At 72.7% G+C, this 57,671-nt stretch carries 15 protein-coding genes and 1 pseudogene (2 of these 16 only partly in view); 7 read left to right on the forward strand and 9 right to left on the reverse strand.

Annotated features, from left to right (window positions below; genetic code table 11):
* Both ACJX2R_RS20390 and ACJX2R_RS20395 read left to right on the forward strand, forming a co-directional pair.
* Window positions 1-2,718, forward strand: partial view of an AAA family ATPase gene (locus ACJX2R_RS20390; protein WP_413101294.1) — the 3' portion only. It extends 93 nt beyond the left edge of the window; 2,718 of the gene's 2,811 nt are visible here — the last part of the coding sequence; its start codon lies off the left edge, out of view; the stop codon is at window positions 2,716-2,718.
* Window positions 2,719-2,758: 40 nt separating this feature from the next.
* Window positions 2,759-4,417: a flavin monoamine oxidase family protein gene (locus ACJX2R_RS20395; protein ID WP_413101295.1), complete on the forward strand. Its 1,659-nt coding sequence runs from the start codon at window positions 2,759-2,761 to the stop codon at window positions 4,415-4,417.
* Between the two features lie 87 nt (window positions 4,418-4,504).
* Here ACJX2R_RS20395 and ACJX2R_RS20400 read toward each other — a convergent pair whose 3' ends face one another.
* Both ACJX2R_RS20400 and ACJX2R_RS20405 read right to left on the reverse strand, forming a co-directional pair.
* Window positions 4,505-5,914 carry a class I adenylate-forming enzyme family protein gene (locus ACJX2R_RS20400; protein WP_413101296.1) on the reverse strand — a complete coding sequence of 470 codons (1,410 nt, stop codon included), beginning with the start codon at window positions 5,912-5,914 and terminating at the stop codon, window positions 4,505-4,507.
* Window positions 5,915-5,970: 56 nt separating this feature from the next.
* Window positions 5,971-6,627 carry a thioesterase II family protein gene (locus ACJX2R_RS20405; RefSeq protein ID WP_413101297.1) on the reverse strand — a complete coding sequence of 219 codons (657 nt, stop codon included), beginning with the start codon at window positions 6,625-6,627 and terminating at the stop codon, window positions 5,971-5,973.
* Between the two features lie 325 nt (window positions 6,628-6,952).
* Between ACJX2R_RS20405 and ACJX2R_RS20410 the strand changes: the two genes are divergently transcribed.
* Genes ACJX2R_RS20410 through ACJX2R_RS20420 form a run of 3 tightly spaced genes read left to right on the forward strand, consistent with a single transcriptional unit; the run spans window position 6,953 to window position 10,489 of the window.
* Window positions 6,953-7,984 (forward strand): ABC transporter ATP-binding protein, encoded by a 1,032-nt coding sequence (locus ACJX2R_RS20410; protein ID WP_262699919.1) that lies wholly within the window; start codon window positions 6,953-6,955, stop codon window positions 7,982-7,984.
* Window positions 7,981-9,516, forward strand: coding sequence for an ABC transporter permease (locus ACJX2R_RS20415; protein ID WP_413101298.1), 1,536 nt, complete (start codon window positions 7,981-7,983; stop codon window positions 9,514-9,516). The genes ACJX2R_RS20410 and ACJX2R_RS20415 overlap by 4 nt, the downstream gene beginning before the upstream one ends.
* 34 nt (window positions 9,517-9,550) lie before the next feature.
* Window positions 9,551-10,489, forward strand: coding sequence for an ACP S-malonyltransferase (locus ACJX2R_RS20420; RefSeq protein ID WP_413101299.1), 939 nt, complete (start codon window positions 9,551-9,553; stop codon window positions 10,487-10,489).
* A gap of 116 nt (window positions 10,490-10,605) precedes the next feature.
* Here the strand turns inward: ACJX2R_RS20420 and ACJX2R_RS20425 are convergent, their stop codons facing one another.
* From ACJX2R_RS20425 to ACJX2R_RS20435, 3 genes and pseudogenes are all read right to left on the reverse strand, one after another.
* Complete coding sequence (locus tag ACJX2R_RS20425) at window positions 10,606-13,224, reverse strand: tetratricopeptide repeat protein (RefSeq protein ID WP_413101300.1); 2,619 nt, start codon at window positions 13,222-13,224, stop codon at window positions 10,606-10,608.
* Between the two features lie 191 nt (window positions 13,225-13,415).
* The gene (locus ACJX2R_RS20430; RefSeq protein ID WP_413101301.1) at window positions 13,416-13,625 is read right to left on the reverse strand and encodes a DUF397 domain-containing protein; all 210 of its coding nucleotides are present in this window, start codon (window positions 13,623-13,625) and stop codon (window positions 13,416-13,418) included.
* Window positions 13,622-14,131 (reverse strand): annotated as a pseudogene (locus tag ACJX2R_RS20435) (DUF5753 domain-containing protein); the annotation flags it as partial. The gene ACJX2R_RS20430 and the pseudogene ACJX2R_RS20435, both read right to left, overlap by 4 nt.
* Between ACJX2R_RS20435 and ACJX2R_RS20440 the strand changes: the two are divergent.
* Window positions 14,121-14,438: a hypothetical protein gene (locus ACJX2R_RS20440; protein WP_413101302.1), complete on the forward strand. Its 318-nt coding sequence runs from the start codon at window positions 14,121-14,123 to the stop codon at window positions 14,436-14,438. The pseudogene ACJX2R_RS20435 and the gene ACJX2R_RS20440 overlap by 11 nt on opposite strands.
* A complete protein-coding gene (locus tag ACJX2R_RS20445) occupies window positions 14,438-14,653 on the forward strand; it encodes a hypothetical protein (RefSeq protein ID WP_413101303.1) in 216 nt (71 codons plus the stop codon). The genes ACJX2R_RS20440 and ACJX2R_RS20445 overlap by 1 nt, the downstream gene beginning before the upstream one ends.
* 53 nt (window positions 14,654-14,706) lie before the next feature.
* Here the strand turns inward: ACJX2R_RS20445 and ACJX2R_RS20450 are convergent, their stop codons facing one another.
* The 4 genes from ACJX2R_RS20450 to ACJX2R_RS20465 form a co-directional block, all read right to left on the reverse strand.
* The gene (locus tag ACJX2R_RS20450; protein ID WP_413101304.1) at window positions 14,707-26,406 is read right to left on the reverse strand and encodes a type I polyketide synthase; all 11,700 of its coding nucleotides are present in this window, start codon (window positions 26,404-26,406) and stop codon (window positions 14,707-14,709) included.
* A gap of 74 nt (window positions 26,407-26,480) precedes the next feature.
* Window positions 26,481-43,832, reverse strand: a complete 17,352-nt coding sequence (locus tag ACJX2R_RS20455) for an SDR family NAD(P)-dependent oxidoreductase (protein ID WP_413105911.1) — start codon at window positions 43,830-43,832, stop codon at window positions 26,481-26,483.
* Between the two features lie 56 nt (window positions 43,833-43,888).
* Window positions 43,889-53,515, reverse strand: a complete 9,627-nt coding sequence (locus tag ACJX2R_RS20460; RefSeq protein WP_413101305.1) for a type I polyketide synthase — start codon at window positions 53,513-53,515, stop codon at window positions 43,889-43,891.
* A 65-nt stretch (window positions 53,516-53,580) separates the two neighbouring features.
* Window positions 53,581-57,671: the 3' portion of a type I polyketide synthase gene (locus tag ACJX2R_RS20465; protein WP_413101306.1), read on the reverse strand. Its footprint extends 18,163 nt past the window's final position; only the last 4,091 of its 22,254 coding nucleotides appear in the window; its start codon lies off the right edge, out of view; its stop codon occupies window positions 53,581-53,583.

The following is a 57,671-nucleotide window of genomic DNA, read 5'->3' on the forward strand; positions in this document are numbered from 1 at the left end:
GCCGTGACATCAGGAAAGACCGCACTTCTGCACACCGTGACGGATACGGCGGGCGGACGCGGCGTCCGGGTACTGCCCGCGGTCGCATCCGCCTCGGAGCAGAAGTTCCCCTACGCCGTGCTCGAGCAGCTCTACCAGGGCATGCCGACCCATCTTCAGCGTTCCCGGCCGCGCCCCGGCCTGGATGCGCCGCGCGACCCGAACGGCCCGGACCAGGCCGAGCTCCCGCTGCTCCAGGACTTCCACCGCACCCTCGACGAACTGACCGGCGACACCCCCCTGTTGATCGCCATCGACGATGTCCAGTTCGCCGACCTGCCCTCGCTGCGCTGCCTGGCGTACGGCATCCGGCGCTGCCGCTCGGGGGCGCTGTCCGTCGTGGTCAGCCGCGGGTCGCTGACCGGCCCCGCCGCCACCGCCCTGGACGAGCTGCTGCACGAGCCGAAGGTGTGCCACGTCCGGCTCGCCCCGCTCACCGTCGCGGGCGTCTCCGCCCTGCTGACCGGGGAGTTGGGCACCGAGGAGGCCGGGCGGCACGCCGCCGCGTACCACGAGATGACCGGCGGCAATCTGCTGCTGCTGCGCGGTCTGCTGGACGACCGGTTCTCCCGCCTCACCCGCGGCCCGCTCGACCCCGCGCCCGGTACGGACGCCCCGGTGGCCGGGGAGCTGTTCCGGCAGGCGGCGCTGTCCTGCGTCTACCGCGGCGGCCCGGCCCACCGCCGGGTGGCCCATGGGATCGCGCTGCTGGGTGACGCCACGTCCGTTCCCCTGCTGAGCAGGCTGATCGAGGTCGAGGAGCGGCTGGTCCGGCAGTCCGTCGCGCTGCTCACCGAGGTCGGGCTCCTGCACGGCGGACGGTTCCGCAGCGACGCGGTGCGCACCGTGCTCCTGGACGACCTGGAGCTGCACGAGCTCGGCCCGCTGCACCACCGGGCCGCCCGGCTGCTGTACGAGGAGGGCGCCGACCCCATCGACGTGGCCCGCCATCTGCTCAGCCACGAGTCGCCCGAGCCGGTCGAGGAGTGGATCACGCAGGCGCTGTGCGACGCGGCCGTGCACGCCATCGCCGCGGACCACAGGGAACTGGCCATGAACTGCCTCCAGATGGCCGACCGTTACACCACCGACGAGCGCGAGGCGCTTCAGCTCCAGGCCACGATGGTGCAGGCCATGTGGCCGTTCAACCCGCTGTCCCAGATGCGGCGGCTCCAGTCGCTGGCCGGTCCGGCGGGCAGCGGGCTGCTGCCCGCCCCCGAGACCATCCCGGTCGTCATCGGGCTGCTGGGTCTTGGCCGGATGGACGAGGCGGCCGCCGCGCTGGAGCAGCTCAGCCGGGCCGCCGCCGAGCACCCGGGCACCGAGCTGGACACCGGTCTTCGCGCCATCCGGCTCGCCCTGTCCTCCACCTACCCGGACCACCCCGAACTGTGGCCCTTCCTGGACCAGGGGGAGGCCGACGACGCCCCGTGGGACGCCCCGCTGGCGCCGGACCAGACCCCGGAGTCGCCCCATCTGACCGCGTTCCGCGCGCTGCGGACCGTACTGAGCCGCGGGGTCGACGAGCGCGCCGTACGGGCCGCGGAGCGGGTGCTGGAGACCGTACGGCTCTCGGACCGGACCATGCTGACGGTGCACGCCGCGCTCCAGACGCTGGTGTACGCCGACCGCCACGCCACCGCCACCACCTGGTGCGACCGGCTGATCGAGGAGACCTCCGAGCGCGGCGCCAAGGCGCTGCTGGCCTACTTCTGCGTGCTGCGGGCCCAGATCGCGCTGCGCGTGGGACGGCTGCGGGACACGGTCCGGTACGCCGAGCGGGCGCTGGAGGAGCTTCCGGCGCGCGGCTGGGGCGTCACCGTCGGCATGCCGCTGGGGATGCTGATCAACGCCCACACCGCGATGGGCAACCATGACGCGGCGGCCGAACTGCTCGCCCGCCCGGTGCCGGACGAGATGTACCGCAACCGCTTCGGACTGCACTACCTCTACGCACGGGCCAGGCACCAGCTGGCCACCGGCCGCCAGCACGCCGCCCTCACCGACTTCCGCGCCTGCGGCGAGAAGATGGCCGACTGGGGCCTTGACTCCCCCGCCACCCTGACCTGGCGGCTCGGCGCCGCCGAGACCTGGCTGACGCTGGGCGGCCAGGAGCGGGCGGCGCGGCTGGCGGAGGAGCAGCTGGAGCTGGCCGGGGAGTCTTCCTCGCGCACCCGGGGCGCGGCATTGCGGGTGCTGGCCGCCACCCGGCCGCGACAAGAGCGCATCGCCCTGCTCCAGCAGGCGGTGGGGGTGCTCCAGGCGAGCGGCGGCTGGTACGAGATGGCGCGGGCACTGGCGGACCTGGCGGAGGCGCACAAACAGCTCGGCGATCTGGACACCAGCCGGCTGATGACCCGTCGGGCGCTGCGGCTCGCGGACAGCTGCGGTGCCGACGAGCTGTCCCGCTCATTGCAGCGCACTCCGGCCCGTTCGGCCCTGTCGGAGGCGGCCCGTACCGGAGAGGATACTGCCGCCTTTTCCGAACTCTCCGATGCAGAAAGTCGAGTGGCAGCACTAGCAGCTTCCGGCTACACCAACCGCGAGATCGCCGCTAAGCTTTTCATCACGATCTCCACGGTGGAACAACACCTGACCCGTGTCTACCGGAAGATCAACATCAGCCAGCGCCGAGAACTGCCCGCGAGCCTGGATTTCGATGTCGCTTATACCGCCTGATCTCCCCGCGAAGCCACTCGGCTACAACGAGGTTGATGCCATGACGTGCGCCACCGCGTCCGCCACGACGATGCTCGTGCCGGATTTCCCCTTTTCCTACGACAGATGGCTGTCCCATCCAGCGGGTTTGGGCGTCCTGCCTGCCGCGATGCACGGAACCGAAGTCGCCGTCATCGGCGGCGGGATGTCCGGGCTGACCGCGGCCTATGAGCTTCTACGACTAGGACTTTCCCCAGTTCTTTATGAAGCGGAGCAACTGGGCGGCCGGATGCGCTCCACGCCCTTCCCCGGTAATCCGGAATACAAGGCGGAGATGGGCGCCATGCGCTTTCCCGTCGCCGCCCGGTCGCTGTTCCATTACATCGATCTGCTGGGCCTGTCCACTCGTCCTTTCCCTAATCCTTTGGCACCGGCCACCGCGAGCACGCTGATCGACCTGAACGGCGGTCAGGACCGGGCGCGCACCGCGGACGAGCTCCCGGAGGTCTACCAGGAGGTCGCCGCCGCCTGGGACAAGGCGCTCCAGGAGCGCGCCGACCTGGCCACGCTGCGGGACGCCATCCAGCGGCGGGACGTCGGCACGCTGAAGACCGTATGGAACTCGCTGGTCAAGGAGTTCGACGACCAGTCCTTCTACGGCTTCCTCGCCACCTCCTCCACCTTCCAGTCGTTCCGCCACCGGGAGATCTTCGGCCAGGTGGGCTTCGGCACCGGCGGCTGGGACACCGACTTCCCCAACTCGGTGCTGGAGATCCTGCGTGTCGTGGTCACCGAGGCCGACGACAACCAGGTGGGCATAGTCGGCGGCTCCTCCCAGGTGCCGAACGGGCTGTGGGAGCACCGGCCCGAGACGCTTCGGCACTGGCCGCGGGGCACCTCGCTGGCCTCGCTGCACGGCGGCCGGCCCCGGCCCGCGGTCACCCGGCTGCGGCGGACCGCCGACGGCATCCGGGTGACGGACGAGAGCGGAGAGGAGCGAGAGTTCCCCGCGGTGGTCTTCAGCCCGCATGTGTGGACGCTGCTGAACCGGGTCGACTGCGATCCGACGCTGCTGTCCACTCCGCAGTGGACGGCCGTGGAGCGCACCCACTACATGGGCGCGTCCAAGCTTTTCGTCCTGGTCGACCGGCCGTTCTGGCGGGACACCGACCCGGCCACCGGCCAGGACGCGATGAGCATGACGCTCACCGACCGGATGCCGCGCGGGGTCTATCTGTTCGACGACGGGCCCGACCGGCCCGGTGTGATGTGCCTGTCGTACACCTGGAACGACGACTCGCTGAAGGTCGCCACGCTCTCCGCCGAGGAGCGGCTGGAGACGCTGCTGACCAAGCTGGCCGCGATCTATCCGGACGTGGACATCCGGTCGCACATCATCGCGGGGCCGCTGACCGTCACCTGGGAGACCGAGCCCCGCTTCATGGGGGCGTTCAAGAACAATCTGCCCGGCCACTACCGCTATCAGCGACGGCTGTTCACCCAGTTCATGCAGGACGGGACGGATCCGGCGAGGCAGGGCTTCTTCCTGTGCGGGGACGACGTCTCCTGGACGGCCGGTTTCGCCGAGGGAGCGGTGACCACGGCGCTGAACGCGGTGTGGGGCGTGCTCCGCCACCTCGGCGGCACCACCCATCCGGACAACCCCGGCCCCGGCGATCTCTTCGACACCTTCGCGCCGCTGGAGCTTCCGTACGACTGACGGCCACGGCGTCACACACAGGGCGCACAGGTTACACAGGGCTCACAGGGGGAGCCGTCGCGCGCCGTCGGCTCCCCCCGTCATGTCTCAGCCCCGGGCCAGCTGTTCGAGGCGGCGCTTGTCCGGCTTGCCGTTCCGGTTGAGCGGGAAGTTCTCCAGCACCTCGACCCGGTTGGGCTGTTCGTAGACCGGGAGCACCTGGCACAGCCGCTCCCGCCAGTGCTTGGCGTCCCGCAGTTCCTCGTCCTCCACGAAGAAGACCAGCTGCTCATCACCGGCGCGGCGCTCGTCGGGGAGCGGCACGATCCGGGTGGAGATCTCGGCGAGGGCCGCCTTCCGCTCGATCAGCTCGGGGTAGAGCGTGTAGCCGGAGCGGTGCACCGCGAACTTCCGCCCCAGGACGAAGAGGTTGTCCTGCTCGTCGAGATAGCCGAGGTCGCCGGTGGACTGCCAGCCGGTGGGCACGGCGTCGATGGTGCCGTCCGCCGCGAGGTGGCCCTCGAGCGCGTCCGGGGTGTCGACCTCGATCTCGCCGGCCTCACCGGGGGCGGCCGGGTGGCCGTCCTCGTCGATGACGCGCAGCTTGATGCCGTCCATGGCCCGGCCGCAGGAGACCGGGTTCTCCAGGGTGGCGAAGGCGATGTTGCCGAGCTCGGTGCTGCCGTAGCTGTCCAGCAGCGGCAGCCCGAATTCGGCCACGTAGCGCTCGGAGAGCGCGCCGTCCAGCGGTGCGGCGCCCGAGCAGAACATCCGGACGCCCTCCAACTGGGCCCGCAGCGACGGCTTCCGGCCGACCAGGTTGAGCATGGTGCGGTAGCTGGACGGGGTGGCGTCGATCACCGTGGCGCCGGTCCGTCCGGCCATCTGGACGGCCCGGTCCAGGCGCTTGTACGGGGCGATGACCAGCGAGCAGCGGGTGAGCCAGGCGATGAGCACCATGGACAGCCCGTACTGGTGGGCGAAGGGCAGCAGCGGCAGCAGTACGTCGTCCGGCCGGTGCCCGACCTGGGCGGCGTTGCGCTCCAGGTTGGTGAGGAACTTGGCGCCGGACTTGACGGCGCCCTTGGGCTCGCCGGTGGAGCCGGAGGTCCACATGATCAGGCCGTCGCGCCGGTCGGCCCAGGCGTCGAAGGACAGCTCCCGGGCGGTGAGGGGGCGCCCGGCGGCCGGGGCGATCAGCTCGTAGAGGTTCACCGTACGGATGTCGTCGTGGATCGGGGCGTCGTCGTCCACGAAGGCGATCGCGGCGCCGGTGCGCTCCGCTATCCGCCGGGTCTCGTCCGGGTGCTCCTGCTGGTCGATCAGGACGATGGAGGCTCCCACGTGCATGAGCGCGAACAGCACGCTCACGTAGGCGGCGGAGTTGCCCGCCTTGAAGATGACGCGGTCGCCGTGGGTCACCCCGTGCTCGCGGATCACATCGGCGACGCGCAGCGCGTCCAGCTCGAAGTCGGCCAGGGTCTGCACCGAGTCGAGCGCGTAGATCTTCGCGGTCATCGAACGTACTCTTTTCCTTTTCGCTCAGGAGTACGGGCAGCCCTGGGCGGGTCCCCCTAGGCTCCCTGGTCTTCGGCGCCGGCTTCCCACTCGGCGTCGACGGGGTCTTGGGAGAGCAGCTGGTCGTGCACCAGGTTGACGACCTCTCTCCGGCTCGAGTCGAGGTAGTAGCGGGAACCGGGAAACACCTCGAGGTCGAATCGTCCGCTCGTCCGCCGCCGCCAGGCCCGTACGCCGCGCAGCGGGGTCTTGGGGTCGCCCTCACCGGCGAGGGCGACGATCCGGCAGCCGAGCGCCGGGGGCCCCAGGGTCATGCCCCAGTGCGCGGTCCGGCCGGAGACGAACAGGGTCAGCAGCGGCGTCCCGGTCTCCCGTTCCACGCGCTCGGCGACGCGGTAGGCGAGATCGGCGCCGGCCCGGTGGCCGAAGAAGGCCAGCGGGCGGTCCATCCACTCCCCCAGCGCACCGAAAATCCGGTCCGCGAGGCCGGCGGAGTCGGTCAGCCGCTCATCGTCCTCGAGCCCGGTATACAGCGGGTACTGGATCGCCAACACCTCCACCGTGGGCAGCAGAAGCTCGGACAGTGAGAGGTAGTACGCGGTGGAGTGGGCGGATTCCGGGAAACAGATCAGCCGGAAACTGCTCGGAGTTTCCGTTTGCAATATCCGAATAAGGCCCACATCATCGGGCTTGATCTGGCTCAAGGAGTACATCCCCGCGATTGCACTGAGGGGCCGGGCACGAGTGCACGGTGGGGCGCGTCGACCACGCTCGTCCGAGATGCTGACTCCGTGAGGCTATGAGCCCTTCTCCGGGGCCACAACCCCTAGTAACCGCTATTCGAGGTACGCGCTATATGCGGGTACCGCGCCCGTCCCGACGTGGCGCGGGACACAGGCGGGCGCCCCCTAAGGCCCCCTCACCGGTGCCACTACCCCCTAATCTGGGGGCAGTTAGGGGCCAGGAGTCAAGCTGTCGTGTTAAACATGTGCAAAGTAATGGTCTCCTCAAGCCAATTAAATCGGTGCGACGACAGCGATGAACACAACACGTCCTATTGATTTCGCCGTCGTTGTCGACGGCTTGGTCAAGAAGTACCCCGGCCGGCCCGTTCCGGCTGTCGACAATCTCAGCTTCACCGTCAGGCACGGTGAGGTCTTCGGCTTCCTCGGGCCCAACGGAGCGGGTAAGACCACCACCATCGGCATCCTGACCACCCGTGTCGCGCCCAGCGGCGGACGTGCCTTCGTACAGGGCGTCGACGTGGTACGCAGGCCGGCGGTGGCCCGGCAGTCCTTCGCCATCGTGCCGCAGCGCAACAACCTGGACCGGTCACTGACGATCCGTCAGAACCTGACCTTCCACGCCGGCTACCACGGTCTCTCGCGCTCGGAGCGCAACCGCCTGGCGGACGAGAGCCTGGAGTGGGTCGGCCTCGGCGACCATGCCAAGGCCCGGGCGGACCAGGTCTCCGGCGGTCAGGCACAGCGCGTGATGATCGCGCGAGCTCTGATGCACCGCCCCCGGGTGCTGTTCCTGGACGAGCCGGCCACCGGCCTCGACCCACAGTCCCAGATCTTCGTGCGCGACCGGGTCGCCGAACTCAAGACCCGTGGCGTCACGGTGGTGATCACCACCCACGACATGGAGGAAGCGTCCAAGCTCTGTGACCGGATCGGCATCGTCGACCACGGCAAGCTGCTCGCCCTGGACACCCCCGAGGCGCTGACCAGCCGGATGAGCAACACCGCGCTGACCGTCACGGTGCGCCCGCCGCACAGCGGGATGAACGGCGTGGTCCACCTGGTGCAGGGCCTCGGGGTCGCCGAGCGGGTCGAGGTGCTCCAGGCCGACGACGACATGGCCGCCCTCATGCAGGGCGCCGGGGCCGCGGGCGTCAACGACGGCACCTTCCGGATGAAGGTCTACAGCAACGCGCCGTCCTCCGTGCTTCTGCCCACGGTCATCAAGGCCCTGACCGACACCGAGTGCGAAATCAAGGACCTGAATGTGAGCAAGGCGAGCCTGGAAGACGTCTTTGTCGACCTGACGGGGAAGGAGATGCGATGAGCTCCTCCTCACGACCCACGTCATCGGCCGACGGACCCCACGGCGGCAAGGCCGCCGGGGAGCAGCCCGCGAGCGGCGCGGCGACGCCCCCGCACCAGGGCGGCCAGGGTTCCGGTGGCCAGGGTTCCGGCGGCCGGGGCGGTGAGCGGTCCTCCGCGACACACAGGCCCGTCGACCCCAGGACCCCCGGCGCCGGGCCGGACGGGACCCGGCCCACCGATCCGCGGAACGCCGACACCAAGTCGTCCGCCGAGGACGACGGCTTCGAGGACACCCGGACCGTGCTCGTACGGTCCAAGCCGTCCGCCCCGCGTCCCGGGCCCGAGGCCCAGGCCCCGCGTCCGGGCGCCGAGGTCCAGAGGGCCGCACCACACGCCCCGAACGCCCCGCACGCGTCGAACGCCCCTCACGCCCAGAACGCCCCGCACGCACCGGTCAAGCACGAGAACCGGCCGCACGACCCCCGGCACCACGAGAGCCGGCCGCAGGAGCACCGGCACCACGACGCCAGGGGCATGGGCGCCCCGCACGGCGGCGGGGACATCGGCGACACCCTGACGCTGGTCATCAAGCCGATACCGGCCCCGTCGGCGACCCAGGCCGCACAGGACGCCAAGGCCGCGCTGAACGCCATCATCGCGGCGGCGGACGCCCGTTCGGGGCTCGTGGAGCCCGAGCCCGAACCGGAGCCCGAACTCGAGCTCGACCTGCCCGACTCCAAGCGCCGCGGCGGGCGTCACCGGCGCCGCGCCAACCGGTGGCGGACGTTCTTCTTCATCCTGTGGCGCGACATCTTCGTCACCGGCCGCGAGATGGGCCCCTTCCTGGGCCAGGTCATCGTGGAACCGTTCTTCATGCTGTTCGTCTTCGGCAAGGTGCTCGGCGAGATCGGCTTCACCCAGCCCGGCTTCCAGCAGGTGCTGCTGCCCGGTGTGGTGGCGCTCAACAGCTTCCTGGTCGCCCTACAGAACACCGCGCTGCCACTGGCCATCGACTTCTCCTGGACCAAGGAGATCGAGGACCGATTGCTCGCGCCCATCCCGGTCGCGCTGGTGGCGGTGGAGAAGGCGGTCTTCGGCGCGATGCGCGGTCTGATCGGCTCGCTGGTCATGATCCCGATCGGTCTTGCGCTGCTGGACGACGTCTCCTGGCCGCTGGACAAGATGCCGGTGACGCTGGGCATCCTCAGCCTCGGCGGACTCGTCGGCGGCTGCGTCGGCCTCACCTTGGGCACCCTGGCGCCCGCGCGTCATATCTCCATCGTCTTCGCCATGACGCTGACCCCGATCATGTTCACCGGGGCCACGCAGTTCCCGTGGCGGAGCCTGGAGACCGTCCGCTGGTTCCAGGTGCTGTGCACCTTCAACCCGCTGACCTACGTCACCGAGGCGATGCGCGGACTGCTGCTGGACCCCGGGCCCAAGACGCCGGAGTCGATCCCGCTGTGGATCTGCTTCTCCGCCATCGGGGCGGCCATCCTGGTCTTCGGGATGATCGGCATCCGGGGCTTCAACCGCCGGGCGCAGGACTGAGCCACGGCAGGACTTGAGAGTAAGGCACCACACCATGACGGCATCCGAGCAGACGAAGACAGCCATCGTTTTCCCGGGCATGGGACCCTCCGGCTTCTCCGAAGTGGGCAGGTTCCTCACGCTCGACCCGTTCGCCCGGAAGCGGCTCGCCGAGGCCGACGAGGCGCTGGGCTACTCGGTCTTCGACCGGCTCCGCGACTCCGAGGACGACTACTCCGAGGCCACCCAGATCGCCTTCCTGGTGAACTCGATGGCCTCGGCGGACCGGGCGGAGCAGGAACACGGACTGGCCCCCGACCTGTGCGTGGGCCCCAGCTTCGGGCAGAAGGCGGCCGCCGCCTACGTCAGTTCGCTGCCGTTCCCCGAGGTGGTGCGGCTCACCGCGGAGCTGGCCCGCTGTGAGCACGCGTACTTCGCCGAGGAGTACCAGGACGCGGTCACCCACACCTTCGTCCGCACTCCGCGGGAGAAGCTGACGGAGATCCTCACCGAGCTCGGCGAGCGCGATGAGTGGTACGACTACTCCGGCTATCTCGACGACGGCTTCTTCATGGTGTCGCTGCGCGAGACCGAGCTGGAGTGGTTCAAGAAGGCGATCAGCCAGGCCGGCGGCTACTCCATGTACACCATGGTCCCGGCGGTGCACGCGCCCGCGTTCGCGGAGCTGCGGCGCCGGGCCGCCGAGGAGATCCTGCCCAAGTACGACATCCTCGACCCGAAGCTGCCCGTGGTCACCGACCAGGACGGCACCATCGTGACCACGGCCGACGGGCTGCGCACGATGCTGCTGGACACCTTCGATCTGCCGATCCACTGGCCGAAGGTGGTGGACACGCTGAAGGGCGCCGGGGTGTCGAAGATGTTCATCACCGGACCGGACAACCTCTTCCACCGGCTGGACCGCACCAAGTCCAACTTCGAGGTGGTGACGGTGGGCCCGGGCAAGCGCTCACGGCCCCCTCGTAAGCGCTGATAACGGCGTAACACGCAGCGCGGCGGGTAATACCCCGCTCAACGCCCCGTCTTCCCCGAGTTGACGGGGCGTTGGCGCGAGGGGGATGTCCGAGGTGCGCCGTTCGCCCCCGCACCTCAGGGGTGGTTGCCGGTTTCCCGGAAGATGGTGAGCGCCTTCGTCCGGGCGTCGATCGCCTTCTTAAATTGCCCCGTCGACAACAGAGCGTTGCTGAGATTGTGCAAGGCTAGGCCCTCAAGGTGGCGGTCGCCGGTTTCCCGGAAGATGGTGAGCGCCTTCGTTTGGACGTCGATGGCTTCCTTGAATCGCTCCGCCTTCATCAAAGTGGCGCCGAGGTTGTGCAATGCCAATCCTTCACGGTGGCGATCGCCGAGGTCGTGGTAGATGGCCGCAGCCCGGGTGTGAGCGTCGACAGCCTCGCTCAACCGTCCCATCTCGCCCAGAGGCCGACCGAGATTGTTCAGCGCTTGGCTTTCACCATGGCGGTCACTGCTCTCACGGAAAATAGCGGCGGCCTGGGTATAGGCATCGATGGCCTCGCCGAACCGTCCTACCTCGACCAGAGCCAGGCCATGGTTGTTCAGCGCAATGCCTTCACGGTGGCGATCGCCGACCTCACCGTAGATCGCGGCGGCCTTGGCATGAGCATTGATGGCCTGGTCGAACTGCCGCAGCCCGACCAGAGCACGGCCAAGGTTGTTCAACGCGAGTGCTTCACTGTGGCGGTCACAGTGGGTGCGAAAGATGGTGGCAGCCGCCGCATGGTATTCAATGGCCCTTTCGAACTGCCGCAGCTCGGTCAAGACGCCGCCAGCGTTGTTTAGCGCATGGGCAGCATCCTGGCGGTTGCCAGTCTTATTGAAAATGGCGGCCGCCTGGGTGTAGGCGATGAGAGCATCGTCGAACCGCCGCAGCTCATTTAGGGTGATGCCGAGGTTGCTGAGCGCATGCCCTTCCCTCTGGCCGTCGCCGGTTTCACGGAAAATGGTGACCGCCTGGGTATGCGCGGTGATGGCATCGTCGAACCGCCGCAGCCCAGTCAGCGCGCTGCCGAGATTCGTCAGCGCCCCCGCTTCACCGTCGCGGTCCCCCAGGCCGCGATAGACGATTGCGGCCTTGTCGTGGGCGTCGATGGCCTCGCCGAACCGCCGCAGCCCGGCAAAGGCAAGACCGAGCTGGTTCAGCGCCACTGCTTCACCGCAGCGGTCATCAAACTCACGACAAATGGCCAGGGCCGTCGTCGTGACGGTCACCCAGTCATCAAAGGCATAGCAGTCGTGAAGGTACCGGGTAAGAGCATCCGCAAGGTCGAAGCTGGTTTTCTGGAGGCCGAATTGCGGAGCGGCAGTGACGGTGGCAATGAGGTTAGGGCGTTCGGCATCCAGCCAGGCCAGCGCGCCATCGCGGTCCGGAAAACAGGCCGAGGGGGTGCCGCGTCTCGTGTCCAGATGGGTGCTGGCGGCCTCCGCGGTGGTCTGGTAGTAGGCAAAGAGACGGGAGCGGGCCACGTTACGTTCATCGCTGTCGGCGTGGAGGCGGCCCTTCTCGTCGGCATACAGGCGCACAAGGTCGTGAAACCGCCAGCGGCCCCAGACGTGGGCAGGTTCGAGCAGGTGGGCGCGGGCCAGGTCTTGAAGGAGTCCCTCCACCTCGTACAGGTCGTCGTCGGCAAGGTTGGCAGCGCTCTCGGTAGAAAGGTCGTCGCCAGGGTTGAGCGACAGCAACCGGAACAGGCGGGCCTGTTGGTGGCCGAGGTGCTGGTGGGAGAGATCGAAGGCAGCGCGTACCGCGCGCTCCTCGCGGCGGAGCCGGTCCAGCCGGCGGTGCTCTGCTTCAAGGGCCAGAGCCAGGGAGACCAGCGGCCGCTTAGGAGCATCAGCCAGTAGGGCGGCTGCGATACGCAGGGCCAGCGGCAGGCCGGCACAAAGCCGGGCGATGGCTTTCGCGTGCTCTGGCTCGTCCTGCACACGGGTGTCGCCAGGGCCAAGGGCATTGTGCAGGGCTTGATTCAGCAACTCGATGGAGGATCGCACGTCGAGGACGTCGAGGTCGTGCAGTCGAGCGTCGACATCCAGAGTGTGACGGGAGGTGAGCAGAGCAGCGGTGGTGCCATCGGTGGGCAGCAGAGGGCGAGCTTGCTCCTCGTCGGAGGCGTTGTCGATGACGACCAGTATCCGCCGTCCCTGTTCCGCGAAGGCGGCCAGCACACTGCGATACAGCCGCGTACGGTCCTGTAGACCGTCGGGGATGTGTTCGCCGGGCATTCCCAGAGCCCGTAACAGACCGTCCAGGGCGTGATCTGGAGGCAGTCGGCGCTCCCTGTCGTAGCCGAACATGTCGACGAACAGCACGCCGCCGGGAAACCAGCCCGGCTCCTTCAACGCCCGGGTGGCTGTCTGTACGACCAGTTCGGTCTTGCCAACTCCGGCCATCCCCGCCACCGCCGCTAGCAGCGGTGCTTTCCGCTGCCCCCTGCCTGGAGCGAGGCCCTCGAGTAACCGCTCCACCTGCTCCTCACGACCGGTGAAAGTGCCGGACGCTGGAGGGAGTGCGGACAGCGCCGGGGTGACCTGCGGCGGCAACTGTACGGTGATGTCCCGCCCCTGGATCACGGCGTGGAAGAACACACCACCATTGATTGTGTTCGACGCCGCCCCGCTCGCGCCGTCCCGCCCGATGGCATTTGCCTCGGCCATGCCGCTCAGCCCTGTGGCGACGGGCTCAGCCCCGTCCACGTCATCGGATCCATCTCGCACCCCCGTTGGCACATCGGTTGCTCACCGACGGTAAACACAATAGGGGGAGCGGCACCCGGGTTGGAACAGGTTGACAGACCGTGTAACGCCTGCGTCGACCAGCTGGGCACACCATGACGACGGCCCCCGGTCCGGGGGCCGATCGCTTCGGTGGCTGGTTGCCGACTGGGTCAGGTGGTGGGGAACTCCCCGCGCCTGACGGCAGAGAGGAACGACGACCAGGCGGTCAGCTCGAACGTGAGCGCCGGGCCGTGCGGGTCCTTGCTGTCACGGACGGGGACCACGCCGCGCGAGGCGACGAGGTTGGCGGCGACCTCTATGCAGGCGCCGCCGTTGTTGCTGTACGAGGACTTGAACCAACGCGGGGATTCGGTCGTCATGGGGTGCCCTTCCGCAACTGGCTGATCATGGCTACAGACTGAGCCTGAGAAGGCGCTTCGGCCTGTAGCTGATGGTAGGCCGTCAGTATGGGCAGGACGAACTTGCTGTCCCGTTCGAAGTGGCCCCGCTGGGCGGACTCCGCGTAGGACATGAGCGAACGGTCCGGCATCGTCAGGACGTAGAGCGGCAGGTCGAACGGGCGGCGCGTCCCCATGTCGAACGGGGCGACCTGAAGCACGGTGTTCGGCAGCTCGGCGAACTCGGCCAGCCGTGCCAACTGGGCGTCCATGACGGCCGGTTCGCCGATGGGGCGGCGGATGCAGCTTTCGTCCAGCACCACGAAGACATGCGGCGGGGATGTCCGGACGAGCGTGGCTTGCCGCTCCGCGACGAGCGCCACCCGCTCCTGCGCCTGCTCGGCGGTGATCGCTCCCCTCTTGACGGCGCTCTCCGCCAGGACCGTCGCGTACTCCGGTGTCTGGAGCAGACCGGGGATGACGCCCACCAGCAAGACCACGGCGTGCCAGAAAGGGTGCGCACTGTGCACCACCCCCGGCGACTTCGGGCCTCACAACCCCACCGAGCCACGCTCGGGCCTGTGCCCCGCGTGCGTCGTGGCCGGAAAGCCCACCCGCGACGGCCTTGAGCAGGCCGTGGTGATCGTCGCCGGACAGACCCTCACGGGAGCCGAAACCCTCGACCTGGCCGATGCCACGCCCGAAGAACTGGCCTACCACCTCGGCGCGGTGAAACGGAGCCTGCGCAGTCTGCTCCAACTCCTCGCCCCCGTAGCGGGAGAGGAGAGCCGCTGATGGCCGACAGCCACCCTGACCGGAACGAACGGCCGAAGATGACGATGCGCGTCTACACCATGGCGCGCAACGGGATCGTCACCACCCGACGCGCGATGGTGACCGTCCTCGACGGGAAGCAGAGCGACACCTACTCGTTGGGGCAGGTGTGGCCACCGTGCCAGTGCCCCCGCCATCGCGACCACAACAACCCCGGCCGATTCAGGCTCCTCTGAACACGACGACGGCCTGTTGGCACCCCTGGAGGTGGCAACAGGCCGTCCGTCCGTCAGGACAGCCAGTCCTCCACGGCACGGGCCGTCGTCGCGGCGTGCTCCTCCATCATCGTGAAGTGGTTCCCCGGCACATCGAGCGCGGTGTGCGGGAGCTGCCAGTACGAGCGCCAGTCGCCGTCGCGGGACCAGTCGAAGAGCCGGTCGCCGGCGCGGACCAGGAGGGTTGGCGTCTTGACCTCCTTGGGCCGCCACTCCCCGAACAGCCGGAAGTACGCGCCCATGGCCAGCAGTCGGGTGTCGTCCACCGGCACCTGGCCCGCGCTCCGCTCCTCCATCCCGGCGCTCAGACCGGGCTGGAGGGCGACGGCCGCGTCACGGTCGTGGGAGTAGATGTCGAGCAGGACGACCGCGTCCGGGAAGACCCCGGTGCTCTCCAGCCGCGCGGCCACCTCATGGGCGAGGAGCCCGCCCGAGGAGTGGCCCAGCAGTACGAACGGCGCGCCGTCGGTCTCCCGCAGCACCGCCTCGGCCTGCGCCTCGACCACCGCCTCCGGGTTGGCCGGAAGCCGCTCGCCGGCGACGAAGCCGGGGTTGCCCAGGGCGAGGACGTCGCGGTGGCCGCGGAATCCGGCGGCGAAGCGGGCGTACTGGTGCGGGCCGCCGATCGACAGGATCGAGGAGAAGCACACCAGCGCGGGCCCGGTCTCACCGCGCGCGAGCCGCACCAGCGCGGGCGACTTGTCCAGCTCGGCGGCGGATCCGAACGAGGGCCGGAAGCGGGAGAGGTCCATCAGCAGGCGGGTGAACTCCTCCTGCTGACCGGACTGTCCGGCCTCCCGCATCATCGCGCCGAAGACGGCCGACGGCTCCGCGCCCGCCGCCTCGTCCCGCGCCGCGTCCGACACCGCGCCACCTTCTGCGGCCACCGCCCCGGCCAGCTGGGCGAGCAGCTGCCGGGCGACCAGCTCGGGCGTCGGGTGGTCGAACAGCAGCGTCGGGGGCAGCCGCAGCCCGCTCGCGGCGCCCAGCCGGTTGCGCAGCTCAACGGCGGTCAGCGAGTCGAAGCCCTGCTCCAGGAAGCCCCGCGCCGCCCCCACCGCCTCCGCGTCCGCGAAGCCGAGGACCGCGGCGGCCTGGCCGCGGACCAGGTCCAGCACGGCCTGTTCGCGCTCCGCCTCGGCCAGCCCGGCCAGCCGCCGCGCCAGCGAGGGGCCGCCGGTGTCGGCCGTCCCGGCGGAGACGGTACGGCGCCGGGCCGGGGTCCGGACCAGCCCGCGGAAGACGGCGGGCAGCGCGCCCTCGGCGGCCTGCTCGCGCAGCGGCGCGATGTCCAGGTGCAGCGGTACGAGCACCGCCTCACCGCCCACCGAACACGCCGTGTCGAACAGCTCCAGACCGTCCCGCGAGGTCAGCGGGGCCATCCCGGAGCGCTCCATACGGGCCACGTCCGCGTCCGCCATACCGCCGGTCATCGCGCTGCGCTGCTCCCACAGGCCCCAGGCCAGCGAGAGCGCGGGCAGCCCGGCGGAGCGGCGGTGCGCGGCGAAGGCGTCCAGGAAGGTGTTGGCGGCCGCGTAGTTGGCCTGGCCCGGCGCGCCGAAGGTACCGGCGGCGGACGAGAACACCACGAACGCCTTCAGGCCCAGGTCCAGGGTCAGCTCGTGCAGATTGAGCGCCGCGTCCACCTTCGGGCGGAAGACCGCGTCGATCCGCTCCGGGGTGAGCGCGGGCAGCAGCCCGTCGTCCAGCACTCCGGCGGTGTGAACGACGGCGGCGAGCGGATGCGCCGGGTCCACCTCGGCCAGCAGCAGCGACAGCGCCTCGCGGTCGGCCACGTCGCAGGCCGCGACGCTCACCTGGGCGCCCAGCGCGGTCAGTTCGTCGACCAGCTCGGGCATCCCCTGGGCGCGCTGGCCGCGGCGGCTGTTGAGCAGCAGATGCCGCACACCGCGCTCGGCCACCAGATGGCGGGCGAGCTGTCCGCCGAGGACACCGGTGGCGCCGGTGATCAGGACGGTGCCGTCCGGGTCGAACTCCGGCAGCTCCTCAGCCTTCTGGTCCTCCTCCTGAGTCGCGACCCGGGCCAGCCGGGGCGCGTGGAGGGCGCCCGCGCGGACCGCGAGCTGCGGCTCGATACCGGCCGCGGCCGCCATGAGCGCGTCCGCCGAGGCCCCCTCGTCGTCCAGGTCGAGCAGCAGGAACCGGTCCGGGTTCTCGGTCTGCGCGGTGCGGATCAGCCCCCATACGGGCGCGTGCGGCAGGTCGGACACCTCGGCGTCCGGGGACGTGGCGACCGCGCTCCGGGTGACGAACGCCAGCCGCGCCCCGGCCAGGCCCTCCTCCGCGAGCCACGACTGCGCGGTGTCCAGCGCCGCGTGGGTGGCCAGCCGCGCGCCCTCCGCCAGCTGGCCGCCACCGGCGGGGCCGGTGAGCGGGAGCAGGACGACATCCGGCCGGGGGCTGCCCGAGGCCACCACGGCCGCGAGCTCGGTCAGATCGGGGAAGACGGCGCACTCGGCGCCGATGGACTCCAGCGCGTCGACGAGGCCGAAGGCGTCCTGGCCGTTCGCGGCGGCCTGCTCACCGACCAGGGCCCAGCGGACGGGCCCGGGGGCCGCCGAGGGCGATGGCACCGGCGCCCACTCCAGCCGGAACAGCGAGTCGTGGTAGGTCACCTGGGCCGCGCGCAGCTGCTCCGGCGCGATGCGCCGCAACACCAGGGAGTCCACCGACGCGACCGCGCCACCGTTCTCGTCCGCGACAGTCAGCGCCACCGCCTCAGGACCGGCCGGGGCGATCCGTACGCGCAGCGCCGTGGCGCCCGCCGCGTGGAGGGTGACCCCGCTCCAGGAGAACGGCAGCCGGATGCCGTCGGCCCCGGCGCCCAGGAACTCACCGAGCGCGACCCCGTGCAGCGCGGCGTCCAGCAGCGCCGGATGCAGCCCGAACAGCGCGGCGTCGCGGTGCTGCCGCTGGTCCAGGCGCAGCTCGGCGAAGACCTCCTCGCCGCGCCGCCAGGCGGCCGTCAGGCCCTGGAACGCCGGGCCGTAGCCGAAACCGCCCGCCGCGAACCGCTCGTAGAGGCCGTCCACGTCGAGCGCGACGGCCTCCGCGGGCGGCCATACGGACAGGTCCGCTCCGACGGACAGGTCCGCCCCGCTGTCGGCCGCGTCGCCGGAGGCCAGGACGCCGCCGGCGTGGCGGATCCAGGGCCCGTCCGGGGCGTCACCCCGGTCCGCGTCCGGCTCCGGGCGGGAGTAGACATCCAGCGCCCGGCGGCCACTCGCGTCGGGCGCGCCGACGGTCAGCCGCAGCTGGACCCCGCCCCGGGCGGGCAGGATCAGCGGCGCCTCCAGGGTCAGCTCCTCCAGCAGATCGCAGCCGACCTGGTCACCGGCGCGGATCGCCAGCTCCACGAAGGCCGTCCCCGGCAGCAGCACGGTGCCGGACACGGCGTGGTCGGCGAGCCAGGGGTGGGTCTGGAGGGAGAGCCGCCCGGTGAGCAGGAAGCCGTCGGAGTCCGGCAGTTCGACGGCGGCGCCCAGCAGCGGATGCCCGGCGGCGCCGAGACCGGCGGAGGCGACGTCGCCCACCGAGAGCGGCACCTCGATCCAGTAGCGCTCGTGCTGGAAGGCGTACGTGGGCAGCTCGACGCGGACCGCGCCCGTCCCCTCGTACACCGCCTCCCAGTCCACGGCCACACCACGCGTCCACGCCTCACCCAGCGAGATGTGGAAGCGGTCAAGACCACCCTCGTCACGGCGCAGCGAGCCGATCGCGGCGGCCTCACGGCCCGCGTCCTCGGCGGTCTCCTGCACACCCATGGTGAGGACGGGGTGCGCGCTGGACTCGATGAAGGCACCGAAGCCCTCGTCCAGCAGACGGCGGACGGCACTCTCCAGCTCAACCGTGCGACGGAGATTGGTGAACCAGTACTCGGCGTCCAGCTCCGGACCGTCGACCCACTCCCCCGTCACCGTCGACAGGAACGGCACCTGGGCGTTCTTCGGCTGTACGGGCGCCAGCAACTCCAGGAGTTCCTCGCGGAGCAGATCGACCTGCGCGGAGTGCGAGGCGTAGTCCACCGGCACCCGCCGCGCCCGCACCTCATCCGCCTCACACGCGGCCACCAGCTCATCCAGCGCCTCGGGCTCGCCCGAGACCACCGCCGAGGAGGGGCCGTTGACGGCCGCGACGGAGATCCGCTCCTCGCCCCAGGGGGCAATGCGCTCCCGTACGTCCGCCACCGGGAGGGCCACCGACACCATGCCGCCCTTGCCCGCGAGCACCCGGCCGATCGCCTGGCTGCGCAGCGCCACCACACGGGCCGCGTCCTTCAGCGACAGGATTCCGGCCACACACGCCGCCGCGATCTCGCCCTGGGAGTGGCCGACCACGGCGGACGGCCGGACCCCGAACGAGCGCCACAGCTCGGCGAGGGACACCATCACCGCGAACAGCACCGGCTGGACGACATCCACGCGCTCCAGCGACGGCGCACCCTTGGCACCGCGCAACACATCGACCAGCGACCAGTCGGTGAACTCCGCGAGGGCGGCGGCACATTCGTGGATACGGGACGCGAAGGCGGGCGAGGCGTCCATCAGCCCCACCGCCATACCGGCCCACTGCGACCCCTGCCCCGGGAACACGAACGTCGTCTTGCCGGCCGTCCCGGTGCCCTGCACCAGCTGGGCCGCCGCCTCGCCCCGGGCGAGCGCGGTCAGGGCGCGGGTGAAGTCCTCGCGGTCCGTGCCGACCAGCACCGCGCGCTGGTCGTGGACGGCGCGGGTGGTGGCCAGCGAGTAGCCGACGTCGGCCGGGCGCAGGGACGGGTGGGCGTCGAGGTTGGCGTCGGAGTTGGCGTCGAGGTGGGCCAGCAGCCGCTCGGCCTGGGCGCTCAGCGCCGTCTCGCTCCTGCCGGACAGGATCCACGGGAGCGCGCGGGGCTCGGACGCGGTGGCGGCCTCGGGCTTCTCCGCCGGGGCCTGCTCGATGATGGTGTGCGCGTTGGTGCCGCTGATGCCGAACGAGGACACCGCGGCCCGGCGCGGACGGCCGGTCTCCGGCCACTCGGTCTGCTCGGTGAGCAGCGACACCGCGCCCGCCGTCCAGTCCACGTGCGGGGACGGCTCGTCCACGTGCAGGGTCCTCGGCAGCACGCCGTGCTCGATGGCCTTGACCATCTTGATGATCCCGGCGACACCGGCCGCGGCCTGCGTGTGGCCGAAGTTGGACTTCACCGAGCCCAGCCAGAGCGGCTGGTCCTCGGTGTGCTCCTGGCCGTAGGTGGCGAGCAGCGCCTGCGCCTCGATCGGGTCGCCCAGCGTCGTACCGGTGCCGTGTGCTTCCACGACGTCCACCTCGGCAGGAGACAGCCGGGCGTTGGCGAGGGCCTGCCGGATGACGCGCTGCTGGGACGGGCCGTTGGGCGCCGTCAGACCGTTGGACGCGCCGTCCTGGTTGATCGCCGAGCCACGCACGATGGCAAGGACGGGGTGGCCGTTCTTCTTCGCGTCCGACAGCCGCTCCACCAGCAGCATGCCCACGCCCTCGCCCCAGGCCGTACCGTCGGCGGCCGCGGCGAAGGGCTTGCAGCGGCCGTCGGTCGCGAGGCCGCGCTGCTTGCTGAAGGCCACGAAGGTGCCGGGGGTGGCCATCACGGTGACACCGCCCGCGAGGGCGAGTGAGCATTCGCCGCTGCGCAGCGCCTGCACCGCCATGTGCAGGGTGACCAGCGACGACGAGCACGCCGTGTCGACGGTGACCGCCGGGCCCTCCAGACCGAAGGTGTACGACACCCGGCCCGAGGCGACGCTGCCGGAGCTGGCGGTGCCCATGTAGCCCTCGAGGCCGTCGGGGGCGCGGTGCAGGAGGGTGCCGTAGTCGTTGTACATGACGCCCGTGTACACACCGGTCCGGCTGCCGCGCACGGTCGCCGGGTCGATGCCCGCGCGCTCGAACGCCTCCCAGGTGGTCTCCAGCAGCAGCCGCTGCTGCGGGTCCATGGCGAGGGCTTCGCGCGGGCTGATCCCGAAGAAGACGGGGTCGAAGTGGTGGGCGTCGTGCAGGAACCCGCCGTTGCGGGCGTAGCTGGTGCCCTGCTGGTCGGGGTCGTCGTCGTAGAGCGACTCGATGTCCCAGCCGCGGTCGGTGGGCATGTCGGTGATGGCGTCCGCGCCATCGGTGACCAACTTCCACAGGTCCTCGGGCGAGGTCACCCCGCCGGGGAACCGGCAGCTCATCGCCACGATCGCGATCGGGTCGTCGTCGTGTGCGGTGGCGGCGGCCACGGGCGCGGCCGCGTCCTCCTGGCTGCCCTGGGCCTCGGCCCGCAGATACGCGGCGAGGGCGGCGGGGGTCGGGTAGTCGAAGATCAGCGTGGCGGGGAGCCGGACACCGCTGACGGCGGTCAGGCGGTTGCGCAGCTCCACGGCGGTGAGCGAGTCGAAGCCGACCTCGCTGAACGCGCGCTGGGGATCGACCGCTTCGGGCCCGGCGTAGCCGAGCACGGCCGCCACCTGCGTACGGACCAAGCCGAGGACGATGGCCTCGGCCTCGGCGTCGGACGCCGCCCCGGCCAGCTGCTGGGCGAGCGCGCCGTCCTTCGCGGCGGCGGCGGATTGGGCCGCGCGGCGGGGCGGGACGCGGACGAGTCCGCGGAAGAGCGGCGGCAGCATTCCGGCGCTCGCCTGTGCCCGGAGGGCGGCCAGGTCGAGGGGCATGGGGACCAGCAGCGCGCTGTCCGTGGCGTTCGCCAGCTCGAACAGCTCTCGGCCCTGGTCGGCGGTGATGGCGGCGATGCCACCGCGCTGGAGGCGGGCGAGTTCCGCCTCGTCCAGGTCTCCGGCCATGCCGCCGGGCTCGGCCCACAGGCCCCACGCGAGGGAGGTGGCGGGCAGGCCGCCCGCGCGGCGGTGCTCGGCCAGGGCGTCCAGGAAGGCGTTGGCCGCGGCGTAGTTGCCCTGTCCGGCGCCGCCGAAGACGCCTGCGGCCGAGCTGAACAGGATGAACGCGGAGAGGTCCGCGTCCTGGGTCAGCTCGTGCAGGTTCCAGGCCGCGTCCGCCTTGGGGCGGAGGACGGTGGTGAGCCGGTCGGGGGTGAGGGACGCGATGACGCCGTCGTCCAGGACGCCCGCGGTGTGGAGCACGGCGGTGAGGGGGCGGTCGGTGGGGATGGTGGCCAGGGTTTCTGCCAGGGCTGTGCGGTCCGCCACGTCGCAGGCCGACCAGCGCACGTTGGCGCCCAGCCGGGTCAGTTCCGTGGTCAGTTCTTGCGCACCGGGGGCCTGGTCGCCACGGCGACTCACCAGGAGCAGGTGGCGTACGCCGCGCTCGGCCACCAAATGGCGGGCGAACAGGGCGCCCAGGGTGCCGGACGCGCCCGTGAGCAGGACCGTGCCGTCCGGGTTCCAATCGGGTGCTTGGTTCTCCGTTGGCGTGGTGGTGCGGGCCAGGCGCGGGGTCTTGACCGTGCCTTCGCGTACCGCGAGTTCCTGCTCGCCGGATGCGAGGGCGGTGGGCAGGGCTTCGCGGGCGTCCGGGTGGGTGTCGGTGTCCACCAGGATGATGCGGTCCGGGTTCTCCGACTGGGCGGAGCGGACCAGGCCGCGGACGGCGGCGTGGGCCAGGTCGGCGGCGGAGGTGAGGATGACCAGTCGGGAGTCCGTGAAGCGGTCGTCGGCCAGCCACTGCTGGAGCAGGGTGAGGGCTTGGGTTGTTGCTTGGTGTGCGGCTTCGGGGGGGTTTTCCCCAATCCCGCCCCTTCCCGCAGCATCGATATGCGGCTCCGCCGCGTGGCAGGGCTCTGCCCCTGGACCCCGGTCCTCAAGCGCCGGACGGGCTTGATTTGCCGGACCGGCTTGGTTCAGGGGCACCACTACGTACTCCGGCGGCGGGGTGCCGGAATCGATGGCCCTGGCCAGGGCCGACAGGTCCGGGTAGGGGGTGTTGGGGCCTATCGTCGTCCAGTTGTCCTCGGGCACCGACTCGGACGTTGCCGGGACGGAGGTCCAGTCCACCCTGAACAGGGCGTCGGGCGCGGTGCCCGGGGCCGTCAGCTGGTCCTGGGAGACCGTGCGGAGGGCGAGGCGGTCCACCGTGGCTACGGGGGCGCCCGTCACGTCCGCGAGTTGGAGGGACACCGTGCCGTTTCCGGCCGGTGACAGGCGGACGCGTACCGCGTCGGCGCCCACCGAGTGGATGCGGACGCCGGTCCAGGAGAAGGGCAGTCCGCCCTGGCCCGGGTTCTCGGTCAGGTCGCTGAGGCCGATGGTGTGCAGGACGGCGTCCAGCAGGGCCGGGTGGAGTCCGAAGAGGGCGGCGCCGGGTTCGGTGTCCTCGGGGAGGGCGACCTCGGCGTAGACCTCGCCGTCGGCGCGCCAGGCGGCGCGCAGGCCCTGGAAGACCGGGCCGTAGCCGAAGCCCGCCTCGGCCAGGCCCTCGTACAGGCCGTCGGTCTCGATGCGCTCCGCCCCGGCGGGTGGCCAGGCGCTCAGGTCGAACGAACTCTCCACCGTGCCCGCCGCCAAGGCGCCGGTGGCGTGGCGCAGCCACGGCTCGTCGTCTCCGGCGTCGTCGGGGCGGGAGTGGAGGGCGAGGGTGCGGCGGCCGGTGTCGTCCTCGGCGCCCACGGCGATCTGGAGCTGGACCCCGCCCCGCTCGGACAGGATCAGCGGGGCCTCCAGGGTGAGCTCCTCGACCAGATCGCATCCGGCCTGCTCACCGGCGCGTACGGCCAGTTCCACGAACGCGGTGCCGGGCAGCAGCACCGTGCCCATGACGGCGTGGTCGGCCAGCCACGGATGGGTGTCCAGCGCGAGCCGCCCGGTGAACAGGAAGCCCTCCGCGTCGGCCAGGGAAACGGCCGTGCCGAGCAGCGGATGGTCGGCGGTGCCGAGGCCGACGGAGGAGACGTCGCCGTAGGCGGTGCCCGCGTCCAGCCAGTAGTGCTCGCGCTGGAAGGCGTACGTGGGCAGCTCGACGCGCTCGGCGCCGGTGCCCGCGTAGTACGCCGCCCAGTCGGGGGCCGTGCCCCGGGTGTGCAGGGTGGCCAGGGCGGTGGTCAGGGTCTCGGCCTCTGGGCGGCCGGACCGCAGGGCGGTGGCGAACGCCACGTGCTCGGACTCGCCCGCCAGACACTCCTGGCCGAGCGCGGACAGCACACCGTCCGGGCCGAGTTCGAGGTAGGTGGTGACGCCGTGGGCCTCCATCGCGCGCATGCCGTCGAGGAAGCGCACGGCCTCGCGGACATGGCGGACCCAGAAGTCGGCGGTGGCGATCTCCTTGGCGGGCGCGATGCCGCCGGTGAGGTTGGAGACCACCGGGATCTTCGGGGCCTCGTACGTCAGGCTCTCCGCGACCTTGCGGAACGGCTCCAGCATCGGGTCCATCAGCGGCGAGTGGAACGCGTGGCTGACGGTGAGCCGCTTGGTCTTACGGCCCTGCGCCTCGAACGACGCGGCGATATCCAGAGCCGCGTCCTCGTCGCCCGCGATGACCACCGACGTCGGGCCGTTGAGCGCGGCCATCGACACGCGCTCGGTCAGCAGCGGCGCCACCTCGTCCTCGGACGCCTGGACGGCGATCATCGCGCCGCCGCCCGGGAGCCGCTGCATGAGGCGGCCCCGGGCCGCCACCAGCAGGGCGGCGGCGTCGAGCGAGAGCACCCCCGCGACATGCGCGGCGGCGATCTCGCCGATGGAGTGGCCGGAGACCACGTCCGGCTTCAGGCCCCAGGACTCGACGAGGCGGAAGAGGGCCACCTCGATGGCGAACAGCGCGGGCTGGGTGAAGCCGGTCCGGTCCAGCGCGGTGGCGTCGTCCCCGAACAGCACGTCCTTCAGCGGCCGTTCGAGGCGCGGATCGAGCGCGGCGCACACCGCGTCCAGCGCCTCGGCGAACGCCGGGTAGGTCTCGTAGAGCTCGCGGCCCATGCCGAGGCGCTGGCTGCCCTGGCCGGTGAAGAGGAACGCCAGCTTGCCCCGGGTCTCCACGCCCTGGACCACCCCGGCGGCGGGCTCGCCGGAGGCGAGCGCGGCGAGGCGGTCGAGGAAGGTGGCGCGGTCACCGGCGATGACGGCGGCGCGGTTCTCCAGGGCGGCGCGGGTGGTGGCCAGGGAGTGGCCGAGGGACACCGGGTCGAGCTCGGGGCGCTCGGCCACGTAGGCGTGGAGCCGGGCGGCCTGAGCGCGCAGCGCGGCCTCGCCCCTGCCGGAGACCAGCCACGGCAGGAGGGGGAGGGTGCGGGGCGCGGCCGGCGTCCCCTCCGCCTGTACCGCCGTCTCCTCGGCGGGGGCCACCGTCTGCTCTGAAGGCGCCGCCGTCCCTTGGGCGGGGGTCTCCGCGGCTTCCTCGCCCTCGGGGTCCTCCGCCGGGGGCTGCTCGATGATCAGGTGGGCGTTGGTGCCGCTGATGCCGAACGACGACACGGCGGCGCGGCGCGGACGGCCGGTCTCCGGCCACGGCCGGCCCTCGGTCAGCAGCGAGACGGCCCCGGCCGACCAGTCGATATGCGGCGACGGCTCGTCGATGTGCAGGGACTTGGGCACATAGCCGTGCTCGATCGCCTTGACCATCTTGATGATCCCGGCGACACCGGCGGCGGCCTGGGTGTGGCCGACGTTGGACTTGATGGAGCCGAGCAGCAGCGGCCGTTCGGCGGGCTTCTCCTTGCCGTACGTGGCGAGCAGCGCCTGCGCCTCGATCGGGTCGCCCAGCGTGGTGCCCGTGCCGTGCGCCTCGACCACGTCGATCTGGTCGGCCGTCAGCCGGGCGCTGGCGAGCGCCTGGCGGATGACGCGCTGCTGGGACGGGCCGTTGGGCGCGGTCAGACCGTTGGACGCGCCGTCCTGGTTGATCGCCGAGCCGCGGACGACGGCCAGCACCTTGTGGCCGTTGCGGCGGGCGTCCGACAGCCGCTCGACCAGCAGCATGCCCGCGCCCTCGGACCAGCCGGTGCCGTCGGCGGACGCCGCGAAGGACTTGCAGCGGCCGTCGAAGGACAGCCCGCGCTGGCGGCTGAACTCGGTGAACGTGCCGGGTGTCGACATCACGGTGACACCACCCGCGAGCGCCAGTGAGCACTCGCCGTTGCGCAGCGCCTGCATGGCCAGGTGCAGGGTCACCAGCGACGAGGAACACGCCGTGTCGACGGTCAGCGCCGGGCCCTCCAGGCCGAAGGTGTACGCCACCCGGCCGGAGGCGATGCTGCTGGAGCCGCCGGTGCCGAGGTAGCCCTCGACACCGGGCGGCACGGCGCGCAGCCGCGAGGCGTAGTCGTGGTACATGACGCCCGCGAAGACACCGGTACGGGTGCCGCGCACGGAGGTGGCGTCGATGCCCGCCCGCTCGAACACCTCCCAGGTGGTCTCCAGCAGCAGCCGCTGCTGGGGGTCCATCGCCAGGGCCTCGCGCGGATTGATGCCGAAGAACGCCGGGTCGAAGTAGTTGGCGTCGTGGAGGAAACCGCCCTCCCGGACATAGCTCGTGCCCGCGCCGTCCGGGTTGTCGTCGAAGAGCCGCCCGATGTCCCAGCCGCGGTCGGTGGGGAACTCGGAAATGCCGTCCCCGCCCTCGGACACCAGCCGCCACAGATCCTCGGGCGAGGCGACCCCGCCCGGGTAGCGGCAGCTCATGCCGACGATCGCGATGGGCTCCTGGTCCTCCGACTCCACCTCCTGGAGGCGGCGCCGGGTCTCATGCAGGTCGGCGGTCACCCGCTTGAGAAAGTAGCGGAGCTTTTCCTCATTCATACGTGCGTTTCCCTCTCGAGGAATCCGGAAGGCCTTGTCACTTCACGCCGGCTACGGTCACGGCTGCGGTCACTTCAGGAGATCCCGAATTCCTTGCCGATGAAGTCGAAGAGGTCGTCGTCCGTGGCGGACTCCAGCTCCTCGGCGACTCCGGCGCCGTCTTCCGGTCCTCGGTTGTCATTCCATTGCGCGAGCAGGGCCTGGAGCCGCGCGGTGACCCTGCTCCGGCCCTCGTCGTCGGGGGTGGCTCCGGGCAGGGCCAGGGCCAGGGCCAGGGACTTCTCCAGTCCGTCGAGCTCCGCGAGCAGCGAGGTGACCGCGGACGCGTCGTCCGGAAGGATCTCGCCCCTGAGGTACTCGACCAGTGCGTTTGGGGTCGGGTAGTCGAAGACCAGCGTCGCCGGGAGGCGGACTCCGGTCGTCGCGTTGAGACGGTTGCGGAGCTCGACCGCGGTGAGCGAGTCGAAGCCGACCTCGCTGAACGAGCGGGCCGGGTCGACCGTCTCCGGGCCGGGGTAGCCGAGGACGGCCGCCACCTGGGTGCACACCAGCTCCAGCAGCACCTCCTCGCGCTCGGGCTCGGAGAGCCCGGCGAGCCGTTCGCGCAGCGCCTCGGCACCGGCCGCGGCGGCCGCGGCGGACTCCGCGGCGCGGCGGGCGGGGGCCCGGACGAGGCCGCGGAAGAGGGCGGGCAGCATGCCGCTCCCCGCCTGTGCCCTGAGGGCGGCCATGTCGAGCGGCAGCGGTACGAGTAGGGCTTCGTTCGGGTTCTGTGTGGTGCTCTGTGTGGTGCCCTGTGTGCCCTGTGTGGTGTCCTGCGTGACGCGCAGTGCGGCGTCGAACAGTTCCATGCCGCTCTCGGCCGTGAGCACTCCGACTCCGCCGCGCCGGATGCGGGCGATCTCGGCCTCGTCCAGCTCACCGCCCATGCCTCCGGCCACCGACCACAGGCCCCAGGCGAGGGAGGTGGCGGGCAGGCCGCCCGCGCGGCGGTGCTGGGCCAGGGCATCCAGGAAGGCGTTGGCCGCCGCGTAGTTGCCCTGTCCGGGGCCGCCGAATACGCCTGCGGCCGAGCTGAACAGGATGAACGCGGACAGGTCCGCGTCCTGGGTCAGCTCGTGGAGGTTCCACGCCGCGTGTGCCTTCGGGCGGGCCACGGTGGCCATGCGCTCGGGGGTGAGCGAGCCGATCACTCCGTCGTCCAGGACGCCTGCCGTGTGGATCACGGCGGTGAGGGGGTGGGCGGCGGGGATGTTCGCGATGGCCTCGGCGAGGGCGTTTCGGTCGGCGGCGTCGCAGGCCGCCCAGTGGGGTTCGGCGCCCAGCTCGCGTAGCTCGGTGGTGAGTTCCGTGGCGCCCGGGGCGTTTTCGCCGCGGCGGCTGAGCAGGAGGAGGTGGCGTACGCCGTGCTTGGACACGAGGTGCTTGGCCATCAGGGCGCCGAGGGTGCCGGTGGCGCCGGTGAGGAGGACGGTGCCGTCTGCGTTCCACTCGGGCGCTTGGTTTTCCGTCTCAGTCTCCGTGGCCGTCTCCGTGGCCGTCGCCGTCGCCGTCGGCACGGTGGCGCGTGCCAGCCTTGGCGCCCGGGGGGCGCCGTCGCGGAGGGCGATTTGGGGTTCGCCCGTTGCCAGGGCGGTGGCGAGGGTGTCTTGGGGCTCGCCCTTGGCGTCGGTGTCCACGAGGACGATGCGGTCCGGGTTTTCCGCCTGGGCGGAGCGGGCCAGGCCCCAGATGGCGGCTTGGGCCGGGTCGGTCGCCGGCTCGGCCGTGCCGGTGCTTACGGCTCCCGTGGTCAGAAGGACCAGACGCGAGTTCGCGAAGCGGTCTTCGGTCAGCCATTGCTGGAGGAGGGACAGGGTGTGGGTGGTGGCCTGGTGCGCCGTCTCGGCGGGCGAGGAATTTTCCCCAGTCCCGCCCCTTCCCGAAACAAGGGGCTCCGCCCCTTGGCCCCGGTCCTCAAGCGCCGGACGGGCTGAAGATGCCGCGCTCGGGCGCCCTTCGGGCGTGTCCTCAAGCGCCGGACGGGCTTGGTTGGCCAGGTCGGCCACGACGTATTCCGGGAGCGGCGTGCCGGAGGCGATCGCTTCTGCCAGTGCGTTCAGATCGGCGTAGGTCGGGACGCCCAGGGTGTCGGGGCCCACCGCTGCCCAGCTGTTGGGGGTTACCTCGGTGGACTGGGCCGGGGTCGGGGTCCAGTCCACGCGGAACAGGGCGTCGGACGCGGCGGCCGGGCGGGTGGCGCTCAGTTGGTCCGGGGAGATCGTGCGGAGGGCCAGGCCCTCGATCGATGCCACCGGGGCGCCCGTCACATCGGCGAGCTCCAACGACACCGTGCCTGTGGTCGTGCCGCCCAGCCGCACCCGCAGGGCCGACGCGCCCACCGCGTGCAGGGACACTCCGGTCCACGAGAACGGCAGGCGGCCCTGGCCGTTGCCCTCTCCGGCCGCGCTCAGGCCCAGTGCGTGCAGCGCGGCGTCCAGCAGCGCCGGGTGCAGGCCGAACGCGGTGGCGTCGGACGTGCGGTCCTCCGGCAGGCTTACCTCGGCGAACACCTCGTCGCCGCGCCGCCAGGCGGCCGTCAGGCCCTGGAAGACCGGGCCGTAGGCGAAGCCCGCCTCGGCCAGGCCCTCGTAGAGGCCCGCTACCTCGATCTTCTCGGCCTCGGCGGGCGGCCAGGCGGTCAGGTTGAACGACGGTGTCGTACCGTCCGACGCCACCAGTGCGCCCGTGGCGTGGCGCAGCCACGGTTCGTCCGTCGGGGCGCCTTCGGCACGGGAGTGCAGGGTGAGCGCGCGGCGGCCGGTGTCGTCGGGGGCGGCCAGGGAGAGGCGGAGTTGGATGGCGCCCTGGTCGGGGACGATCAGGGGGGCTTCCAGGGTGAGTTCGTCCAGGCGGTCGCAGCCCGCGTGGTCCCCGGCGCGCAGGGCGAGTTCCACGAAGGCGGTGCCGGGCAGCAGCACCGTGCCCATGACGGCGTGGTCGGCGAGCCAGGGCTGGGTCTGGAGGGAGAGCCGTCCGGTGAAGGCGATGCCGTCCGAGTCGGGCAGTTCCACGGCGGCGCCCAGCAGCGGGTGGCCCGCCGCGTGCAGGCCGATCGCGGTGGCGTCGCCGCCGGTGGGTCCGGCGTCCAGCCAGAACGAGCGGCGCTGGAAGGCGTACGTCGGCAGATCGACCAGCCGCGGGCCGTACGGGGCGAACAGCGGACCGAAGTCCACGGCGGCGCCCCGGACATGGGCGGTGCCGATCGCCGTGAGCAGCGTCTCGGCCTCGGGGCGGCCCTTGCGCAGCGCCGAGATGAACGCGGCGTCTTCGCCGGTCACGCAGTCCTGGGCCATCGCGGTCAGGACGCCGTCGGGGCCCAGCTCGACGTACGTCGAGACGTTCTGCGCCTCCAGGGTCCGCACTCCATCCAGGAAGCGGACGGCCTCGCGGACGTGGCGCACCCAGAAGTCAGCCGTCGTGATCTCCTCGGCGGGGACCACGGCACCGGTCAGGTTGGAGACGATCGGGATGCGCGGGGCCTGGTACGTGAGCCCCCGCGCCACCTCGCGGAAGGCGTCCAGCATGCCGTCCATGTGGGGCGAGTGGAACGCGTGGCTGACCGTGAGCCGCTTGGTCTTGCGGCCCTCCGCCTCGAAGGCCGCCGCGATCTCCAGTGCCGCGTCCTCGTCGCCCGCGACCACGACCGAGGTCGGGCCGTTGACGGCGGCGATGCTCACACGCTTGCCGAGCCGCGGGGCCACCTCGTCCTCGGACGCCTGGACGGCGATCATCGCGCCACCGTCCGGCAGCCGCTGCATCAACCGCCCACGGGCGGCCACCAGCTTCGCCGCGTCGGCCAACGAGAGCACACCGGCCACATGGGCCGCCGCGAGTTCGCCGATGGAGTGGCCGGAGAGGAAGTCCGGCTTCACGCCCCACGCCTGGACCAGGCGGAACAGCGCCACCTCGGTCGCGAACAGCGCGGGCTGGGTGAAGCCGGTCTGGTCCAGCCGCTCCGCGTCGTCCCCGAACATCACCGTCTTCAGGGGCCGTTCGAGGTGCGGGTCCAGCGCGTCGCACACCTCGTCCAGCGCCTCGGCGAACGCCGGGTGGGCGTCGTAGAGCTCGCGGCCCATGCCGAGCCGCTGGCTGCCCTGGCCGGTGAACAGGACGGCCAGCTTGCCGCCCTCGGCCACCGTGCCCTCGACAAGACCGGTCGTGGTGCGGCCCTCGGCGAGGGCGTCGAGACCGGCCAGGAAGGCGTCCCGGTCCCGGGCGACGAGGGTCGCCCGGTGCTCGAAGGGCACCCGGGAGGTGGCCAGGGAGTGGCCGAGGTCGGCCAGGGACAGCTCGGGGCGGTCGGCCACATGGGCGCGGAGCCGGGCCCCCTGGGCGCGCAGCGCCTCGGGGGACTTGGCGGACACCACCCACGGCAGCGCGGACGGCTCACCCGGCGGGAGCGCGGACGACGGAAGCGCGGAAGCCTCCGTCGCCTCGGGCTCCGGCATCTGCTCGATGATGGCGTGCGCGTTGGTGCCGCTCATGCCGAAGGACGAGATACCGGCCCGGCGCGGACGCCCGGTCTCCGGCCACTCCCGCGCCTCGCTCAGCAGCGACACCGCGCCCGCCGCCCAGTCCACATGCGGCGACGGCTCATCGATGTGCAGCGACTTCGGCAGCACACCGTGCCGCATCGCCTGCACCATCTTGATGATGCCCGCGACACCGGCGGCGGCCTGCGTATGGCCGAAGTTGGACTTGATCGAGCCCAACCACAGCGGCTGGTCCTCGGTCTTCTCCTTGCCGTACGTGGCCAGCAGCGCCTGCGCCTCGATCGGGTCGCCCAGCGTCGTACCCGTACCGTGCGCCTCCACCGCGTCCACCTCGGACGCCGACAGACCCGCGTTCGCCAGCGCCTGACGAATCACCCGCTGCTGCGACGGACCATTCGGCGCCGTCAGACCATTCGACGCACCATCCTGGTTGACCGCCGTGCCCCGCACCACCGCCAACACCTTGTGGCCGTTCCGCTTCGCGTCCGACAACCGCTCCACCAGCAGCATGCCCACGCCCTCGCCCCAGGCCGTGCCGTCGGCGGCCGCGGCGAACGGCTTGCAGCGGCCGTTCCTGGCCAGGCCGCGCTGGCGGCTGAACTCGGTGAAGACATCGGGGGTGGTGATGATGGTGACACCGCCCGCGAGGGCCATCGTGCACTCGCCGTTGCGCAGCGCCTGCGCCGCCAGGTGCAGCGCCACCAGCGACGACGAACACGCCGTGTCGACGGTGACCGCCGGGCCCTCGAAGCCGAAGGTGTACGCCACCCGGCCGGAGGCGATGCTGCTGGAGCCGCCGGTGCCGAGGTAACCCTCGACGCCTTCGGGGACGGTGTGCAGCCGGGACACGTAGTCGTTGTGCATCTGGCCGACGAACACGCCGACCTGCTTGCCGCGCAGCGCCCCCGGGTCGAGGCCCGCCCGCTCGAAGGACTCCCAGGAGGTCTCCAGCAGCAGCCGCTGCTGGGGGTCCATGGCCAGTGCCTCGCGCGGGTTGATGCCGAAGAATCCCGGGTCGAAGTGGTGGGCGTCGTAGTAGAAGCCGCCCTCGCGGGCGTACGAGGTGCCGGGCCGGTCCGGGTCCGGGTCGTAGAACGCCTCCAGGTCCCAGCCCCGGTCCTCCGGCAGCCGGGCGATGCCGTCCCGGCCCTCGGCCAGCAGCTCCCACAGATCCTCGGGGGTGCGTACGTCCCCGGGGAAGCGGCAGCTCATCGCGATGATGGCGATCGGGTCGTCCTCGTCCGTCACGGCACCCGCCGGGCCTTCCGCCCGTGCGGGCACGGCGGCCGCCGCCTCGGAGCCGAGCAGTTCCTCCAGCAGATATCCGGCGAGCGCGGTCGGCGTCGGGTAGTCGAAGACCAGCGTGGCGGGCAGCCGCAGCCCGGCGGCGCCGCCGAGGCGGTTGCGGAACTCCACCGCGGTCAGCGAGTCGAAGCCGAGGTCCTTGAAGGCCCGGCTCGCCTCCACCGCGTCGGGCGAGTCATGGCCGAGCACCACGGCCACCTGGGCGCGCACCAGGTCGAGCAGGGTCTGCTCGCGCTCGGCCGCGTCCAGCCGGACCAGCCGCTCCACCAGCGAGGAGCCGTCCCCGGCCGCGCCCGACTCGGCGGTGCGGCGGGTCGTACCGCCGCGCACCAGACCGCGCAGCAGCGGCGGCACCATCTCAATCGGCGCGCCGGTCATCGGCGCCAGGTCCAGCTGCATGGGCACCAGGAAGGCGTCGCCCACCTCCTGGGCGGCGTCGAACAGCGCCAAGCCCTCCTCGGAGGAGAGCCCCAGCACTCCGGAGCGGGTCATCCGGGACTTGTCGGTGGCCTCCAGCTCACCGGTCATCCCGCTGGCCTCGGCCCACAGGCCCCAGGCCAGCGAGGTGGCGACGAGGCCCCGGGACTGGCGGTGGCGGGCCAGGGCGTCCAGGAAGGAGTTGGCCGCCGCGTAGTTGGCCTGTCCGGGGCCGCCGAACGTCCCCGCCGCCGAGGAGAACAGCACGAACGCGGCCAGGTCCTGGTCACGGGTCAGCTCGTGCAGGTTGACAGCCGCGTCCACCTTGGGGCGCAGCACCTTCTCCAGCCGCTCCGGCGTCAGCGCGTCGATCACGCCGTCGTCCAGCACCCCGGCGGTGTGCACGACGGCGGTCAGCGGACGCCCGGCGGGGATGTCGGCCAGGACGGCGGCGAGCGCGTCCCGGTCGGCCGCGTCGCAGGCGGCGATGGTGACCTCGGCGCCCAGCTCGCGCAGTTCGGCGGCGAGTTCGGCCGCGCCCGCGGCCTGCTCACCGCGGCGGCTGGTGAGCACCAGGCGGCGTACGCCGCGCTCGGTGACCGCGTGCCGGGCGACCAGGCCGCCCAGGGTGCCGGTGCCGCCGGTGATCAGCACGGTGCCGTCCGGGTTCCACGGCGCGGGCACGGTGAGTACGACCTTGCCGATGTGGCGGGCCTGGCTGAGGTAGCGGAACGCGTCGGGGGCCTGCCGCAGGTCCCACGCGGTGATCGGCAGCGCCCGCAGCGCGCCCTGCCGGAACAGCTCCAGCAGCTCGCACAGCATCTCCTGGATGCGGTCCAGGCCCGCCTCGGTGAGGTCGAACGCCTGGTAGGAGACGCCGGGGTAGGCGGCGGCGACCTCCTCGGGCACCCGGACGTCGGTCTTGCCCATCTCGACGAACCGGCCGCCGCGCGGCAGCAGCCGCAGCGAGGCGTCCACGAACTCCCGGGCCAGCGAGTCCAGTACGACATCCACGCCGCGACCGCCGCTGGCCTCGCGGAACGTGTCCTCGAAGGCCAGGTCGCGGGAGGAGGCGATCCGGTCGTCGGCGAGCCCCAGCGAGCGCAGCGTGTCCCACTTGCCCTGGCTGGCGGTGGCGTAGACGTCCACGCCCCAGTGGCGGGCCAGCTGCACGGCGGCCATGCCGACACCACCGGCGGCGGCGTGCACCAGCAGCGACTCCCCGCCCTGGAGGTCCGCCAGGTCGCGCAGCGCGTAGTAGGCCGTCATGAAGACGATCGGCACGGACGCGGCCTGGGCGTACGACCAGCCCTCCGGCATCGCCACGACCATGCGGCGGTCCACGACCACCAGCGGGCCGAAGCCGCCGGGCAGCATGCCCATCACCCGGTCGCCGGGCGCCAGATCGGTGACCCCGGGGCCGGTCTCGAGGACGACTCCCGCGCCCTCGCTGCCCATCAGGCCCGCGTCACCGGGGTACATGCCGAGCGCGTTGAGCACATCGCGGAAGTTCACACCGGCGGCCCGGACCGCGACCCGCACCTGCCCGGCCTCCAGCGGCGCGGCGGCCTCCGGGCTGGGCAGCAGGGTGAGGTTCTCCAGGGTGCCCTTGTCCTGGATGTCCAGCCGCCAGGCCGGCTCGCCGGGCGGCGGCACCATGGGCCCGGCGGCGGCGGTGCGCGCCAGCCGGGGGGCGTGCACGGCGCCCCGGCGCAGTACGAACTGCGGCTCGCCGGAGGCGAGCGCGGCGCCCAGCGCCTCGTAGGAGGCGTCGGTGCCGTCGAGGTCCACCAGCACCAGCCGGTCCGGGTTCTCCGACTGCGCCGAGCGCACCAGGCCCCACACCGGGGCGTGCGCCAGGTCGTGGGTCCCGGCGTCGCCCGCGGTGGCGACCGCGCCCCGGGTGACGAGCACCAGCCGGGACGCGGCGAACCGGTCGTCGGCCAGCCACGCCCGGACGAGCGCCAGCGTCCGCTGGGTGGCGGTGTGGACGGCGGCGGTCACCTCGTCGCCGGTGGCGCCGCGCGGGTCGAGGTACGCCAGGACGTACGCGGGCGCGTCCCCGGCCGCGGCCAGCGCGTCCAGGTCGGCGTGGATCGCCGCGCCGGAGGCCAGCGGGGCGGGCGCGCCCTCGCCGAGCACCGCCCAGGACACGGCCGGGCTCTCGGTGGACATCGGCACGGTGGCCCAGTCCAGCCGGTACAGCGACTCGTGGTACGCGGCGGAGCGGCCCTCGGCGAGCTGCCCGGCCGAGACCGGACGCAGCGCCAGCTGCTCGACCGAGGCCACCGGGGCGCCGGTGCCGTCGGCCAGCTCCAGCGACACGCCGTCGGCACCGGCCGGGGTCAGCCGCACCCGGAGCGCGTCGGCGCCCACCGCGTGCAGCGACACCCCGCTCCAGGAGAACGGCAGCCGCCCCTGCTCATCGCCGCCCGCGCGGGCGAACGTGCTGTGCAGCGCGGCGTCCAGCAGCGCCGGGTGCAGCCCGAACCCGCCCGCGTCGGCCTTGCGGTCCTCCGGAAGCCGCACCTCGGCGAATACCTCGTCGCCGCGCAGCCAGGCCGCCGTCAGCCCCTGGAACACCGGCCCGTACGCGAAGCCGCCCTGTGCCAGGTGCTCGTACAGCCCCTCGACCTCGGCGGGCTCGGCGCCCTGCGGCGGCCACGCCGTCAGGTCGAACGAGGGCCGCGGGCCACCGGCCACCAGCACACCGCTCGCATGCCGGATCCACGGCAGCTCGGCGGGCGCGTCCTGTGCCCGCGAGTACAGCTCCAGCGTGCGGTGCCCGGCCTGCTGCGGGGCGCCGACGACGATCTGGAGCTGGACCGCGCCGCGCTCGGGCAGCACCAGCGGCGCCTCGATCGTCAGCTCGTCCAGCCGGTCGCAGCCCACCTGGTCACCGGCGCGGATGGCCAGTTCGACGAAGGCGGTGCCGGGCAGCAGAACGGTGCCCATGACGGCGTGGTCGGCCAGCCACGGGTGGCTTTCGAGGGAGAGCCTGCCGGTGAACAGGAAGCCGTCGGAGTCCGCCAGCGGCACGGCCGCGCCCAGCAGGGGGTGGTCGGCCCGGTCCAGACCCGCCGACTCGACGTCGCCCACGAAGCCGGCGGGCGACGTCAGCCAGAAGCGGCGATGCTGGAAGGCGTAGGTCGGCAGGTCGACGCGGTGGGCGCCGGTCCCGGCGAAGTACGCGGCCCAGTCCGGGCTCACACCACGGACGTGCAGGGCGGCGAGGGCGGTGGCGACGGTCTCGGCCTCGGCGCGGTCCTTGCGCAGCGCGGCGGCGAAGGCGGCCGTGTTGGCATCGGCGTCGGTGACGCACTCCTGGGCCATGGCGGACAGCACGCCATCGGGGCCGAGTTCGAGATAGGTGGTGACGCCCTGGGCTTCCAACGTCCGGACGCCATCGAGGAAGCGGACGGCCTCGCGGACGTGGCGCACCCAGAAGTCGGCCGTCGTGATCTCCTCGGCGGAGACCACGCCACCGGTGAGGTTGGAGACGATCGGGATGCGCGGGGACTCGTACGTGAGCCCCTCGGCCACCTCGCGGAACGCCTCCAGCATCCCGTCCATGCGCGGCGAGTGGAACGCGTGGCTGACCGTGAGCCGCTTGGTCTTACGACCCTGCGCCTCGAAACCGGAAGCGATCTCCAAAGCCGCGTCCTCGTCGCCCGCGATGACGACGGAGGTGGGCCCGTTGAGCGCGGCAATGCTGACGCGCTCGGTCAGCAGCGGCGCCACCTCGTCCTCGGACGCCTGCACCGCGATCATCGCGCCACCGGCCGGAAGCGCCTGCATCAGACGGCCACGCGCCGCCACCAGCTTCGCCGCGTCGGCCAACGACAGCACACCCGCCACATGCGCGGCCGCCAGCTCACCGATCGAATGCCCGGAGAGGAAGTCGGGCCGCAGACCCCACGCCTCCGAAACCAGCCGGAACAACGCCACCTCAACCGCGAACAGCGCGGGCTGGGTGAACCCGGTCCGGTCCAGCTCCGCCGCGTCGTCCCCGAACACCACGGACTTCAGCGGCCGTTCGAGATGCGCGTCCAGCTCGTCGCAGACGGCGTCGAACGCCTCCGCGAACACCGGGTAGGCGTTGTAGAGCTCACGCCCCATCCCCAGCCGCTGGCTCCCCTGCCCCGTGAACAGGAACGCCACCTTGCCGTCCGCCACCGAGCCCTGGACCAGCCCCGCGGCCGACTCGCCGCGCGCCAGCGCCTCCAGGCCAGCGATCAGCGCCGCACGGTCCCCGCCGACCACGACGGCACGGTGGTCCAGCGCGGCGCGGGAGGTCGCGAGCGAGTACGCGAGATCGGTCGGGGAGACGTCCGGCCGCCGCTCCAGGTCGGCGAGCAGCCGCTCGGCCTGTGCCCGCAGCGCTTCGGCGTTCTTCCCGGACACCGTCCACGGCAGCACGGACGGCCGGGCGGCCGGAAGCGCGGAGCCCTCGGCCGGTTCGGGCCGCGGCGCCTGCTCGATGATGGCGTGCGCGTTGGTGCCGCTGACGCCGAAGGAGGAGACACCGGCCCGGCGCGGACGTCCGGTCTCCGGCCACTCCCGCGCCTCGCTCAGCAGCGACACCGCGCCCGCCGCCCAGTCCACATGCGGCGAGGGCTCGTCGAGGTGCAGTGACCGGGGCAGTACGCCGTGGTGCATGGCCTGCACCATCTTGATGATGCCCGCGACACCGGCGGCGGCCTGCGTGTGGCCGAAGTTGGACTTGATCGAGCCCAGCCACAGCGGCTGGTCCTCGGTCTTCTCCTTGCCGTACGTGGCCAGCAGCGCCTGCGCCTCGATCGGGTCGCCCAGCGTCGTACCCGTACCGTGCGCCTCCACCGCGTCCACCTCGGACGCCGACAGACCCGCGTTCGCCAGCGCCTGACGAATCACCCGCTGCTGGGACGGACCATTCGGCGCCGTCAGACCATTCGACGCACCATCCTGGTTGACCGCCGTGCCCCGCACCACCGCCAACACCTTGTGGCCGTTCCGCTTCGCGTCCGACAGCCGCTCCACCAGCAGCATGCCCACGCCCTCGGCCCAGCCGGTGCCGTCCGCGTCGGCCGAGAAGGACTTGCAGCGGCCGCTGGCCGAAAGCCCGCCCTGGCGGCTGAAGTCGATGAAGGTGTCCGGGGTGGACATGACGGTGACACCGCCCGCGAGGGCCATCGTGCACTCGCCGTTGCGCAGCGCCTGCGCCGCCAGGTGCAGCGCCACCAGCGACGACGAACACGCCGTGTCGACGGTGACCGCCGGGCCCTCCAGACCGAAGGTGTAGGCGACCCGGCCGGAGGCCACGCTGCCCGCCGTACCGGTGCCGAGGTAGCCCTCCAGGCCCTCCGGCAGGGCGGTCAGCCGGGAGAGGTAATCGTGGTACATGACGCCCGCGAAGACGCCGGTCTTGCTGCCGCGTACGGTCGCCGGGTCGATCCCGGCCCGCTCGAACGCCTCCCAGGAGCTCTCCAGCAGCAGCCGCTGGTGCGGGTCCATGGCGAGGGCTTCGCGCGGGTTGATGCCGAAGAAGTCGGGGTCGAACTCGCCCGCGTCGTAGAGGAATCCGCCCTCGATGGTGGCGCTGGTGCCGGTCTGCTCGGGGTCGTCGCCCAGCAGTCCCTCCAGCTGCCAGCCGCGGTCGGTCGGGAAGCCGGAGATGGCGTCCACCGAGCCGGTGACCAGCTGCCACAGCTCCTCGGGGCTGGTGACCCCGCCGGGGTAGCGGCAGCTCATGCCGACGATGGCGATGGGCTCGTCATCGGCGACGGCCACGGTGGCGGCCGGGGCCGCGGCGGCCTCGTCGGCCTGGTCGCCGAGGATCTCGGTGCGCAGGAAGCCGGCGAGCGCGGTCGGCGTCGGGTAGTCGAAGACGAGGGTGGCCGGGAGCCGTACGCCCGTGACGGCGCCGAGGCGGTTGCGCAGCTCGACGGCGGTGAGCGAGTCGAAGCCCAGCTCCTTGAAGGCGCGCCCGGCGCCGACGGCCTCCGGGCCCGCGTAGCCGAGGACGGCGGCCACCTGACCGCAGACGATCTCCAGCAGCAGCCGGTCGCGCTCGGGGACGGACAGCCCGAGGAGCCGGTCGGCGAGCCCGCCGGGCGCGGCGGCGCCGCCCGCCTCGACCACGCGGCGGCCGGGTGCCCGCACCAGGCCGCGCAGCAACGCGGGGACCATCGTCGCGTCGGCGTGGCGCAGCGGCGCCAGGTCCAGGTGCATGGGGACGAGCGTGGGGTCGCCCACGGCGAGGGCGGTGTCCAGGAGGGCCAGGCCCTCCTCGGAGGAGAGGGCGGCCACTCCGGCGCGGCTGATGCGCTGGATGTCGGTGTCGTCCAGGTCGCCGGTCATCCCGCTGCGCTCGGCCCACAGGCCCCAGGCGAGGGCGGTGGCGGGCAGCCCCTGGGCGCGGCGCCGGTGGGCGAGGGCGTCCAGGAAGGCGTTGGCGGCCGCGTAGTTGGCCTGCCCGGGGCCGCCGAGGGTGCCGGCGGCTGCGGAGAACAGCACGAACGCGGACAGGTCGAGGTCGCGGGTGAGCTCGTGGAGGTTCCACGCGGCGTCCACCTTGGGCGGCAGTACGCGGTCGACGCGCTCGGCGGTCAGCGAGCCGATGACACCGTCGTCCAGCACACCGGCGGTGTGCACCACGGCGGTCAGCGGGTGCTCGGCCGGGACGGCGGCCAGCGTCACGGCGAGCGCGTCGCGGTCGGCCACGTCGCAGGCGGCGAGGGTGACCTCGGCGCCCGACGCGCGCAGCTCGGCGACGAGTTCGGCGGCGCCCTGGGCGTCTCCCCCGCGCCTGCTGAGCAGCAGCAGGTGGCGTATGCCGTGCTCGGCCACCAGATGGCGGGCGACGAGGCCGCCGAGGGTGCCGGTGGCGCCGGTGACCAGGGCGGTGCCCTCGGGGTCGAGGGCGGGGGCGGTCCGCTCGGGGTCGGCGGCGACCTTGGCCAGCCGGGGTACGACCACGGTCCCGGAGCGGACGGCGAGCTGCGATTCGCCGGTGGCCAGGGCGGCGGACAGCGCCCGGTACGACTCGTCGCGGCCATCAACATCGGCCAGGACGAAGCGGTCCGGGTTCTCGGACTGCGCGGAGCGCAGCAGGCCCCACAGCGGGGCGTTGGCCAGATCCTCGGTGTCGGCGTCCGCCGAGGTGGCGACGGCGCCACGGGTGGCGATCACCAGCCGGGAGCCCTCGAAGCGGGTGTCGGCGAGCCAGTTCTGGACCAGCTCCAGCGCGCGGTGCAGGGCCTCGCGCACAGCGGCCTCGACGGGAAGCCCGGTGTCATCCGCGAGGAACGGCGCGACGACGGCCTGCGGCACGGGGGCCCCGGCGTCCACGGCCGCGCCGAGCGCGGCCAGGTCGGCGTACCCGGCGGCGGTGGGCAGGGCGGCGGCGAGCTCGGGGTGTTCGTCCCCCAGCACCGCCCACTGCCCGGCCACGACGGTGGTGTTGGCGGCCACCGGCGCGGGGGTCCACTCGACGCGGAACAGCGCCTCGTGGAAGGCGCCGCGCGCGGCGTGCACCTGGTCCGGCGAGACGGGGCGCAGCAGCAGCGAGTCGACGGAGGCGACGGGCGCGCCGCTCTCGTCCGCCACCAGCACGGCCACCGCGTCCTGACCGGCGGGCGAGAGCCGGACGCGCAGCGTGGCGGCGCCCACGGCGTGCAGCCGGACCCCGCTCCAGGAGAAGGGGAGGCGGCCGTGTTCGGTGTCCTCCAGGAGGGAGCCGATGCCCACGGCGTGCAGGGCCGCGTCCAGCAGCGCCGGGTGCAGCCCGAACAGCTCGGCCTCGGCGCGGGCGCTCTCGGGCAGCCGCACCTCGGCGTACACCTGGTCGTCGTCCTGCCAGGCGCCCTGGAGCCCCTGGAAGACCGGGCCGTAGGCGAATCCGGTCTCGGCGAGCCAGTCGTAGAGGCCGTCCACGGGGACCTCGGTGGCACCGGCCGGGGGCCAGGTGGCGAGGCTGTCGTCGGGAGTGGTGGCACCGGCGGCGAGCACACCGGTGGCGTGGCGGGTCCACTCGCCCTCGCCCCAGGTGCCGTCGGGGGCCTCCTCCAGGCGCGAGTGCAGGGTCAGCGAGCGGCGGCCGGTCTCGTCCGGGGCGCCCACGGACACCTGGAGCTGGACGCCGCCCTGCGGGGGCAGGACCAGCGGGGCCTCGAGGGTGAGCTCCTCCAGGACGTCCGCGCCCACGTGGTCACCGGCGCGGATGGCCAGCTCCACGAAGGCGGTGCCGGGCAGCAGCACGGTGTCCATGACGGCGTGGTCGGCCAGCCAGGGGTGGGTCTGGAGGGACAGCCGTCCGGTGAAGAGGAATCCGGCGCCGTCGGCGAGCGACACGGCGGCGCCGAGCAGCGGATGGTCGGCGGAGCCGAGCCCGGCGGCGGTGACATCGCCGGTCCAGGGGCCGGGCGGCTCGGGCCAGTACAGCTCGCGCTGGAAGGCGTAGGTGGGCAGTTCGACGCGGCGGGCGCCGGAGCCCTCGAAGACGGCGGCCCAGTCGACGGCCACGCCGTGCACATGGACGCGGGCGAGGGCACCGGCCAGGGCGGTGGCCTCGGGGCGGTCGCCGCGCAGCACGGGCACGAAGGCGGCGCCGTCGCCGGTGACGCAGTCCTGCGCCATGGCGGAGAGCACCCCGTCGGGGCCCAGCTCCACATACGTGGCGACGTCGTACTCCTCGAGCCGCCGAATGCCGTCGGTGAAGCGGACCGCCTCGCGGACGTGCCGGACCCAGTAGTCGGGCGAGCAGATCTCGTCGGCGGAGACCGAACCGCCGGTGAGGTTGGAGATGATGGGGATGACCGGCGGGGCGTACGTCACCTGCCGCGCGACCTCGCGGAAGGCGTCCAGCATGCCGTCCATGCGCGGCGAGTGGAACGCGTGGCTGACGGTGAGCCGCTTGGTCTTGCGGCCCCGCGCCTCGAAGCCAGACGCGATCGCGACGGTCTCGTCCTCGTCGCCCGCGATGACGACCGACGTCGGCCCGTTGAGGGCGGCGATCGACACCCGCTCGGTGAGCAGCGGCGCCACCTCGTCCTCGGACGCCTGGACGGCGATCATCGCGCCACCGGCGGGCAGTTCCTCCATCAGCCTGCCGCGCGCGGCCACCAACCGGCACGCGTCCGCCAGCGAGAGCACACCCGCTACATGCGCGGCGGCCAGTTCGCCGATGGAGTGGCCGACGAGGAAGTCGGGCTTGACGCCCCACGTCTCCAGCAGCCGGAACAGCGCCACTTCGAGGGCGAACAGCGCGGGCTGGGTGTAGCCGGTGCGGTCCAGCGACCCGCTGTCGTCCGATCCGCCGTCGTCGCCGAACATCACCTCGCGCAGCGGCCGCTGGAGGTGCTGGTCGAGCTCGGCGCACACCTCGTCCAGGGCGCGCGCGAAGGCCGGGACGGCCGCGTACAGCTCACGGCCCATCCCGGCGCGCTGGCTGCCCTGGCCGGTGAAGAGGAACGCGACCTTGCCCTCGGCGACCTCGCCCCGGACGACGCCGCCCGCGGGGGCGTCCTCGGCGAGTTCGGCCAGTCCGCGCAGCAGTTCCTCACGGCCTCCCTCGCCCGCGAGGACCACGGCCCGGTGGTCAAGCGCGGCGCGGGTGGTGGCCAGTGAGTGGGCGAGGTCGACCAGGCCGAGGCCCGGGTCGTCCTGCACCCGGGCGGTGAGCCGCTCGGCCTGGGCGCGCAGCGCCGGTGCGCTCTGCGCGGACACCAGCAGCGGCACCTGCCCGCCGATGCCGGTCCACTCCGAGGGAGTGGTGTCATCGCCACCGGGTGCCTCCCGGTCCTCGGCGGGCGGCTGCTCGATGACGGTGTGCGCGTTCGTACCGCTCACGCCGAAGGAGGAGATGCCCGCGCGGCGCGGCTGGCCGGTCTCCGGCCACGGGGTGTTCTCGGTGAGCAGGGAGACGGCGCCCGCGTCCCAGTCCACGTCCCGGGAGGGGGCGTCGACGTGCAGGGTCCTGGGCAGCACCCCGTGCTCGATGGCCTTGACCATCTTGATGATTCCGGCGACACCCGCGGCGGCCTGGGTGTGGCCGAAGTTGGACTTGATCGAGCCGAGCCACAGCGGGCGGCCCTCGGCCCGGTTCTGCCCGTACGTGGCGAGCAGGGCCTGCGCCTCGATGGGGTCGCCGAGGCTGGTGCCGGTGCCGTGCGCCTCGACGGCGTCCACCTGGGCCGGGGTGAGCCGGGCGTCGGTGAGCGCCTGGCGGATGACGCGCTGCTGGGACGGGCCGTTGGGCGCGGTCAGGCCGTTGGACGCGCCGTCCTGGTTGATGGCGGAGCCCCGGACGACGGCCAGCACCTTGTGGCCGTTGCGGCGGGCGTCCGACAGCCGCTCGACCAGCAGCATGCCGACGCCCTCGCCCCAGCCGGTGCCGTCCGCGCCGTCCGCGAACGCCTTGCAGCGCCCGTCGGGCGCGAGGCCGCGCTGGCGGCTGAAGTTGATGAACGCGCGGGGGCTGTTCATCACCGTGACACCGCCGGTGAGCGCCAGCGAGCACTCGCCGTTGCGCAGCGCCTGGATGGCCAGGTGCAGCGCCACCAGCGACGCCGAGCAGGCGGTGTCGACGGTGAGCGCCGGGCCCTCCAGGCCGAAGGTGTAGGAGATCCGGCCGGAGATGACGCTGGCGGCGTTGCCGGTGAGCAGATACTGCTCCACGCCCTGCGGCAGCGTGTGCATCAGCTCCGGGTAGTCCTGGCCGTTGGTGCCGACGAAGACACCGGCCTTGCTGCCGCGGAGCGTGGCCGGGTCGATCCCGGCCCGCTCGAACGCCTCCCAGGACGTCTCCAGCAGCAGCCGCTGCTGCGGGTCCATGCCGAGGGTCTCGCGCGGGCTGATCCCGAAGAACCCGGCGTCGAACTCGCCCGCGCCGTCGAGGAACCCGCCCTTGTCGGTGTAGCTGGTGCCCTGCTCGTCGGGGTCGTCCGCGAAGAGCGCGTCAACGTCCCAGCCACGGTCCGTGGGGAAGTCCGCGATGGCGTCACCGCCCGCGGCCACGAGCTCCCACAGCTCCTCCGGAGACGTGACGCCTCCGGGGAACCGGCAGCTCATGCCGACGATCGCGATCGGCTCAGGCTCCTGCGACTCGACCTCGCGAAGACGCTGCCGCGTCTGGTGCAGATCGGCAGTTACCCGCTTGAGGTAGTCGAGGATCTTGTCCTGATCCGCCATTGGAGTCTCACCCATGCTTCTCGTCACAAACCTTGCGCCCGCGGACCCAACGATCCTTAGATTCCGAGTTCCTTGTCGATGAAGGCGAAGACCTCGTCGGGCGTCGCCTCCTGCAACTTCTCCGTCACGGTGCCGCTGTCGCCGTCGGCCGCCTCGGCGTCGGCCGTACGGGGCTCCGCCCACTTCGCCGCGAGGTCCCGCAGCCGGGCCGCGATGTCGTCCCGTGCCTCGCTGTCGGGGTCGAGGACGGACAGCGCGGACTCCAGCGCGTCGAGCTCCGCGAGACCGGGCGCCGCGGCCGTACCGCCGTCGCCCACGATCCGGCCGCACAGGAACTCGGCGAGCGCCGCGGGGGTCGGGTAGTCGAAGACCAGCGTGGCGGGCAGCTTCTGCCCGGTGGCGGCGGTCAGCCGGTTGCGCAGCTCCAGCGCGATGAGCGAGTCGAAGCCCAGCTCCTTGAACGCCCGTCCGGCGCCGACCTCGTCGGTCGAGGCGTGGCCGAGCGCGGCGGCCGCGTTAGTACGCACGACCTCCAGGACGACCAGGGACTGCTCGGCCCGGGAGATCCCGGCCAGCCGCTTGCGCAGCGCGTCCGCCGGGGACCCGTCGGAGGCCGCGCCCGCCTCACCGGCCGGGCCGCCGGTCTCCCGGAGCCGCTTGACCTCGGGCAGCTCGCCGATGAGCGGGCTGGGGCGGACCGCCGTGTAGCCGTAGGCGAAGCGGTCCCACTGGATGTCGGCGACGGCCACGACCGTGTCCGCGTGGTCCAGGGCCCGCTGGAGCGCCGTGATCGCGGCGTGCGGGGCCATCGCCGGGACGCCGCCCCGGTCCAGCCGCTCGCCGATGGCGCCGTCGGCGGCCAGGCCCGTCTCGCCCCAGCGGCCCCAGGCCACCGAGGTGGCGGGCAGGCCCGCCGCGCGGCGCCGCTCGGCCAGCGCGTCGAGATAGGCGTTGGCCGCCGCGTAGTTGCCCTGTCCGGCATCGCCGAGGGTGCCCGCGATACCGGAGAACAGCACGAACGCGGACAGGTCCAGATCGCGGGTCAGCTCGTCCAGATGGCGCGCCGCGTCGGCCTTGGGGCCGAGGACGGTGGCGAACCGCTCCGGGGTGAGCGCGTCCAGGACACCGTCGTCCAGGACGCCCGCGGCGTGCATGACCGCCGTGAGCGGCCGGTCGGCCGGGACGGCGGCGAGCAGCGTCTCGACGGCCTTGCGGTCGGCCACGTCGCACGCGGCGATCGTGACCTCGGTGCCCAGCGCGGTCAGCTCGTCCCGCAGTTCGGCCGCGCCCGGGGCGTCCAGGCCACGGCGGCTGGTGAGCACCAGGTGCTCGGCCCCGTTGCCCGCCAGCCAGCGCGCCACATGGGCGCCCAGCGCGCCCGTACCGCCGGTGACCAGCGTCGTACCGGACGGCTTCCACGGCCGTACGGCGGGGGCGCCGGCCAGCGGGGCGTGGGCGAGCCTGCGGGCGAACACCCCGGCCGCGCGCACCGCGAGCTGGTCCTCGCCATCGGTCCCGGCGAGCACCCCGGCGAGCCGGGCCAGCGCCCGCTCGTCGGGCGCGCCGGGCAGGTCCACCAGACCGCCCCAGCGCTCCGGGTACTCCAGGGCGGCGGTCCGGCCGAGGCCCCAGACCAGCGCCTGCTCGGGGGATTCCACCTGGTCCGTCTGTCCAACGGCGACCGCGCCCCGGGTGGCGCACCACAGCGGCGCGTCCACCCCGGCGTCGCCGAGGGCCTGGATCAGCACGGCGGTACCCACCAGCCCGGCGCTGACACCGTCGGTGCCGGGCGCGGTGCCCGCGTCGAAGGCGAGCAGCGACAGCACACCCGAGACGGCCCCGGCGCCGGTCAGCTCCTCGCGCACCAGACGGGTCAGCGACGCGCGGTCCGACTCCACGGCGGTCGGGGTGATCTGCCGCACCTCGGCGCCGCGTTCGGTGAGCATCCGCACCGCGCCGAGCGTCCAGTCGTCGATGGCGGCGGACTCGGGGACGGCCAGCAGCCAGGTCCCGGACAGCCGCGGGGCCTGTGCCTCGGTCAGGGAGGTCCAGGTGACGCGGTAGCGCCAGCCGTCCACCGTGGACTGCTCGCGGGCCTGCTTGCGCCAGGACGCCAGGGCGGGCAGGACGGCGCCGAGCGAGGACCGCTCGCCGTCGTCCTCGAACGCGAGGGTGTCGGCCAGCGACTCCAGGTCCTCGCGCTCGACGGCCTCCCAGAAGCGGGCGTCCACGGCGTCGGACGGCGCACCCGACTCATCGGCCGGGGTGTCGGCCGCCCGCGGCCAGTAGCTCTGGTGCTGGAAGGCGTACGTGGGCAGCTCGACGCGGACCGCGCCCGTCCCCTCGTACACCGCCTCCCAGTCCACGGCCACACCACGCGTCCACGCCTCGCCCAGCGAGATGTGGAAGCGGTCCAGGCCACCCTCGTCACGGCGCAGCGACCCGATCGCGGCGGCCTCACGGCCCGCGTCCTCGGCGGTCTCCTGCACACCCATCGTCAGCACCGGGTGGGCACTGGACTCGATGAACACCCCGAAGCCCTCATCCAGCAGACGGCGAATCGCACCCTCCAGCTCAACCGTGCGACGGAGGTTGGTGAACCAGTACTCGGCGTCCAGCTCCGGACCCTCGACCCACTCCCCCGTCACCGTCGACAGGAACGGCACCTGGGCGTTCTTCGGCTCTACGGGCGCCAGCAACTCCAGGAGTTCATCGCGGAGCAGATCGACCTGCGCGGAGTGCGAGGCGTAGTCCACCGGCACCCGCCGCGCCCGCACCTCATCCGCCTCACACGCGGCCACCAGCTCATCCAGCGCCTCGGGCTCGCCCGAAACCACCACCGACGACGGGCCGTTGACCGCCGCCACCGAGATCCGCTCCTCACTCCACGGCGCGATCCGCTCCCGTACGTCCGCCACCGGAAGCGCCACCGACACCATGCCACCCTTGCCCGCCAACACCCGGCCGATCGCCTGACTGCGCAACGCCACCACACGGGCCGCGTCCTTCAGCGACAGGGCTCCCGCCACACACGCCGCCGCGATCTCACCCTGCGAATGGCCGACCACGGCCGCCGGCCGTACACCCAGCGAACGCCACAGCTCCGCGAGCGAAACCATCACGGAGAACAACACCGGCTGAACAACGTCCACCCGCTCCAGTGACGGTGCGCCCTCCGCCTCGCGCAGCACATCCACCAACGACCAGTCGGTGAACTCTGCGAGCGCGGCGGCACACTCATCAATACGGGCAGCGAACACCGGTGAAGCATCCAACAGCTCCACGGCCATGCCTACCCATTGTGACCCCTGTCCTGGGAACACGAATGCGGCCTTGCCCCCGATTGAGGCCCCCTGCACCAGGTTCGGCAGGACCTGCCCCCTAGCGAGGGCGTCCAAACCCCGGACGAAATCGTCCCGGTCCGTGCCCACCAGTACCGCGCGCCGGTCGAAGGCTGCGCGGGTGGTGGCCAGCGAGTGGCCGATGTCCAGCGGGCGCGAGGCCGGGTCGGCGTCGAGGTGGGCCAGCAGCTTGGCGGCCTGGGCGCGCAGCGCCGCCTCGCTCTTGCCGGACACCGTCCACGGCAGCGCGCCGAGCGTCCGGGTCACCGGCTCGGCCTCATCCGGCTCCTCGGCGGGCGCCTGCTCGATGATGGCGTGCGCGTTGGTGCCGCTGAAGCCGAACGAGGATACGGCGGCGCGGCGCGGACGGCCGGTCTCGGGCCACTCCCGCGCCCCGGTCAGCAGCTCGACGTCGCCCGCCGACCAATCCACATGCGGGGTCGGCTCGTTGATGTGCAGCGACTCCGGCAGCACACCGTGGCGCAGCGCGAGCACGAGCTTCATCACACCCGCGACACCGGCGGCCGCCTGGGCGTGGCCGATGTTGGACTTGATGGAGCCGAGCAGCAGGGGCTGCCCGTCGGGCCGCTCCTGGCCGTAGGTGGCGAGCAGCGCCTGCGCCTCGATCGGGTCGCCCAGCGTCGTACCCGTGCCGTGTGCTTCCACGACGTCCACCTCGGCAGGAGACAGCCGGGCGTTGGCGAGGGCCTGCCGGATGACGCGCTGCTGGGACGGGCCGTTGGGCGCCGTCAGACCATTGGACGCACCGTCCTGGTTGATCGCCGAGCCCCGCACGACCGCCAGCACCGGGTGGCCGTTCTTCCGCGCGTCCGACAGCCGCTCGACCAGCAGCATGCCCACGCCCTCGGCCGGGCTGAAGCCGTCCGCGTCCGAGGAGAACGCCTTGCTGCGGCCGTCGGAGGACAGTCCGCGCTGACGGCTGAACTCGATGAAGGTGCCCGGGGTGGCCATCACGGTCACCCCGCCCGCGAGCGCGATCGAGCACTCGCCCTGGCGCAGCGACTGGACGGCCAGGTGCAGCGCCACCAGCGACGCCGAGCACGCGGTGTCCACGGTGACCGCCGGGCCCTCCAGGCCGAAGGTGTACGAGAGGCGGCCGGAGACGACGCTCGCGGCGCTGCCGGTGGCCAGGTGGCCCTCGTAGCCCTCGGTGTTGCTGCGCATGACGATGGAGTAGTCGGAGCCGTTGGTGCCGACGAAGACACCGGACGGGCTGCCGTGCAGCGTGGCCGGGTCGATGCCCGCCCGCTCGAACGCTTCCCAGGAGGTTTCCAGCAGCAGCCGCTGCTGCGGGTCCATCGCCATGGCCTCGCGCGGCGAGATCCCGAAGAAGGTGGGGTCGAAGTCGGCGGCCCCGGTGAGGAATCCGCCCTCGCGGGTGTAGCTGGTGCCCTGCGCGTCCGGGTCCGGGTTGTACAGCGACTCGACGTCCCAGCCGCGGTCGCCCGGGAACTCCGACAGCGCGTCGCCACCGGAGGCGAGCAGCTGCCACAGCTCCTCGGGGGTGCGCACACCGCCCGGGAAGCGGCAGCTCATGGAGACGATGGCGATCGGCTCGTCGTCGGCGAGCGCCGACGCGGTCGGCAGCGCGGCCACGGCGGCCCGCTGCCCGCCCGCGAGCTCGGTGCGCAGCTGGCGCGCGAGCACCGTCGGGGTGGGGTAGTCGAAGATCAGGGTCGGGGGCAGCTTCAGCCCGCTGGCGGCGCTGAGCCGGTTGCGCAGCTCGACGGCGGTCAGCGAGTCGAAACCCAGCTCCTTGAAGGCCCGGCCCGCCTCGACGTCGTCGGCGCCCGCGTAGCCCAGGACGGCCGCGACCGCGGTGCGCACCAGCTCCAGCACCAGCCGCTCCTGCTCGGCCTCCGGCACCCCGGCGAGCTGCTGTGCGAGAGCGGCCGCGCCCGCGCCGTCCGCCTCGGCGTCCCCGGCCATGTCCTGGATGACGTCCCGCGCCTCGGGCAGGTCGTGCAGCAGCGGACGGGAGCGGCCGGAGGTGAAGGCGAGGACGAAGCGCTTCCACTCCATGTCGACGACGGTGAGCACCGACTCGTCTCGGTCCAGCGCGTGCTGGAGCGCGGTGACGGCGGCGCGCGGCGCCATCTCGATGACACCGTGGCGGCGCATCCGGTCGCCGACGCCGCCCTCGGCCATCCCGCCCTCGCCCCACGGGCCCCAGGCCAGCGAGGTGGCGGGCAGGCCCTGGGCGCGCCGGTACTCGGCGAAGGCGTCCAGGAAGGCGTTGCCCGGCGCGTAGTTGCCCTGCCCTGGCGCGCCGAAGGTGGCCGCGAAGGAGGAGAACAGCACGAACGCGGACAGGTCGAGATCGCGGGTGAGCTCGTGCAGATGGCGGGTGGCGTCCACCTTGACCTTCAGCACCCGGTCCACCTGGTCCGGGGTCAGGCCCTCGATCACCCCGTCGTCCAGCACGGCGGCGGTGTGGACGACGGCGGTCAGCGGGTGTTCGGCGGGGATGTCCGCGAGCAGCGCCTCGACCTGGGCGCGGTCGGCCACATCGCATGCGGCGATGGTCACCTTGGCGCCGAGCTCGGTCAGTTCGGACCGCAGATCCGCCGCGCCCGGGGCGTCCAGACCACGGCGACTGGTGAGCACCAGGTGCTCGGCCCCGTTCCCGGCCAGCCAGCGCGCCACATGGGCACCCAGCGCGCCCGTACCGCCGGTGACCAGGGTGGTGCCTTCGGGCTTCCAGGCCCGTACGGCGGGCGTGGCGGCCAGCGGGGCGCGCACCAGACGGCGTACGAGCGGCCCGGTGGCTCGGATCGCGACCTGGTCCTCCTCCTCGGCCCCGGCGAGCACGGTCACCAGCCCGGCCAGCGCCCGCTCGTCGGGGACGCCGGGCAGGTCCACCAGACCGCCCCAGCGCTCGCCGTGCTCCAGCGCGGCCACCCGGCCAAGGCCCCAGACCAGCGCCTGCTCGGGGGAGTCCAGCGGGTCGGCGCGGCCAACGGAGACCGCGCCACGAGTGGCGGACCACAGGGGCGCGCCGATCCCCGCGTCGCCGAGGGCCTGCACCAGCGCGAGCTGCGCCGCCACTCCGGCCGGGACGGAGGGGTGCCGGGGGTGCGGACGGCCGTCGAGGGCCAGCAGCGACAGCACTCCGGCGAACGGGATGCCGTCGGTCTCCGCGAGCGCGGCGCGCAGCCGCTCGGTCAGCTCGTCGCGGCCGTCGGCGTCCGTGTCGGTGTCCACGGCGATCCGCCGTACGTCGGCGCCGCGTTCGGCGAGCACACCGGCCACGGCGTCGGTCCAGGTGTCCTCGGTGGCCGGGGTGACGACGAGCCACGCGCCGGTCAGCCGCGCGGAGTGACTGCCGGCGAGCGGCTTCCAGGTGACGCGGTAGCGCCAGCCGTCCACCGTGGACTGCTCACGCGCCTGCTTGCGCCACGACGCCAGGGCGGGCAGCAGCGCGCTGACCCGCTCGTCGCCGTCGATGTCCAGCTCGGCGGCGAGCGTCTGCCAGTCCTCGCGCTCGACGGCCTCCCAGAAGCGGGTCTCGACGGGGTCGGCGGCGGGGGCGGCTTCGGCGGCGGGGCTGCCCGACTCCAGCCAGTAGTGCTGGTGCTGGAAGGCGTACGTGGGCAGCTCGACGCGGGCCGCGCCCGTACCGTCGAACACCCCGGCCCAGTCCACGCCGACGCCCCGCGTCCACGCCTCGCCGACGGAGGCCCAGAAGCGGTCCAGGCCCCCCTCGTCACGGCGCAGCGACCCGATCGCGGCGGCCTCACGGCCCGCGTCCTCGGCGGTCTCCTGCACACCCATGGTGAGGACGGGGTGCGCGCTGGACTCGATGAAGGCGCCGAAGCCCTCGTCCAGCAGACGGCGGACGGCACTCTCCAGCTCAACCGTGCGACGGAGATTGGTGAACCAGTACTCGGCGTCCAGCTCCGGACCCTCGACCCACTCCCCCGTCACCGTCGACAGGAACGGCACCTGGGCGTTCTTCGGCTGTACGGGCGCCAGCAACTCCAGCAGCTCCTCGCGGAGCAGATCGACCTGCGCGGAGTGCGAGGCGTAGTCCACCGGCACCCGGCGCGCCCGCACCTCATCCGCCTCACACGCGGCCACCAGCTCATCCAGCGCCTCGGGCTCACCGGAGACGACCACCGACGACGGGCCGTTGACCGCCGCCACCGAGATGCGCTCCTCACCCCAGGCCGCGATGCGCTCCCGTACGTCCGCCACCGGGAGGGCCACCGACACCATGCCGCCCTTACCCGCCAAAACCCGGCCGATCGCCTGACTGCGCAACGCCACCACGCGAGCGGCGTCCTTCAGCGACAGGATTCCGGCCACACACGCCGCCGCGATCTCACCCTGCGAATGGCCCACCACGGCCGCCGGGACGACGCCCAGCGAACGCCACAGCTCGGCCAGCGAAACCATCACCGCGAACAGCACCGGCTGGACCACATCCACCCGCTCCAGCGACGGCGCACCCTCCGCACCCCGCAACACATCCACCAACGACCAGTCGGTGAACTCCGCCAGCGCCGCCGCACACTCCTCGATGTGGGCCGCGAAGACGGGCGAGGCGTCCATCAGCCCCACCGCCATACCGGTCCACTGCGACCCCTGCCCCGGGAACACGAACGCCGTACGGCCGCCGACGACGGAGCCCTGTGCGACGCCCGCCGCCATTCCGCCCTCGGCCAGGGCGGTGAGCCCGGCGAGCAGTTCGTCGCGGTCGTGGCCGCGCACCACGGCGCGGTGGTCGAGCTGGGCCCGGGTGGTGGTCAGCGAGAGGGCCACGTCCACCGGGCTGAGGGACGGGTCGGCCTCGAGGTGGGCCAGCAGCCGCTCGGCCTGGGCGCGCAGCCCTGCCGCGCTCTTGCCCGACACCGCCCACGGCAGGACGTCCAGCCGCTTCGTCGGGGCCGCCGGTCCCTCGGTGGCTTCCTCGGCCTCCTCGGCCTCCTCGGCGGGGGCCTGCTCCAGGATGGTGTGGGCGTTGGTGCCGCTGAAGCCGAAGGAGGACACGGCGGCGCGGCGCGGATGGCCGGTCTCCGGCCAGGGGGTGGTGTCGGCGAGCAGCGACACCGCGCCCGCCGACCAGTCCACATGCGGGGTCGGCTCGTCGAGGTGCAGCGTCTTGGGCAGCACGCCATGGCGGATGGCCATGACCATCTTGATGATTCCGGCGACACCGGCGGCGGCCTGGGTGTGCCCGATGTTGGACTTGATGGAGCCGAGCAGCAGCGGCTGGTCCTCGGTGTGCTCCTGGCCGTAGGTGGCGAGCAGCGCCTGCGCCTCGATCGGGTCGCCCAGCGTCGTACCCGTGCCGTGTGCTTCGACGGCGTCCACATCGGCCGCGGAGAGACGGCCGTTGGTGAGCGCCTGGTGGATGACGCGCTGCTGGGACGGGCCGTTGGGCGCGGTCAGACCGTTGGACGCGCCGTCCTGGTTGATCGCCGAGCCACGCACGATGGCCAGCACCGGGTGGCCGTGTCGGCGCGCGTCCGACAGCCGCTCGACGAGCAGCATGCCGACGCCCTCGCCCCAGCCGGTGCCGTCCGCGGCGGCGGCGAAGGGCTTGCAGCGGCCGTCGGCGGCGAGCCCGCGCTGCCGGCTGAACTCGGTGAACGTCGAGGGCGTGGCCATCACGGTGACACCGCCCGCGAGCGCCAGCGAGCACTCGCCGTTGCGCAGCGCCTGCACCGCCATGTGCAGGGTGACCAGCGACGACGAGCACGCCGTGTCGACGGTGACCGCCGGGCCCTCAAGACCGAAGGTGTACGACACCCGGCCCGAGGCGATGGAGCCGGAGCTGCCGGTGCCGAGGAAGCCCTCGACGCCCTCGGGCACGGAGTCCAGCCGCGAGGTGTAGTCGTGGTACATCACGCCCGCGAACACACCGGTCCGGCTCCCGCGCAGCCCGGTCGGGTCGATCCCGGCCCGCTCGAACGCCTCCCAGGAGCTCTCCAGCAGCAGCCGCTGCTGCGGATCCATCGCCATGGCCTCACGCGGCGAGATCCCGAAGACCGCGGGGTCGAAGCCGCCCGCGTCGTAGAGGAACCCGCCCTCGTTGACGTAGCTGGCGCCCGCCTGGTCGGGGTCGGCGTCGTAGAGCGACTCGACGTCCCAGCCACGGTCGGTGGGGAAGCCGGAGATCGCGTCCTCGCCGTCCAGGACCAGCCGCCACAGCTCCTCGGGGGTGGTGACCCCGCCGGGGTAGCGGCAGCTCATCGCGACGATCGCGATGGGCTCCTGGTGCCGCTCCTCGACCTCGCGGAGCTGCCGGCGGGCCTGACGCAGATCGGCGGTGGCCCGCTTGAGGTAGTCCCGGAGCTTGTCCTCGTTATTCACCATTGCGTCGGCTCCTTGCGAAGAGGGAGGTGGTGCTCATGAGTTCCATGGGTTCAGAACGCTCCCGTTCAGGAGGAGCCGAGTTCGTCGTCGAGCAGGTCGAAGAGCTCATCGTCGGTCGCGGATTCGAGGTCGTGGTCGTCGGTGTCGCCGTCGCCGGTCGCGTCCTGGGCGTCGTTCCACTTCGCCAGGAGCGCCTGGAGGCGCATGGTGATCCTGGAGCGGGTGACGCTGTCGTCCGCGGCCACCGCCAGGGCGGCTTCCAGCCGGTCGAGTTCGCCGAACACCGACGGACCGCCGCCGTCCCCGTGCGGGAGTTCCGCGCGCAGATGGTCGGCCAGGGCGTCGGGGGTCGGGTAGTCGAAGATCAGCGTGGCGGGCAGCCGGAGGCCGGTGGCCGCGCCGAGCCGGTTGCGGAGTTCGACGGCGGTGAGCGAGTCGAAGCCCAGCTCCTTGAAGGCCGCGCCGGGTTCGATCGCCGCCGCGCCGCCGTAGCCGAGCACGGTGGCCACCTGGCCGCAGACCAGGTTGAGCAGGAAGCGGTCCCGTTCGGCCGCGGACATCCCCGCGAGGCGATCGGCGAGGCCCGCCGCCTCGTCCGCCCCGCCGCCACCGCCACCGGCCGCGGCTCGCCGTACGGGGGTACGGATCAGCCCGCGCAGCAGCGGGGCGACCCCGGCCGTGGACTGGGCGCGCAGGGCGGCGATGTCCAGGGCTGCGGGGATCAGCACCGGGTGTCCGGCCAGGCCCGACACGTCGAACAGGGCCAGGCCCTCGGCGTTGCTCAGCGCGCCCATGCTGCCGCGGCTCATCCGCTGCCGGTCGGCGTCCGCGAGGGTCGCGGCCATGCCGCCCTCGTCCTCCCACAGGCCCCAGGCGAGGGAGGTGGCGGGCAGGCCGCCCGCGCGGCGGTGCTGGGCGAGGGCGTCCAGGAAGGTGTTGGCCGCCGCGTAGTTGCCCTGCCCCGGGTTGCCGAAGACACCGGCGGCGGAGGAGAACAGCACGAACGCGGACAGGCCGAGGTCCCGGGTGAGCTCGTGGAGGTTCCACGCCGCGTCCACCTTCGGACGCAGGACGTGGTCCACGCGCTCGGGGGTGAGGGACTCGATGATCCCGTCGTCGAGCACGCCCGCCGCGTGGATCACGGCGGTGAGGGGGCGGTCGGCGGGGATCGCTGCCAGGGTTTCGGCCAGGGCCTTTCGGTCGGCCGCGTCGCAGGCCGCCCACTGGGCTTCGGCGCCCAACTCGGTGAGTTCGGCGGTGAGTTCGGCGGCGCCCGCCGCCTCCGCGCCCCGGCGGCTGGTCAGCAGCAGCCTCCGGGCGCCGCGCTGGGTCACCAGATGGCGGGCCAGCACCCCGCCCAGGGTGCCGGACGCGCCGGTGACCAGCACGGTGCCCGCCGGGTCAAGGCCGGGGACGGTCCCCTCGTCCAGGGCCGCCACCCGCGCGAGCCGCGGCGCGTGGACGCCCCCGGCACGCACGGCGAGCTGCGGCTCGTCGGTCCGCAGCGCCGCCACGAGGGCGGGGAGCCAGCCGTGGGGGGTGGTGGCGGTCGGGTCCCCGGTGGCCGGAGCACCGTGCGTGGGGACGCCTCGGGCCAGGGCGCCGTGGATGTCGATGTCTCCTTGGACGTCGACCAGGACGAACCGGCCCGGGTGCTCGGCCTGCGCCGAGCGCACCAGGCCCCAAGCTGCGGCGTGCGTCAGGTCGTCCACGCCCTCGGCCCCTTCGGCCCCCGCGTCGTCGCCCGTGGTCACGGCCACGGCGCCACGGGTGAGCAGGACCAGCCGGGAGTCGGCGAACCGCTCATCCGCGAGCCACTCCTGGACCAGCGCCAGCGTCCGCCGGACGACGGTGTGCGCGGCGCCCGCGATGTCCCCGGGCGTGCCCAGGTCGGGCAGGCACGGCACCAGGACCACATCGGGCGCGATGCCCTCCGCCTCCACCGCCTCGGCGAGCGCGGGGAGCCCCGCGTACGTCTCGGCCTCGATACCGGTGTCCGCCTCCGTCAGCGCGGCCGTGAGCTTCAGATCGCCGCCGCCGAAGCCGTCCAGGACGGCCCACAGCGCGGTGTCCTCCGGCCGCTCCGGCGCTGCGGGCGTGGGCAGCGCGGCCCAGTCGACGCGGAACAGCGCCTCGTGGTGTGCGGTACGGGCGCCCGCGAACTGCTCGGCGTCCAGCGGCCGCAGCGCCAGCGAGCCGACCGACACCACCGGGGCACCGGCCTCATCGCTGATCTCCAGCGCCACCGCGCCGCGCCCGGCCGGGGAGACCCGCACCCGGAGCGCGGTCGCGCCGACCGCGTGCAGCCGTACGGCGTCCCACGAGAACGGCAGCCGCGCCCGGCCCGCCTCCTCGGCCGGGAAGAACCCGCCGAGCGCCACCGTGTGCAGCGCGGCGTCCAACAGCGCCGGGTGCAGCCCGTACGCGCGGGCCTCGCCCTGCCGGTCCTCGTCGAGCGCCACCTCGGCGAACACCTCGTCCCCGCGCCGCCACGCCTTGCGCAGGCCCTGGAACACCGGGCCGTAGGCGAGGCCGAGCGCGGCGAAGCCGTCGTACAGGCCGTCCACGTCGAGCGGTTCAAGGTCGGCGGTGGCAGTGGCGGCCGTGGCGGTGGCGGCCGTGTCACCGGCCGGTGGCCACTCCGCCGGGCCGGTCGTCGGGACGCCGGAGGGGCCGGAAGGGCCGGAGACCGCGAGCACACCGGAGGCGTGCCGGATCCACGGCTCGTCGGTGGCGTCCTCCAGCCGCGAGTACACGGTCAGCGCGCGCCGCCCGTCGGGGCCGGGGCCGTCGGGCTCGTCCACGGCGACCCGCAACTGCACCCCGCCGCGCTCCGGCAGGATCAGCGGCGCTTCGAGGGTCAGCTCGTCCAGCAGATCGCAGCCGACCTGGTCACCAGCCCGAACCGCCAGCTCGACCAGGGCCGTACCGGGCAACAGCACGGTGTCCATGACGGCGTGGTCGGCCAGCCAGGGGTGGGTACGGAGCGAGAGCCGGCCCGTGAAGAGGACGCCCTCGGAGTCGGGCAGCTCCACCGCCGCGCCCAGCAGCGGATGATCGGCCGCGCCGAGACCGGCCGAGGCCATATCGCCGATGGTCCCGGCGGGAGCCTCCAGCCAGTAGCGCTCGCGCTGGAAGGGGTACGTGGGCAGCTCGGTGCGCTGCGCACCGGTCCCCGCGAAGAGCGCCCTCCAGTCCACCACCACACCACGGACGTGGGCCCGCGCGATGGCGGCCGTCAGTGCCTCGGCCTCGGGGCGGTCCTTGCGCAGCGCGGCGGCGAAGGCGGCCGTGTTGGCATCGGCGTCGGTGACGCACTCCTGGGCCATGGCGGTGAGCACGCCGTCGGGGCCGAGTTCGAGGTAAGTGGTGACGCCCTGGGCTTCGAGGGTCCGTACGCCGTCGAGGAAGCGGACGGCCTCGCGGACGTGGCGCACCCAGAAGTCGGGAGTCGTGATCTCCTCGGCGGCGACCACGTCCCCGGTGAGGTTGGAGACGATCGGGATCCGCGGGGCCTCGTAGGTCAGCCCCTCGGCCACCTCGCGGAAGGCATCCAACATGCCGTCCATGCGCGGGGAGTGGAAGGCGTGGCTGACGGTGAGGCGCTTGGTCTTACGGCCCTGCGCCTCGAAACCAGCCGCGATCGCGACAGCCTCGTCCTCATCACCCGCGATGACGACGGAGGTGGGCCCGTTGAGCGCGGCGATGCTGACGCGCTCGGTGAGCAGCGGCGTCACCTCATCCTCGGACGCCTGCACCGCGATCATCGCGCCACCGGCGGGCAACTCCTGCATCAACCGCCCACGCGCCGCAACCAACTTCGCCGCGTCCGCGAGCGAGAGCACACCGGCCACATGGGCGGCGGCCAGCTCACCGATGGAGTGCCCGGAGAGGAAGTCCGCCTTCACGCCCCACGCCTGCACCAGCCGGAACAGCGCCACCTCAATGGCGAACAACGCGGGCTGGGTGAACCCGGTCTGGTCCAGCGCCTCGGCGTCCTCACCGAACAGCACCGTCTTCAACGGCCGTTCAAGGTGCGCATCCAGCTCATCGCACACCGCGTCCAACGCCTCCGCGAACGCCGGGTAGGCGTCGTACAGCTCACGCCCCATCCCCAGCCGCTGGCTGCCCTGCCCGGTGAACAGGAACGCCACCT

The organism is Streptomyces sp. Inha503 (genome assembly GCF_047215865.1).
Taxonomy (GTDB): Bacteria; Actinomycetota; Actinomycetes; order Streptomycetales; family Streptomycetaceae; genus Streptomyces; species Streptomyces lycopersici.

Coding starts and splice junctions, on each gene's coding strand:
- ACJX2R_RS20445 (WP_413101303.1), top strand. CDS start 14,438: ATGGCCGACAGCCACCCTGACCGGAACGAACGGCCGAAGATGACGATG.
- ACJX2R_RS20430 (WP_413101301.1), bottom strand. CDS start 13,625: ATGACGACCGAATCCCCGCGTTGGTTCAAGTCCTCGTACAGCAACAAC.
- ACJX2R_RS20415 (WP_413101298.1), top strand. CDS start 7,981: ATGAGCTCCTCCTCACGACCCACGTCATCGGCCGACGGACCCCACGGC.
- ACJX2R_RS20440 (WP_413101302.1), top strand. CDS start 14,121: ATGACGCCCACCAGCAAGACCACGGCGTGCCAGAAAGGGTGCGCACTG.
- ACJX2R_RS20410 (WP_262699919.1), top strand. CDS start 6,953: ATGAACACAACACGTCCTATTGATTTCGCCGTCGTTGTCGACGGCTTG.
- ACJX2R_RS20450 (WP_413101304.1), bottom strand. CDS start 26,406: ATGAATGAGGAAAAGCTCCGCTACTTTCTCAAGCGGGTGACCGCCGAC.
- ACJX2R_RS20460 (WP_413101305.1), bottom strand. CDS start 53,515: ATGGTGAATAACGAGGACAAGCTCCGGGACTACCTCAAGCGGGCCACC.
- ACJX2R_RS20420 (WP_413101299.1), top strand. CDS start 9,551: ATGACGGCATCCGAGCAGACGAAGACAGCCATCGTTTTCCCGGGCATG.
- ACJX2R_RS20395 (WP_413101295.1), top strand. CDS start 2,759: ATGACGTGCGCCACCGCGTCCGCCACGACGATGCTCGTGCCGGATTTC.
- ACJX2R_RS20455 (WP_413105911.1), bottom strand. CDS start 43,832: ATGGCGGATCAGGACAAGATCCTCGACTACCTCAAGCGGGTAACTGCC.
- ACJX2R_RS20405 (WP_413101297.1), bottom strand. CDS start 6,627: ATGTACTCCTTGAGCCAGATCAAGCCCGATGATGTGGGCCTTATTCGG.
- ACJX2R_RS20400 (WP_413101296.1), bottom strand. CDS start 5,914: ATGACCGCGAAGATCTACGCGCTCGACTCGGTGCAGACCCTGGCCGAC.